Source organism: Salipaludibacillus sp. CUR1 (assembly GCF_021028955.1).
In the GTDB taxonomy this organism is placed as follows: Bacteria; Bacillota; Bacilli; order Bacillales; family Salisediminibacteriaceae; genus Salipaludibacillus.
Window position 1 is genome coordinate 403,701 of the sequence record NZ_JAIWPE010000096.1, and the last position, 55,403, is coordinate 459,103.

At 40.1% G+C, this 55,403-nt stretch carries 64 protein-coding genes and 1 other annotated feature (2 of these 65 cut by a window edge); of the genes, 23 read left to right on the forward strand and 41 right to left on the reverse strand.

The features are described 5' to 3' along the window. Both K8O68_RS20705 and K8O68_RS20710 read right to left on the reverse strand, forming a co-directional pair. On the reverse strand, positions 1-25 hold the 5' end (the start) of the coding sequence (locus K8O68_RS20705; protein ID WP_230898638.1) for a YisL family protein. The gene continues 350 nt to the left of window position 1, outside the view; only the first 25 of its 375 coding nucleotides appear in the window; it begins with the start codon at positions 23-25; its stop codon lies off the left edge, out of view. Between the two features lie 153 nt (positions 26-178). Continuing rightward, positions 179-385, reverse strand: a complete 207-nt coding sequence (locus K8O68_RS20710; RefSeq protein WP_230898639.1) for a hypothetical protein — start codon at positions 383-385, stop codon at positions 179-181. Positions 386-627: 242 nt separating this feature from the next. Here K8O68_RS20710 and rarD point away from each other — a divergent pair, with 242 nt between their 5' ends. The 7 genes from rarD to K8O68_RS20745 all read left to right on the forward strand — a co-directional run bounded on the left by rarD (position 628) and on the right by K8O68_RS20745 (position 6,559). Beyond that, complete coding sequence (rarD, locus tag K8O68_RS20715) at positions 628-1,539, forward strand: EamA family transporter RarD (protein ID WP_230898640.1); 912 nt, start codon at positions 628-630, stop codon at positions 1,537-1,539. A 90-nt stretch (positions 1,540-1,629) separates the two neighbouring features. Next, positions 1,630-1,956 carry a hypothetical protein gene (locus K8O68_RS20720; protein ID WP_230898641.1) on the forward strand — a complete coding sequence of 109 codons (327 nt, stop codon included), beginning with the start codon at positions 1,630-1,632 and terminating at the stop codon, positions 1,954-1,956. Between the two features lie 157 nt (positions 1,957-2,113). Then, positions 2,114-2,923, forward strand: a complete 810-nt coding sequence (locus K8O68_RS20725; protein ID WP_230898642.1) for a nitrilase-related carbon-nitrogen hydrolase — start codon at positions 2,114-2,116, stop codon at positions 2,921-2,923. A gap of 304 nt (positions 2,924-3,227) precedes the next feature. Then, positions 3,228-3,995: a transporter substrate-binding domain-containing protein gene (locus K8O68_RS20730; protein ID WP_230898643.1), complete on the forward strand. Its 768-nt coding sequence runs from the start codon at positions 3,228-3,230 to the stop codon at positions 3,993-3,995. A gap of 84 nt (positions 3,996-4,079) precedes the next feature. Continuing rightward, on the forward strand, positions 4,080-4,751 hold the full coding sequence (locus tag K8O68_RS20735; RefSeq protein ID WP_230898644.1) for an amino acid ABC transporter permease: 672 nt from the start codon (positions 4,080-4,082) through the stop codon (positions 4,749-4,751). Further along, positions 4,751-5,473: an amino acid ABC transporter ATP-binding protein gene (locus K8O68_RS20740; RefSeq protein WP_230898645.1), complete on the forward strand. Its 723-nt coding sequence runs from the start codon at positions 4,751-4,753 to the stop codon at positions 5,471-5,473. The genes K8O68_RS20735 and K8O68_RS20740 overlap by 1 nt, the downstream gene beginning before the upstream one ends. Positions 5,474-5,725: 252 nt before the next feature. Continuing rightward, positions 5,726-6,559 (forward strand): alpha/beta hydrolase, encoded by an 834-nt coding sequence (locus K8O68_RS20745; protein ID WP_230898646.1) that lies wholly within the window; start codon positions 5,726-5,728, stop codon positions 6,557-6,559. Positions 6,560-6,603: 44 nt separating this feature from the next. Here K8O68_RS20745 and K8O68_RS20750 read toward each other — a convergent pair whose 3' ends face one another. The 6 genes from K8O68_RS20750 to K8O68_RS20775 form a co-directional block, all read right to left on the reverse strand. Continuing rightward, positions 6,604-7,209, reverse strand: coding sequence for a YesL family protein (locus K8O68_RS20750; RefSeq protein ID WP_230898768.1), 606 nt, complete (start codon positions 7,207-7,209; stop codon positions 6,604-6,606). A gap of 53 nt (positions 7,210-7,262) precedes the next feature. Next, entirely contained in the window at positions 7,263-8,741 is a 1,479-nt protein-coding gene (locus K8O68_RS20755; RefSeq protein WP_230898647.1) for a glycoside hydrolase family 32 protein, read from the reverse strand. Between the two features lie 38 nt (positions 8,742-8,779). Next, positions 8,780-9,631, reverse strand: coding sequence for a carbohydrate ABC transporter permease (locus K8O68_RS20760; protein WP_230898648.1), 852 nt, complete (start codon positions 9,629-9,631; stop codon positions 8,780-8,782). A gap of 5 nt (positions 9,632-9,636) precedes the next feature. Continuing rightward, positions 9,637-10,539, reverse strand: a complete 903-nt coding sequence (locus tag K8O68_RS20765) for a carbohydrate ABC transporter permease (RefSeq protein WP_230898649.1) — start codon at positions 10,537-10,539, stop codon at positions 9,637-9,639. 78 nt (positions 10,540-10,617) lie between these two features. Next, positions 10,618-11,994 carry an extracellular solute-binding protein gene (locus K8O68_RS20770; protein ID WP_230898650.1) on the reverse strand — a complete coding sequence of 459 codons (1,377 nt, stop codon included), beginning with the start codon at positions 11,992-11,994 and terminating at the stop codon, positions 10,618-10,620. Positions 11,995-12,142: 148 nt separating this feature from the next. Then, positions 12,143-13,147, reverse strand: a complete 1,005-nt coding sequence (locus tag K8O68_RS20775; protein ID WP_230898651.1) for a LacI family DNA-binding transcriptional regulator — start codon at positions 13,145-13,147, stop codon at positions 12,143-12,145. A 286-nt stretch (positions 13,148-13,433) separates the two neighbouring features. Here K8O68_RS20775 and K8O68_RS20785 point away from each other — a divergent pair, with 286 nt between their 5' ends. Further along, the gene (locus tag K8O68_RS20785) at positions 13,434-14,003 is read left to right on the forward strand and encodes a peroxiredoxin (protein WP_255717409.1); all 570 of its coding nucleotides are present in this window, start codon (positions 13,434-13,436) and stop codon (positions 14,001-14,003) included. 55 nt (positions 14,004-14,058) lie between these two features. Here the strand turns inward: K8O68_RS20785 and K8O68_RS20790 are convergent, their stop codons facing one another. The 8 genes from K8O68_RS20790 to K8O68_RS20825 all read right to left on the reverse strand — a co-directional run bounded on the left by K8O68_RS20790 (position 14,059) and on the right by K8O68_RS20825 (position 20,164). Beyond that, complete coding sequence (locus K8O68_RS20790; RefSeq protein ID WP_230898652.1) at positions 14,059-14,730, reverse strand: LrgB family protein; 672 nt, start codon at positions 14,728-14,730, stop codon at positions 14,059-14,061. Beyond that, entirely contained in the window at positions 14,657-15,097 is a 441-nt protein-coding gene (locus K8O68_RS20795) for a CidA/LrgA family protein (protein ID WP_230898653.1), read from the reverse strand. The genes K8O68_RS20790 and K8O68_RS20795 overlap by 74 nt, the downstream gene beginning before the upstream one ends. A gap of 124 nt (positions 15,098-15,221) precedes the next feature. Then, the gene (locus tag K8O68_RS20800) at positions 15,222-15,374 is read right to left on the reverse strand and encodes a BH0509 family protein (protein ID WP_230898654.1); all 153 of its coding nucleotides are present in this window, start codon (positions 15,372-15,374) and stop codon (positions 15,222-15,224) included. Positions 15,375-15,578: 204 nt separating this feature from the next. Continuing rightward, positions 15,579-16,703 carry a TIGR04053 family radical SAM/SPASM domain-containing protein gene (locus K8O68_RS20805; RefSeq protein WP_230898655.1) on the reverse strand — a complete coding sequence of 375 codons (1,125 nt, stop codon included), beginning with the start codon at positions 16,701-16,703 and terminating at the stop codon, positions 15,579-15,581. Between the two features lie 144 nt (positions 16,704-16,847). After that, positions 16,848-17,615, reverse strand: a complete 768-nt coding sequence (locus K8O68_RS20810) for a prolyl oligopeptidase family serine peptidase (protein WP_230898656.1) — start codon at positions 17,613-17,615, stop codon at positions 16,848-16,850. A 268-nt stretch (positions 17,616-17,883) separates the two neighbouring features. Next, positions 17,884-18,081 carry a cold-shock protein gene (locus K8O68_RS20815; protein ID WP_093050234.1) on the reverse strand — a complete coding sequence of 66 codons (198 nt, stop codon included), beginning with the start codon at positions 18,079-18,081 and terminating at the stop codon, positions 17,884-17,886. A gap of 106 nt (positions 18,082-18,187) precedes the next feature. Beyond that, the gene (locus K8O68_RS20820; protein WP_230898657.1) at positions 18,188-19,693 is read right to left on the reverse strand and encodes an amidase; all 1,506 of its coding nucleotides are present in this window, start codon (positions 19,691-19,693) and stop codon (positions 18,188-18,190) included. 159 nt (positions 19,694-19,852) lie between these two features. Further along, positions 19,853-20,164, reverse strand: a complete 312-nt coding sequence (locus K8O68_RS20825; protein WP_230898658.1) for a hypothetical protein — start codon at positions 20,162-20,164, stop codon at positions 19,853-19,855. Positions 20,165-20,485: 321 nt separating this feature from the next. Here K8O68_RS20825 and K8O68_RS20830 point away from each other — a divergent pair, with 321 nt between their 5' ends. Further along, positions 20,486-21,652 (forward strand): TIGR04053 family radical SAM/SPASM domain-containing protein, encoded by a 1,167-nt coding sequence (locus tag K8O68_RS20830; protein ID WP_230898659.1) that lies wholly within the window; start codon positions 20,486-20,488, stop codon positions 21,650-21,652. Positions 21,653-21,831: 179 nt separating this feature from the next. Next, a complete protein-coding gene (locus tag K8O68_RS20835) occupies positions 21,832-22,554 on the forward strand; it encodes a GntR family transcriptional regulator (RefSeq protein WP_230898660.1) in 723 nt (240 codons plus the stop codon). Positions 22,555-22,599: 45 nt separating this feature from the next. On the opposite strand, the gene K8O68_RS20840 is transcribed toward K8O68_RS20835, so the two are convergent. The 3 genes from K8O68_RS20840 to K8O68_RS20850 all read right to left on the reverse strand — a co-directional run bounded on the left by K8O68_RS20840 (position 22,600) and on the right by K8O68_RS20850 (position 24,308). Next, complete coding sequence (locus K8O68_RS20840) at positions 22,600-22,851, reverse strand: hypothetical protein (protein ID WP_230898661.1); 252 nt, start codon at positions 22,849-22,851, stop codon at positions 22,600-22,602. 114 nt (positions 22,852-22,965) lie between these two features. Further along, on the reverse strand, positions 22,966-23,472 hold the full coding sequence (locus tag K8O68_RS20845) for a DoxX family protein (protein ID WP_230898662.1): 507 nt from the start codon (positions 23,470-23,472) through the stop codon (positions 22,966-22,968). Between the two features lie 281 nt (positions 23,473-23,753). Beyond that, positions 23,754-24,308 carry an NADPH-dependent FMN reductase gene (locus K8O68_RS20850; protein ID WP_230898663.1) on the reverse strand — a complete coding sequence of 185 codons (555 nt, stop codon included), beginning with the start codon at positions 24,306-24,308 and terminating at the stop codon, positions 23,754-23,756. Between the two features lie 216 nt (positions 24,309-24,524). On the opposite strand from K8O68_RS20850, the gene K8O68_RS20855 reads away from it, so the two are divergent. Then, complete coding sequence (locus K8O68_RS20855; protein WP_230898664.1) at positions 24,525-25,922, forward strand: MFS transporter; 1,398 nt, start codon at positions 24,525-24,527, stop codon at positions 25,920-25,922. 214 nt (positions 25,923-26,136) lie between these two features. Here K8O68_RS20855 and K8O68_RS20860 read toward each other — a convergent pair whose 3' ends face one another. From K8O68_RS20860 to K8O68_RS20880, 5 genes are all read right to left on the reverse strand, one after another. Next, the gene (locus tag K8O68_RS20860) at positions 26,137-26,385 is read right to left on the reverse strand and encodes a hypothetical protein (protein ID WP_230898665.1); all 249 of its coding nucleotides are present in this window, start codon (positions 26,383-26,385) and stop codon (positions 26,137-26,139) included. Positions 26,386-26,419: 34 nt separating this feature from the next. Continuing rightward, positions 26,420-26,605, reverse strand: coding sequence for a hypothetical protein (locus K8O68_RS20865; RefSeq protein WP_230898666.1), 186 nt, complete (start codon positions 26,603-26,605; stop codon positions 26,420-26,422). A gap of 65 nt (positions 26,606-26,670) precedes the next feature. Next, positions 26,671-27,213: a hypothetical protein gene (locus tag K8O68_RS20870; RefSeq protein WP_230898667.1), complete on the reverse strand. Its 543-nt coding sequence runs from the start codon at positions 27,211-27,213 to the stop codon at positions 26,671-26,673. 107 nt (positions 27,214-27,320) lie between these two features. Beyond that, entirely contained in the window at positions 27,321-27,671 is a 351-nt protein-coding gene (locus K8O68_RS20875; protein WP_230898668.1) for a DUF1360 domain-containing protein, read from the reverse strand. 77 nt (positions 27,672-27,748) lie between these two features. Continuing rightward, entirely contained in the window at positions 27,749-27,853 is a 105-nt protein-coding gene (locus K8O68_RS20880) for a YjcZ family sporulation protein (RefSeq protein WP_230898669.1), read from the reverse strand. Between the two features lie 250 nt (positions 27,854-28,103). On the opposite strand from K8O68_RS20880, the gene K8O68_RS20885 reads away from it, so the two are divergent. Both K8O68_RS20885 and K8O68_RS20890 read left to right on the forward strand, forming a co-directional pair. After that, positions 28,104-28,799 (forward strand): BMQ_0737 family morphogenetic spore coat protein, encoded by a 696-nt coding sequence (locus tag K8O68_RS20885; RefSeq protein WP_230898670.1) that lies wholly within the window; start codon positions 28,104-28,106, stop codon positions 28,797-28,799. Between the two features lie 113 nt (positions 28,800-28,912). Continuing rightward, complete coding sequence (locus K8O68_RS20890; RefSeq protein ID WP_230898671.1) at positions 28,913-29,539, forward strand: hypothetical protein; 627 nt, start codon at positions 28,913-28,915, stop codon at positions 29,537-29,539. Between the two features lie 84 nt (positions 29,540-29,623). On the opposite strand, the gene K8O68_RS20895 is transcribed toward K8O68_RS20890, so the two are convergent. Continuing rightward, a complete protein-coding gene (locus K8O68_RS20895) occupies positions 29,624-30,313 on the reverse strand; it encodes a glycosyltransferase family 2 protein (protein ID WP_230898672.1) in 690 nt (229 codons plus the stop codon). A 224-nt stretch (positions 30,314-30,537) separates the two neighbouring features. Then, positions 30,538-31,317, reverse strand: coding sequence for an enoyl-ACP reductase FabI (fabI, locus tag K8O68_RS20900; protein ID WP_230898673.1), 780 nt, complete (start codon positions 31,315-31,317; stop codon positions 30,538-30,540). Positions 31,318-31,543: 226 nt separating this feature from the next. On the opposite strand from fabI, the gene prpE reads away from it, so the two are divergent. After that, the gene (gene prpE / locus K8O68_RS20905; protein ID WP_230898674.1) at positions 31,544-32,284 is read left to right on the forward strand and encodes a bis(5'-nucleosyl)-tetraphosphatase PrpE; all 741 of its coding nucleotides are present in this window, start codon (positions 31,544-31,546) and stop codon (positions 32,282-32,284) included. Positions 32,285-32,300: 16 nt separating this feature from the next. On the opposite strand, the gene K8O68_RS20910 is transcribed toward prpE, so the two are convergent. From K8O68_RS20910 to K8O68_RS20925, 4 genes are all read right to left on the reverse strand, one after another. Continuing rightward, a complete protein-coding gene (locus tag K8O68_RS20910) occupies positions 32,301-33,194 on the reverse strand; it encodes an RluA family pseudouridine synthase (protein ID WP_230898675.1) in 894 nt (297 codons plus the stop codon). Further along, positions 33,191-33,985, reverse strand: a complete 795-nt coding sequence (locus K8O68_RS20915) for an NAD kinase (protein ID WP_093050168.1) — start codon at positions 33,983-33,985, stop codon at positions 33,191-33,193. Before K8O68_RS20915 ends, K8O68_RS20910 begins: the two co-directional genes overlap by 4 nt. 22 nt (positions 33,986-34,007) lie before the next feature. Next, positions 34,008-34,643: a GTP diphosphokinase gene (gene yjbM / locus K8O68_RS20920; protein ID WP_230898676.1), complete on the reverse strand. Its 636-nt coding sequence runs from the start codon at positions 34,641-34,643 to the stop codon at positions 34,008-34,010. Between the two features lie 65 nt (positions 34,644-34,708). After that, on the reverse strand, positions 34,709-35,101 hold the full coding sequence (locus tag K8O68_RS20925) for a UPF0738 family protein (protein WP_230898677.1): 393 nt from the start codon (positions 35,099-35,101) through the stop codon (positions 34,709-34,711). Positions 35,102-35,305: 204 nt separating this feature from the next. Here K8O68_RS20925 and K8O68_RS20930 point away from each other — a divergent pair, with 204 nt between their 5' ends. The 4 genes from K8O68_RS20930 to K8O68_RS20945 all read left to right on the forward strand — a co-directional run bounded on the left by K8O68_RS20930 (position 35,306) and on the right by K8O68_RS20945 (position 38,174). Continuing rightward, on the forward strand, positions 35,306-35,896 hold the full coding sequence (locus K8O68_RS20930; protein WP_230898678.1) for a CYTH domain-containing protein: 591 nt from the start codon (positions 35,306-35,308) through the stop codon (positions 35,894-35,896). Between the two features lie 36 nt (positions 35,897-35,932). Continuing rightward, positions 35,933-36,565, forward strand: a complete 633-nt coding sequence (locus K8O68_RS20935; RefSeq protein WP_230898679.1) for a lytic transglycosylase domain-containing protein — start codon at positions 35,933-35,935, stop codon at positions 36,563-36,565. 257 nt (positions 36,566-36,822) lie between these two features. Next, the gene (locus K8O68_RS20940) at positions 36,823-37,242 is read left to right on the forward strand and encodes a globin domain-containing protein (RefSeq protein ID WP_230898680.1); all 420 of its coding nucleotides are present in this window, start codon (positions 36,823-36,825) and stop codon (positions 37,240-37,242) included. Next, positions 37,239-38,174 carry a ClpXP adapter SpxH family protein gene (locus K8O68_RS20945; protein ID WP_230898681.1) on the forward strand — a complete coding sequence of 312 codons (936 nt, stop codon included), beginning with the start codon at positions 37,239-37,241 and terminating at the stop codon, positions 38,172-38,174. Before K8O68_RS20940 ends, K8O68_RS20945 begins: the two co-directional genes overlap by 4 nt. 728 nt (positions 38,175-38,902) lie before the next feature. Here the strand turns inward: K8O68_RS20945 and pepF are convergent. From pepF to mecA, 4 genes are all read right to left on the reverse strand, one after another. Further along, complete coding sequence (gene pepF / locus K8O68_RS20950) at positions 38,903-40,711, reverse strand: oligoendopeptidase F (RefSeq protein WP_230898682.1); 1,809 nt, start codon at positions 40,709-40,711, stop codon at positions 38,903-38,905. Positions 40,712-40,804: 93 nt separating this feature from the next. Continuing rightward, positions 40,805-42,043: a competence protein CoiA gene (locus K8O68_RS20955; protein ID WP_230898683.1), complete on the reverse strand. Its 1,239-nt coding sequence runs from the start codon at positions 42,041-42,043 to the stop codon at positions 40,805-40,807. Positions 42,044-42,154: 111 nt separating this feature from the next. Continuing rightward, positions 42,155-43,666, reverse strand: coding sequence for a cardiolipin synthase (cls, locus tag K8O68_RS20960; protein ID WP_230898684.1), 1,512 nt, complete (start codon positions 43,664-43,666; stop codon positions 42,155-42,157). Between the two features lie 100 nt (positions 43,667-43,766). Then, positions 43,767-44,423, reverse strand: coding sequence for an adaptor protein MecA (gene mecA, locus K8O68_RS20965; RefSeq protein WP_230898685.1), 657 nt, complete (start codon positions 44,421-44,423; stop codon positions 43,767-43,769). A 291-nt stretch (positions 44,424-44,714) separates the two neighbouring features. On the opposite strand from mecA, the gene K8O68_RS20970 reads away from it, so the two are divergent. Beyond that, positions 44,715-45,407 (forward strand): TerC family protein, encoded by a 693-nt coding sequence (locus K8O68_RS20970; RefSeq protein ID WP_230898686.1) that lies wholly within the window; start codon positions 44,715-44,717, stop codon positions 45,405-45,407. A gap of 37 nt (positions 45,408-45,444) precedes the next feature. Here the strand turns inward: K8O68_RS20970 and spxA are convergent, their stop codons facing one another. After that, positions 45,445-45,846 carry a transcriptional regulator SpxA gene (gene spxA, locus K8O68_RS20975; RefSeq protein ID WP_230898687.1) on the reverse strand — a complete coding sequence of 134 codons (402 nt, stop codon included), beginning with the start codon at positions 45,844-45,846 and terminating at the stop codon, positions 45,445-45,447. Between the two features lie 292 nt (positions 45,847-46,138). On the opposite strand from spxA, the gene K8O68_RS20980 reads away from it, so the two are divergent. Beyond that, positions 46,139-47,170 (forward strand): YheC/YheD family protein, encoded by a 1,032-nt coding sequence (locus K8O68_RS20980; RefSeq protein WP_230898688.1) that lies wholly within the window; start codon positions 46,139-46,141, stop codon positions 47,168-47,170. Between the two features lie 220 nt (positions 47,171-47,390). On the opposite strand, the gene K8O68_RS21515 is transcribed toward K8O68_RS20980, so the two are convergent. The 4 genes from K8O68_RS21515 to K8O68_RS20995 all read right to left on the reverse strand — a co-directional run bounded on the left by K8O68_RS21515 (position 47,391) and on the right by K8O68_RS20995 (position 50,372). Next, positions 47,391-47,519 carry a hypothetical protein gene (locus tag K8O68_RS21515; RefSeq protein WP_255717402.1) on the reverse strand — a complete coding sequence of 43 codons (129 nt, stop codon included), beginning with the start codon at positions 47,517-47,519 and terminating at the stop codon, positions 47,391-47,393. 88 nt (positions 47,520-47,607) lie between these two features. Continuing rightward, positions 47,608-48,174 (reverse strand): GNAT family N-acetyltransferase, encoded by a 567-nt coding sequence (locus K8O68_RS20985; protein ID WP_230898689.1) that lies wholly within the window; start codon positions 48,172-48,174, stop codon positions 47,608-47,610. 279 nt (positions 48,175-48,453) lie between these two features. After that, positions 48,454-48,633 (reverse strand): hypothetical protein, encoded by a 180-nt coding sequence (locus K8O68_RS20990; protein WP_230898690.1) that lies wholly within the window; start codon positions 48,631-48,633, stop codon positions 48,454-48,456. A 512-nt stretch (positions 48,634-49,145) separates the two neighbouring features. Then, positions 49,146-50,372 carry a putative glycoside hydrolase gene (locus K8O68_RS20995; protein ID WP_370640555.1) on the reverse strand — a complete coding sequence of 409 codons (1,227 nt, stop codon included), beginning with the start codon at positions 50,370-50,372 and terminating at the stop codon, positions 49,146-49,148. A 309-nt stretch (positions 50,373-50,681) separates the two neighbouring features. On the opposite strand from K8O68_RS20995, the gene K8O68_RS21000 reads away from it, so the two are divergent. Both K8O68_RS21000 and K8O68_RS21005 read left to right on the forward strand, forming a co-directional pair. Continuing rightward, the gene (locus tag K8O68_RS21000) at positions 50,682-51,224 is read left to right on the forward strand and encodes an HD domain-containing protein (RefSeq protein ID WP_230898691.1); all 543 of its coding nucleotides are present in this window, start codon (positions 50,682-50,684) and stop codon (positions 51,222-51,224) included. 280 nt (positions 51,225-51,504) lie between these two features. Further along, positions 51,505-52,506 carry a sodium:calcium antiporter gene (locus K8O68_RS21005; protein ID WP_230898692.1) on the forward strand — a complete coding sequence of 334 codons (1,002 nt, stop codon included), beginning with the start codon at positions 51,505-51,507 and terminating at the stop codon, positions 52,504-52,506. A gap of 236 nt (positions 52,507-52,742) precedes the next feature. On the opposite strand, the gene K8O68_RS21010 is transcribed toward K8O68_RS21005, so the two are convergent. Both K8O68_RS21010 and K8O68_RS21015 read right to left on the reverse strand, forming a co-directional pair. Beyond that, a complete protein-coding gene (locus tag K8O68_RS21010) occupies positions 52,743-53,300 on the reverse strand; it encodes a TlpA family protein disulfide reductase (protein WP_230898693.1) in 558 nt (185 codons plus the stop codon). Positions 53,301-53,357: 57 nt separating this feature from the next. Further along, a complete protein-coding gene (locus K8O68_RS21015; RefSeq protein ID WP_230898694.1) occupies positions 53,358-54,509 on the reverse strand; it encodes a dicarboxylate/amino acid:cation symporter in 1,152 nt (383 codons plus the stop codon). A gap of 178 nt (positions 54,510-54,687) precedes the next feature. Further along, positions 54,688-54,931: a binding site (T-box leader), on the forward strand. A gap of 71 nt (positions 54,932-55,002) precedes the next feature. Here K8O68_RS21015 and trpS point away from each other — a divergent pair. Continuing rightward, positions 55,003-55,403, forward strand: partial view of a tryptophan--tRNA ligase gene (gene trpS, locus K8O68_RS21020; protein WP_230898695.1) — the 5' portion only. Its footprint extends 586 nt past the window's final position; the window shows 401 of its 987 coding nt (coding positions 1-401); it begins with the start codon at positions 55,003-55,005; its stop codon lies off the right edge, out of view.

Consider the following 55,403-nt stretch of genomic DNA (forward strand, 5'->3'; position numbering starts at 1 on the left):
TATGGGAGTGAGTCGTATAGAACATAGTTTCTACCTCCTTTTTTCTTTATCATTTTTCCAGTTCAAATTACAGTTTAAACTGAAATCGTGAAATAATAAAGGAAAATGGCGCTGGCTGATACTATAGACTCACAAAGTGTGCTTAAAAAAACCTGAGAAGAAAACAGACTATTGCAATCTAATCCTCTGTTTCATCTCTTCTCCCCTTTAATTCTTCAATAATATAGACCATTTGCATTTTTATATCTGAAGTGTTTTCAAATTCAAAGGCACTTCTGGCGAAATCCAATTCTTTTGACAGTTTTTTGAAACGGCTCTTCAGTTCTTCTGTCGTTTGCTCAGGTAAATTCATCAGACTTTTTAAATTCGGATTAACCTTGTGCATAGGCCTTTATCCTCCCGTTATATATTTAAAAACCACTATAAGTAACTTTTTATCTAAGACTAATATATCAAAAAAATGTTAAATGATAAAACATTTATCATTGCCACTACTTAAATAAACCTAAATAGAGTAGCATAGTCCCAGCCAGTGGGCCTGACAAGAAAAACGTTTATCGTTTACATCAGGCTCGAATAAAGAGTACACTTATTTTTGTTAACGAAGACAGGAAATGAGGAAAATTAATGAACCACGAACAAAGTGAAGTAACTAAGGGCGTGGCAGCTGGAATTTCTGCTTATCTTATCTGGGGTTTTCTCCCTATATACTGGAAACAGACAGAACACATTCCATCTTTTGAGGTGCTCGCCCATCGAATAGTCTGGTCACTTTTATTTATGATTTTAATGTTCTTTACCATAAGAAAAATGAGCCAGCTCATTTACGATATCCGCTATTTAATGACCCACCCTAAAATTATTGCAGGAATCGCCTTGTCAGCTTTCTTTATCAGCGTTAACTGGGTTCTTTTTATCTGGGCAGTTGCAAATGAACACATCGTGCAGGTAAGTCTTGGATATTATATTAATCCTCTGCTGAATGTTTTGCTTGGCGTACTGTTTTTCAAAGAAAAATTGACTTTCTGGCAGAAAATATCAGTATTTTCAGCGCTCACAGGAGTCAGTATTATGACATTTTCATTTGGAGAGGTACCTTATATCGCACTTGTGCTTGCATTTAGCTTTGGAATGTACGGATTAGTAAAAAAACAGACTAAAATTGGGGCGATGACAGGACTTACGATAGAAACATTACTATTAATGCCTGCGGCGTTAGGTTATATTATTTGGATCCACGGCAGCCCGTTTTCGGCCTTTTACATTGAAGAACCTAGCACTGCTCTTCTGCTTGCCGGAACAGGCGCAGTAACTGCTGTCCCTTTACTTTTGTTCGGTATAGGTGCACTTAAAATTCCTCTTTCGTTTATTGGATTTCTTCAGTATATAGCGCCTACTATCATGCTGGTACTGGGAGTGATATTATATGGAGAGTCTTTTACAGCAGTTCATGCGGTCTCTTTTTCATTTATATGGCTCGGACTATTAATTTATTCCTTTTCAAAAACGGCTTTTCTTGCAAACTTTACTCCCAAATAGCCAGTTGTTCAATTACCACACGGACATTTTAGAATACTCCTTTATATTTGTGTCAAAAATACAGGTAAAGATGTAAAGGAGCTTTTATAAATGACTAGAACCACTACTCTTTATTTAGGTATTACAGGCGGCTCATTAGGTATTATTTTTACCTTGTATGCGCTCTATTACGGTACAACAGATGAAGCAGTTTACGGCGAATCGTTTTTAGCCGGGGAAACGTTAGGTGCGATCCTGATCAGTACTGCTGCTATTGTAGGGGCTTCATTAGCCAGAAATAATGCTAAAGCAGGCGGATGGATCATGCTCTTGTCCGGACTCGCCCTGCCAGTTTTAATAGACACGTATGGTTTTATTCCGCTCATGCTTCTTCTTCCGGCAGGAATAAGCAATATAATAAAAAGAAAAACATCATAGTATACTCTATATTGAGTCTGCAGCTCTTACTGTCACTTGGCATGCATATAGGGCTGCTTTTGTTGTTTAATTAACTGAGCTTATCCAGCATCCTTTTTGACAACTTAGATTTGTTCATTTACTGTCTTTCTTATAAAAAACTAACGGGGGATTAAATATGGCAAAAGTAGCGGGCATTCAAATGGTGTCTAAGCCTTCAGGGAAAAGTGAAAACTATTCAAAAGCTGTAAAACTTGTTCAAGAAGCGGCTTCACAGGGAGCTGATATTATTTGTTTACCTGAATTATGGCTGTCAGGATACCATTTTAACCGGGAAGATATCCGGCTTCTGGCCGATACAGCAGAAAGCAGAATGATTAGTTCATTCCAACGGCTGGCTCAGGAAATAAAAACGGTCCTTATTGTTCCTTTCCTTGAAATAAGCAATACTCCAGCTGGATACGGAAGTAATTATTTTATATCCTCTGCCATCATCGACAATGACGGCAAGCTCCTGGGCATATACCGGAAGTCGTTATTATGGGGACAGGAAGAAAAGACATTTACTCCAGGGGAAAAATCATATCCTGTATTTAAGACAGCCGCTGGAACGGTTGGGGTGCTGATTTGTTATGATATAGAATTTCCCGAACCGGCAAGAGAATTAGCTCTGAAAGGGGCTGATATTATTTTTGCCCCATCAGTATGGAGCCTCGAAGCCGAAAACAGATGGGATATCCAGCTTCCTTGCAGAGCTCTGGATAACACGGTTTATATATTTGGGGTTAACGCTGCAGGTAATGGCGCTTGCGGGAAAAGTAAACTAGTATCGCCTGAAGGCACTGTCATGTCAGAAGCTTCTGCAGACAAGGAAAAGATTATTTACGGGGAGATAACCCGCGAAACATTAAAGCACGCCAGAACAAAAATCCCTTACTTGAAAGATTACTCCAATGCTTTTCAACATGAAAAAGGCCATCACTCTTAATTGTCCGGCTGTCTGAAGATGACCCAACAGTCCATTTAATGCACTAATTATAAATTAATAACAAATCTGAATTTTTCTAAATCATTTAATGATACTGTATAAATGCTTTAATATCAGGATTGTTCTTCTACGAAATTTAATTTAGAAAATTAAAAAAACTAGCACACTATGAATAACTATGCTAAAATCATTTTTAACATACAAATTGTTACAGAATACTATTTTGCTAATTTTTTTGTTTTAAATAGTGCTAATATTAGTACTATTTAAATAACACTATTTAAAAATCTAAGGGGGAAAAAATGTGAAGAAACTTGGAGTTATTTTTATGTTAGTGGCACTTGCTGCTTTTGCGGCAGCCTGCGGTGATTCTGCTGCAGATGGAGATATGCCGGAATACACGGTAGCAACAGACTCCAATTATGTTCCGTTTGAATATTTAAATACGGACACTGGAGAGATGGAAGGATTTGATATTGATTTAATTAATGAAATTGCCGACCGTGTAGGTTTTACTATTGATCTCGAAGTGGTCGAATTTGATGGTATTGTTTCCGGGATGGGAACAGGCCGTTATGATATTGGAATAGCAGGTATGACCATTACTGAAGAGCGTGCAGAAAACTTTGATTTCTCTGATCCATATTACGATGCCGGTTTAATTTTAGCGGTGCGGGCGGATGAAGAAGAAATACAGTCTATCGATGATGTGGACGGCAGGCCGGTAGCAACGCGTGCTGCTACAACGAGTGAAACATATTTAGTGGAAAATACCGATGCCGAAGTACGGACTTTCCCAGATATTGTCAATGCTTATCAAGATTTAACAGCAGGGCGTGTGGATGCGGTAATCTACGATATTCCAAACGTTCTATATTATATGGATACAGAAGCAGTTGGTGAAATGAAAACTGTTGGAGAACGGTTAACGGGTGAACAATATGGAATTGCTTTCCCTGAAGGATCTGAACTTACTGAACAAGTTAATGAAGCTCTTGCAGAAATGAAAGAGGATGGGACTTACGCCGACATTTATGAAGAGTGGTTTGGAGAAAGACCTGACGAAGACTAAATTAATTTAACCGTTAAAGCGCCGCGAATGTGGTTTTCGTGGCGCTTTCTATTCTACATACTAAAGAAGGAGGCAGCACATCCAATGATTGAAAACCTGACGGAGATATTTACGAGTCCTCATTACCGCAATACGCTCCCCTTCATCGTCCGGGGACTCCAGTTAACATTGATCGTCACGTTTACAGGAGTATTCTTCGGGTTTATTTTAGGCAGTATTTTTGGACTTGCCCGTTTATCTAAGAGTAAAATAATTTATGGAATTGCAACTGTTTATATTGAATTAGTCCGCGGTACCCCTATTCTTGTCCAGGCATTATTTTTATATTTTGCTGTATCTGATTTTTTTGGAATTAACTTTGACGCTTTAACGGCAGGTATTATTGCTATCGCCATAAATGCCGGAGCTTATATTGCTGAAATCGTTCGCGGAGGTGTGGAATCTATAGATAAAGGGCAAATGGAAGCCGGGCGCTCTATTGGATTAAGTTCCACCCAGACGATGAGGTATATCATATGGCCGCAGGCGTTTAAACGAATGATTCCTCCTCTTGGGAACCAGTTCATTATCAGTTTAAAAGACACGTCAATATTTGCTGTAATATCCTTAGGTGAAGTCACTTATTTAATGAGACAGTATGTAAGTACTTCCGGAGACCCTTTTATCCCTTATATTATGCTGTGTTTTGCTTATCTTATTATTACTGTACCCGCAATGATTATTTTACGCCGTATTGAACGGAGGTTGGATGTTTAATGATTAAAGTTACTGATTTGCATAAGTCCTTTGGGAAGGTGGAAGTCCTTAAGGGAATTGACGCGGAAATTAAGGAAAAAGAGGTGGTCTGTGTGATCGGCCCCTCTGGCTCAGGCAAGAGTACCTTTTTACGCTGTATAAATTTACTTGAAGAAATTACTGCCGGAGATATTGTTATAGACGGAGAAAGTTTAACAGACCCGAAAATCGATATAAATAAACTCCGCTCACAAGTAGGAATGGTGTTTCAGCATTTTAATTTATTTCCTCATATGACCGTGTTAAAAAATGTAACTTTAGGCCCTTTAAAAGTTAAAGATCTTTCAAACGAGGAAGCAGAGAAATTATCTCTCGATTTATTAGGGAAAGTAGGCTTATCTGATAAAGCGCATGTTTATCCAGGCAGTTTGTCCGGCGGGCAAAAACAGAGGGTAGCCATTGCAAGAGCTCTCGCAATGAGCCCTAAGGTCATGCTGTTCGATGAACCTACTTCCGCATTGGACCCTGAACTTGTCGGGGACGTACTGGAAGCAATGAAAGATCTGGCAAAAGAAGGAATGACCATGGTGGTAGTCACCCATGAGATGGGGTTTGCACGTGAAATGGGCGACAGAGTTCTCTTTATGGATGAAGGGGTTGTTATGGAAGAAGGCCCTCCGGAAAATATTTTCGATAATCCCCAGCATCCCCGTACTCAGGAATTTTTAAGCAAAATTTTGTAATTACCATTTTAAAAGGCAGCATTGGCTTGCCCGAAAAAATGAGCTGATGTAGAATTAAGCCGTTCAGATACTGAATGGCTTTTTCTTTTGTATTTTAATTATTTCAGGAGCACCTCATTTCATGTGATAAGAGCACAAAGCCCCGCCTCGCTGGATTTTTATCTGCAGCTGAATCCTGCAAGTTCCTTATGTAATAATATTCACGGGTTAAAATGTATTATTTATGGGTAATTAGGATACAGGTGATTATAAATGACTATTAATCAATTACTCAAATACATAATCTATTTGTTTTTGACAATTTTCATACTCTACGGGTTGTATGTTTTTTTGTTTTACGTTAATCAGGAGAATGACTTATTCCAGGAACCGGATCTATCAAGGGAGAAAGCACAGGAAATCACGGCTGAAAATAAAAAAGCTGAAGAACTCTCCATAGAAACAGAAGGTGGTATCAGCCTGCACGGCTGGCTCTTAAATAATTCGGATCACTCCCCTTCCCCGCTCCTGATCTATTTCGGGGGTAATGCCGAAGAGGTTTCCCGGACCCTTCCGGAATTTGAACAGTTGAATGATTGGTCTGTCCTGCTGGTGAATCATAGAGGATACGGATTAAGCGAGGGGACCCCATCTGAAGCTGCCCTTTTTCATGACGCCAAAGCGATCTATGATTTAATTTCTGAACGGGAAGAGATTGACTCAGATCATATTGCTGTCATGGGCCGAAGTATGGGGACAGCACCAGCCACCCATTTGTCTAAAGAAAGAAACGTTGCGGGAACCGTGCTCGTCTCTCCATACGATTCACGTACACGGGTAATGAAAGACAGGCAACCTCTTATTCCGGTAGAGAGGCTAATTCGTCATCCATTCAAGGTCAGTGATAAAGCTGAAACGATTGAGAGTCCCTTACTCGCTATACTCGCATCAGAAGATGAAATCATTCCTCCTGAACATTCAGCAGCCACCCTGGCAGCCTGGAAAGGAGAAAGCCAAAAAGTTTGGCTGGATGGCTACAATCACAATAACCTTCAATCAAGCCCGGACTATTGGAAGTCCATTCAAGCGTTTTTAGATGAATTATAAAAAATGCGCCCAGGGAAGATCCCCATAGGCGCATTTTCCTTGTATTAAGCTGGAAGTTCAGAACCTTCAGTGAACAAACTGACGCATATAAACCCTATAAGGCTGACACTGTAAACTGGAAGAAGCCCTGGAATCAATCCATTTAAAAAGTATACAGCAAATATACCCACAATAAGTAACAGTGTTTTTCCAGGGGCCAGCACCATCCGTTTAACCGGCTCAATAAAACTTTCCTTCGTAAAACTTACTTTTATCTTCTCAGCCGCTGCCAGCCCAAAAATGATCATCCACACTGCAAACCCTATTAATACAATTACCGTGCTTGTACTGAAAAAGTAAAAAATAAATCCTTCAAAAAAACTGATAATGTTAAGGTTTACTATTAAAATAATTACAAAAACACCACCTAAAAAAGCAACGAGGTTACTTTTTATAAAAATCTGCCGGTAAACAGACCAGAAAGTTTTCACAATGGGGGGTTCTTTCCCATCCTTCCATAAAGATATGAGCCTGCAAACGGCAATCCAAGCCGGATAAAAACCAAACAATAAAAGTCCGGCTACTGTAAAAAAAATCCACAGCAAATTAACTATGGCAAGTTTCATCAACCAATCGGCTATCCGGTAAATGAAACCTGAGGTTCCTGACATTTCCAATAAATTCACCTTCCTAAAAGAAAAAGTAATCATCATATGATGACTACTTATTTCCATATCGAAATAAAACTATGTCCTTTACAGTCTACCTCTAAATCTCCATTATTACTAGCGCCTGATATTGTAAATGATTCCCCTTCAGGGAGTACCAGGTTCGTTAGTGTTTGCTCTCCATCATTAATGAAAACTTCAACTGAGCCTCTGTCAACGATCGCTTCAATCTTCAAATACTCTTTTTCTGTGTCAAAAGGTGCTGATGTTTTTGCAGGAAAATCTTTATGGAAATGACTCATTTTCATTTTTTCCCTGTTAAAAGTAATTTCACCTGCTTCTTTGTCAATAACGAGATCGCAACTGTTAGTTACACCACTGTTATAGAAAGAAAAAGCTACACGGGATAAATCGTCTGTTTTCATATTAAATGTCAGGCTGAAGGGGGCATCCGGCTGAAGGCATATGCTCTTCTCTTCATGCGACAGCTGAACCGTACTGTTAATAAACTCTTTGTTGATGAGCCCATTTATTTCAGAGGCCGGCCGTTGAAGCAATTTAATTTTGCCGTCCTCTCCTTCTGTTAAGGATACCTCTCTTGGCAAAGACATCGCGCTTCGCCATGGATGAGTCGGAACTTCGTTAGCATACTGCCAATTGCTCATCCAGGCTAACCATACCCTTCGGGAGTCCGGCATATCAGAAAACGACTGAGCAGCGTAAAAATCTTTTCCGTAATCCACCCATAAAACGTTTTTCTCGGATGCTTCATTAACAAAACCTTTTCCATCGAACTGGCCGATAAAATACTGGCCGCCGGATCCTCCTGCAGCAGCACCCGCCTGAACATCTATTTCCAGAACCCATTTCGTCTTGTCAGAGTTGGCTACCGGGAGCTGAAACAGATCAGGACATTCCCAAACTCCGCCATGAGCACCTTGATGTTCCCCAAATTTGCTCGTATATTCCCACCTTTTAAGGTCTGATGACCTATAGAACATTACTTCCTGGCCTGCAGCAAGAACCATGATCCATTTCTCTGAAGCTTCATGCCAGAATACTTTAGGATCTCTGAAATCTTTAATCCCCGGGTTAGGGATAACTGGATTTCCTTCATACTTGTGCCATGTGCGCCCTTTATCCTTACTGAATGCGATACTTTGCTGCTGAAAATCTCCGTCTGCACTTGTATACAAAGCTACCAGGCCATGACTCCCATTGAAAAACCCTGTGGTATCGTGCCAGTCAACAACGGCACTTCCTGAAAAGATCATGCCAAGGCTGTCAGGCTCCATAGCTACCGGAAGATGTTTCCACTGATACATGTCAACACTTACAGCATGTCCCCAGTGCATTGGGCCCCACGTTTTTCCATGAGGGTGATACTGATAAAACAGGTGATACTCTCCTTCATAATACACCATTCCATTCGGGTCATTCATCCACTGGCTTTCAGGGGTGAAATGGATGTGCGGGCGATACGGCTCATTATATAACGATTGTGCTGGCGACTCGTGTTTAAGTTGCTTTTCCATATAAAGCACTCCTTCTTCGATCAATAAAATCGGTAGTTTTAATTTTTAGATCCGGTGTGGGCAAGGCCCTGGACATAATAGCGCTGCAGGAAAATAAATATTAACAGCATAGGTACGGTCGCCACTGTAAGTGCTGCCATTACCTGCCCCCATTGAATAGGCGGCTGATTCATAAAGTACTGCAGGCCGATTTGAATCGTTCTCATACTGTCATCATTAGCAACAACAAGCGGCCAGAGAAAATCATTCCAGTGATTGATAAATAAGACTATAGCTACGGTTGCAAAAACCGGCTTTGACAAAGGCACAATAATCCGGAAAAAGATACCAATTTGTGAACAGCCGTCAATTTTAGCCGCTTCTTCCAGCTCTCTTGGGAAGTCCAGGAAAAATTGGCGGAAAAGAAAGATAGCAAAAGCATTTGCAATGAACGGGACGATAAGTCCTGTATACGTATTTACCCACCCAAGATTAAAAACTAAGACGTAAAGCGGCAGGAAAATACTTTCCGGCGGGATAATCAAAGTAGCTATAATTACCGCGAGCCAGAAATTCCTGAGAGGAAACTGGAACCTTGCAAGCGCGTAACCTGCCATTGAATTAACTATAAGGCCGAAGATGATAATACCAATTGTATAAATCAAACTGTTCATAATGTAGCGCAATAAATTTACTCTCTCAAAAGCCATTATGTAGTTTTGAAAATAACCGTCCACTTCATTTGGCATCGGAGGCAGGAAAGCTTTAATGGAAGTCATGTCCCTGAAAATTTGCACGTCTCCTTTAAGAGAGGACATGACCATCCACACGAGAGGAAACAGGAAGATGACAGCCAGAAAGCTCATGGTTACATATAGAATTATTTTTTTCATTAATGCTGGCTTTTTCATAGCCCTCATCCCCTCTCCTCTTTAACTAATATTCGCTGGATAATAGTGATAGTTAATACCATCACCGTGAAGACAACTGCCATAGCTGAAGCGTAGCCTACATCGCGGTAATTAAATCCAACTTCATAAATATGGTAAACCAGGGATTTCGTAGAGCCTAGAGGCCCGCCCTGGGTCATGATCATCGGTTGAACAAGCAGCTTGAACGCAGCAATCGTAATCGTTATAAATATAAATAAGGAAATATTCTTCAAACCAGGCAAAGTAACATGCAAAAATTTATGGAAAGTGTTTGCCCCATCTATGTCTGCAGCTTCATATAAATGGTCAGGAATATTCTGCAGCCCAGCAAGGAAGATCATCATTTGAAAACCTGCTCCCTGCCATACACTCATGACAATGATAGAGTTCATTGCCTGGTCCGGACTTGTTAAAAAAGGCTGAGGAGGAATCCCTAATAACCCGAGCATTTCATTAATTAACCCTTCATTCGGATTATACATAAAGGTCCACAGGATAGACACTACGACAAGAGACATGACAACCGGAGAGAAATAGGCTGTCCGGAAAAACACTTTTAATTTCAGTTTTTTATTCACAAGCAGTGCGAGCCCTAAAGCAACAGCTATTTGTATAGGAACGACAAGGAAAGTAAAATATAATGTATTTCTTAAAGCCTGGCGAAATTCAGCGTCGCCTATAATCATCTGAAAATTTTCAAGTCCAATAAAATTTTTCTCGCCGGGCCTTAAAATATAGAAGTCTGTGAAACTGTAATAAAATGCAGCTCCCATTGGGTAGAGCAAAAACACACCTAAAAGCAGCAGTGCAGGAAGCAGAAAGAAATATCCTGTGAGAGCTTCTTTCCCTTCCCTTGTTTTTAAACTGTATCGTTTACGAGTCACCATAATGGATCACTCCAAGCGGTCTTTGTTTTTATAAATAGAGGAGCCTGAAAGTTTTCACTTCAGGCCCTTTAATACTAATTAATCTTGAAAGCGTCTGAGCTCACGCTCTACACGGTCAACCTGCTGATTCAGAATTTCTTCCACATCTTCCCCTAGTGCAGCGGCATGGAATGCCTGGGCAAAGGCATCTGTCAATACAGGATAAGCTGGCGTTTGCGGTCTTGCGTGTGCCGTTTCAGTAACTTGATCTCTCATTACAGACCAGGGAAGTTCATCATAGTGATCCATTGCTTCAAATGCTGAATGTCTTGCAGGAGGCATGCCCGTTACTTCAGAAAGCCCGATTGTAGACTCTTCATTTGTCATCCAGGCCATTACTTCAAATGCCTCTTCCGGATGCTCGCTCAACGTTGTAATTCCGTATGCCATACTTCCCGAAGGTGATTTAGGAACTTCTTTATAAGGGTAAGGCATCATTCCCCATTCAAAGTCGGCATCTTCTGCAGATACTGCAATCCACGGTCCTCCCAGAGCCATCGCTGCGTTTCCTTCTTCAAACTGCATCTCTCCCGGAGTAAGGCTGACTACTTCTTCTTCAAACAATGTTTTTACAAATTCTAACGACTCAACTGTTTCAGGACTGTTCAAGTAGCCATCTACTGTCGTGCCATCTTCAGATATTAACTCGCCATTATTGGACCAGACAAACGGTGCTCCCATAAAGGTCAGCCACTCACCTACTCCATAGTTCATGAAAAGATTAAGACCGTAGCGATCTTCAGTTGTTAACTGCTGGGCAACTTCCAGAAACTCATCCCATGTCCAGGCTTCTTCAATGCTTGCTGGAGCTGCAATTCCTTCTTCTTCAAAAATATCTTTATTATAATAGAGAGGGACAGATGCTTCCATGGCACCTAAAGAAAATAGCTCTCCATTATAAGTTCCCTGCTGAATAATTGAATCTACAAAATCCTCTCTGTCTTCATCGGTTATATACTCATCTACAGACGTGATAATATCCGCTTCAGCAAAACTTGCTACATATGGGCCATCCAGGGCCAGAATGTCCGGCAGATTGCCGGCTACCAGGGCAGCATTAACACTGTCGCTGTAAGAACTGGCTCCATCATCTATAATGATTTCGGCATTAACATAAATGTCATCGTTAACTTCGTTAAACTCATCAATACGTTTAATATAAAAATCAGTTTCGTCCTCCCCAGTCTGGTGAATCCACATATCTAATGTGACAGATTCATCACCGGTGGCTTCCACTCCCTGTTCAGCTTCACCTGTTTCAACCACGTCTCCCTGTTCGCCGCTGTCAGCATTGTTGTTCGAATTTCCAGACGCATCACTACCCGATGTCTCGCCGCCTGATTCTTCTCCTCCGCATGCAGCCATGATCGCCACAGACAAAGTTAAAGGAGCTAATGTTTTGAACATTCTTTTCATAGTTAATTCCCCCTGATCTAATAGTTTAATAGACTCGTTACTGCAAGGACGACTTGTTCACCTCCATAATAAGTAAAATATAATCGTTTGCGTAATCGATTACGCGAACGGTTTAAAAGTAAGTCATGCTAATCATTGTTTCAAATGCTTAACATGACCCTCTAACAACAAGTTCTGACGGAAGTCTGTGAACGTCATAAGGATCCTTTGAACCGTTGATCCTTTTTATGAGAAGTTCTACTGCTTTTTTACCCATTTCGTAAGATGGCTGCTTTACTACAGATAATGGCGGCGAAGTAATACGGAGCCAGTCATAATCGTCAAATCCAATAATGGCCACTTTATCAGGAATAGGTATACCTTTTTCCTGAAGATAATTCACGGCCCCCATAGTCATAATATTATTGGCAGCAAAAATAGCTGTTGCTCCAGTTTCCTCAACCAGTTCTTTTGTAAAAGAATGGCCTTTATCGAACGTTGCGCTGCCTATTTTAACCAGTGATTCGTCATAAGACAGGTTGTTATTTTTCAGAGCATTTTTATAAGCCTGGAGCCTCTCGTCACTTGTTGTAATACCCAGAGGACCGGTAATAAACCCTATTTTCCTGTGTCCTTTGCTAATTAGAAGCTCAATAGCCTTATACGTCCCGGCCCCGCTGTCAATTAACACAGTATCGCTCGTAAGTTCCTTAGGCTGTCTGTCAATAAAGACAACCGGATAGTTGCCTCGGAGATTTTCTTTATAATCGTGTTTCTGAGAATCAACCGGGGCGATGATTAACCCGTCTATCAGCTGGGAGTTAAAGACTTTAATCTGGTCCTGTTCAATGCTGAGATCTTCACTGCTGTTACTGAGAATTAAATTGTAACCGTTTTCTTTTAAAACCTGTTCAATTCCGTTTGCAATTGACATAAAGAAAAAATTAGATGTGTCAGAAGCAACGAGGGGGACGAGCAGACCTATAATATTCGACTTACGGCTTCTTAGGCTTCTCGCCACGGAATTCGGCTGGTAATCAAGTTCTTTCATTGCTTTATAAACTTTTTTCTTCGTTTCCTCTGCCACATACCTGGTCTCATTGATGACGTGAGAAACCGTGGCAGTGGAGACGTTGGCTTTTTGAGCCACATCCTTCATACTTATGTTTTCCATAGGCCAGGACCTCATTTGTAATATTTAATTTATCTGCGTAATCGATTACGTAACCGATTACATTTATCATACACCTCTTATATTTGAAGTGTCAAGAAAAGTTTTAATTTATTTTCCGGGTGTTGAGTTTTTGGAAAACTAAGTGGTTAATAATGAAATTTTTTGGACTAACAGCGTTACTATGATCATTGCATATAATGGGTAGAAATACAAATTGATTTGGGGTGGGTTCATGGATAATAATAAACACGAAGAGCTGTCAGTTGAGTCGTTGGATACATGCCAAATGCCTTTTACGGCCACACGTGATGACTTTGCTCCTCTTTTTTCTGCTCCGGCTCTGATTAACAATGAAATGAGTAGTGTTAATTTAAGGAACGCGCAGGGAAAGTGGGTCATTTTATTTTTTTATGCGAGCGACTTTACTTTCGTCTGACCGACCGAATTGGCAGCAGTTGCTGCTATTTATGAGCATTTTCAAAAACTGAATGCAGTCGTCTGGGGAATCAGTACAGACAGTATTTATTCACACAAAGTATTTAAAGAGACGTCCCCCTCTGCCTCACGCGTGCAGTTTCCTCTGGTGAGTGACAGAAACCAGAGAATAAGCCGCGCTTACAGGGTGCTGGATCCGGAAGCAGGTGCAGCCTTCCGTGCCACGGTCATCGTCGATCCTGAAGGAATAATCAGATCAAAAATGGTTTATCCTCGTGAAGTGGGCCGGTATGTATATGAAATTTTGAGAATTCTTGAAGGAATCCTTTACTTTGATACGACAGGGTTAGGCGTACCTGCTAACTGGGTTCCCGGCATGCCCGGCATAGAAAGAGATCCGGACATGATCGGAAAAATATAATTTCCATATTGTGGGGGGGCTGACCCCCTGCTATATAACACCGGGGATTGGCTTTTTACACAAGCCAAAATAAAAATGATAAGTAAACCCCTGCCACTGCCATTGCGCTGCCTGCAACCGCTCCTTGAATTTCTCCTTCGCTGGTAATATGGGCTGTGCCTATTCCATGAGCAATTGTACCAATAGCCAAACCTCTTGAAACCGGGTCGGAAACTTTTGTGAGGGTTAGAAGGCGAGGTCCGAACATCGCTCCAATCAGTCCGGTCACCATCACAAAAATGGCTGTTAAAGTCATATCCCCTTGCTTCAGGGCAGCTATTTCCATAGCAATTGGCACAGTAGCTGACTTGACGGAAAGGGCGGTTGAGGTTTGCTGTGTAATATTAAAAAGCTGAGCAAGTGCCAGACTTATTAATACAGCTGCAGTTGAGCCCGCAACAAGACTGAAAGCGAGGTTTTTCCCTTGTTTCATTATTATTTTTCTATTTTTATAAACGGGGACAGCCAAGGCGACAGTCGCTGGCCCTAAAGCGTAGGAAATCACGTCTTTAGAAGGTTCATAAGCACTGTAAGGTACGCCTGTTATAACCAGAACCATAATAATTATAATGGTGCTTAAAAAGACTGGCGTAGTAAATGGTGAAGGCAGTAATTTATACATTCTTCTTGTAGCGAAGTAAACTACCGCGGTTAACAGGATATAACCTCCTATTATTAACAGAGCCATTTTCTCCCCTCCTTTTTTCCCCAATTACTTGAGACACCTTGCCTGTGGCCACTAAGCCGGCCAGTGTGCTGCATGTAATAATAACTAACAAATAAATCATGTGTGTCATTGCCATATGACCAATTGCCATAATGCCTACACATATCGGTATAAAGAAAAAGCCTAAATGTTTTACAAAGAGCGCAGCTCCTTTTTCCACCCATGAAAGAGGCAGGAGACCTGTACCCAGAAGAAAAAAAAGAATTAGCATGCCAGCCACATTTCCTGGAATAGCCAGGCCTGTATAACCGACCAGATAATTTCCGATCTGATTAATAAACCATAATATCCCAATCTGTATTAGCATAATGCCGTATTCCTTCCACATGTCCAAACCTCCCGACCTTTAACTGATTCAATCTGTACTAATGAAAACCGTCCTCTTCATGAGGACGGTTTATAAAGTCTTCTGTTAACTAATTAAGCAAATGAACGAAGAGAGGACTTTTTTGTTACATCACTTCTTCATATGCTTCGTGTGTGGTATACGTCCGGGAATATAGATGCTCCAAGTCTTCATCAGTCAGCACCATTAGTTTGTCATTGGACATTTCCTTCACCCTTGATAGAAATTTGATCATGTTTTCGCGTTCTTGACGTAGCATATAAATCCTCTCCTTTTTCATGTGTTTTAATACAGTTTGTATCGGTTAATATGTATTATATAACAGTGGTTTCAAAATGGTCAATGCTTTTTTTGAATTTTTTTAAAATTTTTTCAGAATTTTTTTGTAAATAGCTGGGGGGTCAGTCCCCCCAGCTATTTACAAAAAATCCGTGCCGGAATTTTCCGGCACGGTTCAGTTTAATTATTGGGCTTTTTTCTTTCTTAATTCTTTGGGTACATAAACACAATAGGGTTCACTTTCTAAATAATCGCCTGTCATGGCGTATGCCCTGGATCTGGAACCACCGCAGACATGTTTAAATTCGCATACTCCGCACTTGCCTTTATACATATCCGGGTTTCTCAAAGATTTAAAGATATCAGATTCTCTGTATATTTCTGACAGTGGTGTCTCTCTTACGTTTCCCGCTTTAACAGGTAAAAGCCCGCTTGGGAACACATCGCCTGTATGGGAAATGAAGACAAATCCATTTCCGTCATTGACTCCCTTTGGAGCTCTCCCTAGCCCGTCAATCTGGCCAGTAGCTCCCTGCTTTAAAGCATCCCCGTAATGGATATCCGTACCTTTACTTGCACTGATTTTCTCGCGCATTTTATTTTGGATGACTACTCTCCGGTAATGTTGAGCTGCCGTAGTCTTTATATCAAATGATACCTTTTTTGATAAGTCATACAGCCATTGAAACACCTTTTCATGTTCAACCGGTGAAATCATATCTTTTTCCTGTCCCCGTCCTGTTGGAACAAGAAAAAAAACGCTCCATAACACGCAATCCAGCTCTTGAATAAGCTCAGCCATTTCTTCCAGATGGTCCACATTGTATTTTGAAATAACTGTATTAATCTGTACAGGCATCTGCAGTTCGTGAAGATAATTAATTGCATTCATTGTTAAATCAAAAGACCCGCTTGTTCCTCTAAAATGGTCATGAATTTCAGCACTATGCCCGTCTAAACTGAATGCCCAACGCGATAAACCGACTTCTTTAGCTTTTTCCATCGCTTTTTTTGTTACGTTAGGTGTCGCTGAAGGAGTCATAGAGACCCGAACTCCTTTCTCGATGGCATACTTAGCTATATCAAAGACATCTTCGCGCATTAAAGGATCTCCGCCTGTAAAAACAAGCATTGGATTATTCATTGAGTATATTTCATCAATCAGCTTTTTCCCTTCTTCAAAAGATAATTCCATAGGGTGGCGCCGGTACTGCGCCTCCGCTCTGCAATGAAGACATTTTAATTCACAAGCCCTAGTTAATTCCCATATAACTATAAACGGATTCTCATTATAATCTCCAGGAAACATAATAACCCCTCCCAGTTAAGTTTAATTCTTACTTAAAGCTTAACTGGATAGGGGTATAACAGATGTGATGGAAATCACTTTTTCACGCAGGAATCTAAAATGTTCACATATTTATTAAATGTAAATAATTGGGGGGTCTGACCCCTAAATCATTTTTAATGGCTGCCGGTTCTTCAGCCATGAAATGAAAGATAATATTCCTTCACGGTTCACATGGTGGCCTGCCTGTCCATCCACAACAAAAGTAAGGTTATCAGCATTTTTATGGCTTGCAGCAAAAGATTTCGCTCCGTCTATTGGAACTACAGTATCCTGCGCTCCGTGCCAGAAAAATAAGTCCCGGTTCTGCGCAGCTTCCGGCTGTTTCGACAAATCATAGCTGTTTAATAGTGCTTTTTTTCTGTCTAACTCTTCCTTGCTGAATGGAAAAACATCTGATTCTTTTTTGATCCGCTCGATTTGTTCGTGCACAAAATCTTCATAAGCAGGTGTTCCCATAAAAGAAGCTGCAGTTTTCACCCAGTTATATTGAGTAAGCGCCCCCAACGTAATAATGGCTCCCATTGAAACTCCAGCCATTGCAATATCAGAGCTTTCAACTAGTGACCTTTTTTTTAATGCAGAAACAATCTCTTCTGTTTCATGAATGCTTTTTATAACAATCTCCCAGAAAGACAAACTTCTCTGGTCGTCAGGTATACCCTTATGGCGCTCACCATGGTGTTCAGCTTCAGGCATAATAACCCTGTAACCCTCTCCAGCTAATAAATAGGCATAGTGGAGGTTATGCTCTTTCGCACTTGTAAACCCATGCCAGAAAATAAATAAAGGAAGCGGTTTTTCCATATTATCATTAGTAACCACGTGCAAAGCCGGGATCCCCGCCAGCTCTTCTTTTACAACTGTTATCATTGTTATATCCCTCTTCATAAAAAGTTTGTTACCATTTTAACATTCATTAGTTGTAACATAAAATAATTAGCCATTTATGCGAGTTCCAGGCCTTTTTAAGTTTGGTCAAGAAAAAGATTACCGCAGCATTTAGAAAGTAAACTGTAATTTTTCAAAGCGTTTTTCTGTTCACCACAAGACTACTTTTTAAGCAATGTCGGATCGCGTCTTTAAGTATAGGCTCTACCCGCAAGAAAAAAAGCCCCTGAAAAGGAGCTTTTATGTACAATTATTTTTGTACGTTTGTTGCTTGTGGTCCACGCTGGCCTTGTTCGATGTCAAAAGTAACGGATTGTCCTTCTTCAAGGGATTTAAATCCGTCCCCTTCAATTGCAGAGTAATGTACAAACACATCATCCTGCCCTTCTACTTCAATAAATCCAAAGCCTTTTTCTGCGTTAAACCATTTTACTGTACCTTGGGTCATGTTATGTTCCTCCTGTTTAATTGTTTCCCCATTTAGTATGACAAAAATTCACAGTCTTATACTCATATTATTGAAATTTTTTTCCGGCTTTGCCGCTAATTATTCTTCAAAGGCTGTAAAACGGGTTTTCATCTGGCTTTATCCATAAGTCCGTTCTTTCAAGTAAATAAGCCATCTGAAATAATTTGTGTTCATTTCCTTTGGCTGCGATAAACTGAACTCCTACAGGAAGACCCTCCCCAGTTTTATGAACCGGTACACTCATAGCAGGCTGCCCAGTTAAATTAGCCTGCTGGGTAAAAGGTGTCCTCATTAAACTTTCTTCCGCTAATTGTTCCGCGGCCCCTGACTTTTTCAACAGTTTACCTGCTTTCAGATTTGAAACCAGTTTAATCAGCAGCTTTTCTGTTGGTTTGACTTGTAACTCGCCAATTTTTGCAGGAGGCATGGCTGTAGCAGGGGTGACGTAAAAATCATAGGTTTCATGAAATTCTTCCATGGCCAAGGCAGCGGTATCCCACTCTTTCAGATTTAATACAAATTCCTGAGCTGAGGTCGCTTTTCCTAACATGCCAAGAAGCCAAGTCGTCGGCTCCACATCTTTCATGGTGATTTTCCTGGCCAAAGACTGTTCAAGCTGACTAAGAGTGGCTGCTACTTCACCAAAATACATCGTTAAATAACTTTGGGCAATTTTCTTACCGTCCACAGGGGCGTCTTTTTCTTCTACCTCAAACCCTGATTTTTCAAGAAAACGAACCGTTTTTAAGACCGCCTCTTTACATTCGTGATCTACCGCTGTACCAATAGGCGATTTGACAGAAAACGCGATTTTGGAAGGTTTACAAAGGGGGCCTGCCATCTCTTTCACATAACTCCCTTCATATCCTGGGGCAAGGAAGGCTGCTCCCTTTTCATCTCCGTGAATCAAGTCAAGAATAAGGGCGCTGTCTCTAACCGACCGGGTTAACACATGTTCAGAAGAGGCTCCCTGCCATAATCTTCCTTGTGACGGACCTACAGGGGTTCTTCCCCGGGTTGGCTTCAGCCCGAATAACCCGCAATAAGCTGCCGGGATTCTTATCGATCCTCCCCCATCATTAGCGCCTGCTACCGGGACCATTCCTGAGGCCACTGCCGCACTCGAACCGCCGCTGGAGCCGCCGGGCGTATATTTTATGTTCCAGGGGTTCCTTGCTGGTCCGTAAAATTCAGGTTCAGTCACTCCCATAAGTGCAAATTCAGGAACGTTTGTATGCCCCATAGGGACCAATCCGGCCTCTTTTAACCTTGACACAAAATTAGAATCAGTTTCTGCTCGGAAATGCTGGTTTACACGTGAGCCAGAGGTTATTCTTTCCCCTTTCACATCCTGGGTAATGTCTTTAAGTAACATCGGAACACCGGATAAAGGTGTATTTGTCATCTCCGGATTATTTATTTGCTTTAGAGCTTTACTGTAAAATTTATGAACGACAGCATTCAGATAAGGGTTCAAAGCTTCAATTCTAATAAGCGCTTCTTTAAACACTTCTTCTCCCGTTACTTCCCTCTTTTTAATAAGTTCTGCAAGCCCGGTTGCATCATACTTATGATAATAAAACCCATCCATCTTTACACCCCGCTTTAAAAAGACTGTTATTTATGGTTTATTTCGTGCCAAATTACCTTTTATCCTTCTTTTAACAGGAAATAACTGGGGGGTCAGACCCCCCAGTTGTTTCCAAATAAAAACTCTTCGCTCAGGCGAAGAGTCTGGAACTTTCCAACATTAGTTTTCGGGTTTTAATTTCTCCATTTCTTCAGTCACAACAAAAGCAAGATCATCGTTGCCAAATAAGGATAATACGCCTAGAAGAGTATCATGCGGGATGTCACCCGCTTCTTCTTTAGGCACAGTCAAATCAATTGCCTGTTTTAAAGCCTGGTTCTCGCTTTGTCCAGGGTATGCACGCAAATAAATTTCCTCAGGGTCAAGGTTATGATTCACACACCACTGGGCAAACACCAGCACCATCATCTGTTCATCTTTTTGATAATTTTTTATTATCTGTTCTTCCAGTTCTTTCTTCGTACTACTCATAGTCTCAACACCTCTCAATTCTGGCTCGGTTCTTATTATAACGGATGCCTGCTTTCACTCCCAGAAAAAAGTTAATAAAATTTATTCAGTTTCCTGTCTCCCGTTCCAGGCTTATATAATAATTGCCTTACCTTTTGAACTTTTCCTGCTTATCAACTTACAGGTCCTAAACTCCCCATTCAGTTATCTGTCTCTTTCAATTGCCTATAAAGTGTTGCCACATTGTAACATTTCCTGCCGCCGCTGGATTACTGAACATATACAATGAAAATATATCAAATGCTTTGTTCACAAAAATTCAAATAAAGTTTGGTGATACGTATGTATGGAAAAAAACATCCTGCGGGTCATGGCCATCCCCACGCTAGTAAAATGGCTGAAATGGATTATAATGAAAATCCCTTTATTGTTATCTGGGAAGTGACACGTGCCTGCGAACTTCGCTGTGTGCATTGCCGCGCCGATGCACAGGTTGAGCCTCATCCTCATGAACTGTCCCGTTCAGAAGGAATTAAGCTAATAGATGATATTTATGATATGAATAATCCTATGCTTGTTTTTACAGGCGGCGATTGTATGATGAGAGAAGACTTGTTTGAGCTCGCTGATTACGCCGTAAAAAAAGGTATGCGTGTATCAATGACTCCGAGTGCTACAGATAATGTGACTAAGGAACGAATGAAAAAAGCGAAAGAAGTCGGTTTATCCAGGTGGGGGTTCAGCTTAGACGGTCCTAATCCAGCTATCCATGACCAGTTTAGAGGCACATCCGGATCCTTTGATTTAACCCTTGAGAAAATACGTTACCTGAAAGAGCTCGACATGCCGCTTCAAATTAACACCGTCATCTCCCGATATAATTATGATTCTTTAGAAGAAATGGCTCAATTAGTCGAAGAACTTGATGTGGTCATGTGGTACATCTTCCTTCTGGTGCCAACAGGCAGAGGACAAATAGATGATTGCCTCACCCCAGCCGAGCATGAAAAAGTCTTTCGTTGGCTTTATGAGTTAAACAAAACATCAAATTTTGATATTAAAACTACAGCTGCCCAACACCACCGCCGAGTCGTTATTCAGCAGAAAACTAAAGACAAAATGATTGAAAAAGGTGAAATAAACTATTCGGACTCCATTTCAGATACTGCTTCTGAAATCGACGGTTTAAAACGCGCCCCAAAAGGAGTTAATGACGGAAACGGATTTATCTTTGTGTCTCATACAGGTGACGTCATGCCAAGCGGCCTTCTTCCGATAAAAGTTGGCAACGTAAGAGAAAAGCCGCTAAAGGAAATATACCGGGAAGCGCCTGTTTTAAAAGAATTAAGAAATCCGGATCTTTATAAAGGAAAATGCGGAGTCTGTGAATTCCGGTATGTGTGCGGCGGCTCACGTTCAAGATCTTACTCAGTAACCGGCGATTATCTTGAAAGTGAACCATTCTGTGTCTACATTCCTGAAGCTTATAGAAAAACCCAAAATGTGTAACACTTATAAAACGCCCGATACTACGTGTATTAAGGCGTTTTTTTGTAAGGATAAACTATTCCTTACAATTTATAGGAGATTATACCAATACCGCGTCACTGGTTTAGCAATTAACAGGTGTGATAAAATAAAGTGGAATAGTGGTCTATGTAACTTTACGTGTTAGGATGATGCGGAAAATGATAAATAAAAACTCACCAATCCCAATTTACTACCAGCTTGAAGAAAAAATTAAAAATCAAATTGACCAGGGCGACTTAAAACCAGGAGACATGCTTCCTTCTGAAAGAGAGTATGCCACCACATATGGAATAAGCCGTATGACAGTAAGACAGGCAATTACAAAGTTGGTTAACGACGGCTATGTCTACCGGAAAAAAGGGACAGGAACCTTCGTATCCGAGAAAAAAATCGAACAGCCGCTCCAGGGGTTAACCAGTTTTACGGAAGATATGAAAGCGAGAGGAATGACACCGGGCAACCGGCTCGTGCATTTTAAAGTAGTGCCTGCGACTTCGTCTGTCGCCAACTATTTAAAAATTCATGAGAATGATCCAGTGTATGAGATTCAACGGGTTCGCCTTGCTGACAATGTACCAATGGCCCTTGAAACAAGCTACCTGCCTGAAAAACTGGTTCCAGGTGTCACAAAAGAAATTATGCAATCCTCACTTTATGAATATATTGAAGCTGCTCTGGGCAAAAAAATCAAAGAAGCGACACAGATTATTGAATCTTCTACAGCTAATCAGAATGAAGTTGAGCTTCTTCAAGTAAGGAAATCTTCCCCCATCTTATTAATTGAACGGCATACGTACCTTGAAGACGGAACTCCCATTGAATTTGTAAAGTCAGCCTACAGGGCGGACCGTTACCGTTTTATGATTAATATGAAAAGATAGAATAAAAAAAGAGCCATCGGGTTTTACCGCCCGGTGGCCAGTTATTTATAATCCAGCCCTGCCGCATATCGATCTGCGGGTTTCGTAGGCTTTTAAACATCCCAGTTCTTCATTAAGCAGTTTCTCCATCTCTGCTAATTCGTCTCTGCTTACAGGACTGTCTCTGTCTGACCATTTCACTGTATATATAAAATAATAATCAGGAAAAGATCTGAAGATAACCGGAGAATTAGGATGAGAAGAAAAAACAGCTTTTATTTGATATCTCCGGCCATAACTCCAGTCAATCAGCTCCATAATTCATCCTCCTTGCAAACATACATTCCCTTCCAATTTTAACCTCCCATTTGTCCTTCGGCAAGTAAAAAGCACTCTTCCGTCAGAAAGAGTGCAAGAGTTCTTTAATCCCTTCTATGCTGCCGCTTTATCAGGCTCTGTTAACTTCTTTTTAAAAATTACGGTACGAATATAAGGAATGACCCAGCGGTCGCCGCCGAATTTACCGGCATTGTAGCCTGCAGCAAGGATAAAGATGGTAAGAAGCACTAACCACGGGTTTGAAGAGATGGTGCCTGCGAACATAAACGCGAAGTTCATGACGATTCCGAAGAATGCTGCTGCCGTGGTCAAAACACCTAAAATTAAGCCAAGCCCTACGAGCACTTCACCCCAGGCGACCATGAAACTGAAAACTCCTGCATTAGGCAATGCAAAACTTTCAATAAATGCGTGATACGTCGGGTACTGTTCAATGACGGCTTCATTGTTAACCACACCTGTTAAATATCCGCTTGCATCAAACGGCTCTCCTGTCACTTTCCCCCAGCCTGCTGTCAGCCACTGCCAGCCAATATAAACACGTAATACTGTTAACACACCCGCTGCAATTTTGTTGTTTCTCAAGAAATCCATAAACATGATTCATTCCTCCTCAGGAAATGTTTTATTAAAGAGGTCAAGTCAACGATCACTTTAAAAAAATAATCAAGGCCTGCTGTTAAGTGAGTGGTAAAAATCAAAACATTACCCGCTCTTTCGGTTCGTTAAGTTAGTGACCACTAACTCTCTTTCTTTAATTTGATTATATTATATATTAAGGCCCTGCAACTGCCGTATTTGTGACGGAATGTTTGCTATACAATGGCGAAATTGTGACCAGCGGCACAAAAAAACTATCCCTAAATTTAGGGATAGCTTTTTTACGATTTCATAATTTCAATCCATTTTAAAAATTCTTCGAGACTTTCATTCAATCGTTTCTTTATCACCTCATCCTGAAGCTGGCCGTTTTCATCCACTTTATTATGAACTGAACCAATATACACCTGGGGTTGAGGCATTACATAGGCATGGCACGCTGATAATGTCTGTCTAACCTGCTGCTGTGAAAACCCGGTTCCCATTGCACTGGGGGAAGCTCCGACAATCATGCTTGGCTTTTTATAAAGCACATTTTCATTGGTCATACTTCCAGCCCAGTCCAGTACATTTTTCAGCACGCCGGGTGTGCCATGAGAATATTCAGGTGTGACTATTAACAGTCCATCGGCTTCTTTTACTGATTGTTTAAATGAAGCCACTTCTGCCGGGTCTCCGTTTTCTTCCAAGTCACCATTAAATAACGGGATTTCATTAATTGAATGTGGAGTGATTTTTGCGTTTGGATGTTCCACCTCGGTTAAATAATTTAGAATCATCCGGTTGTAAGAACTTTTTCTTAAACTGCCTGCAATTCCAATAATATGTTTTTTCATATAATCGCCCTCCTGCTTTAATTATCACATATTAAGACATAAAATGCTTAAAAGCTAATCATCGCAAAGTGATTCGTTGACATCAACATCCCCACACGCTAACATAATAAGTGATATTTCTATACTCGAAATAAATTCCGACGGCTATCTTTTCTGCTCGTCGTTTATTTTTTCAACCCGGCACACTTCCCGAAGAAACTAAAACAGGAGGGCATCATGAGCCATTCGCCATCTTCTCGCCTATTAAATCAAAAGGATAAACAGAGACTTACTTTGCTTTTATGTATTATTCTCACTTTCACCGTCATGAACGGTACAATGTTCAATGTAGCTATTCCGGATATTGCAGAGGAATTTAGTCTTCTTCCTTCTCAAGTAAGCTGGGTGATGACCGGATACATTCTGGTTTTTGCAATCGGCTCTTTAATGTATGGAAAACTGGCTGATTTTTATCCAATTAAGACTTTGCTTACTATAGGAATCATTTTATTTGCTTCCGGAGCAGCAATCGGACTTTTTTCTCCTAACTACGGAGTTTTATTATCTGCAAGGATTCTTCAAGCGATGGGCGGAGCAACAATCCCGGCACTGGCCTTTATTATTCCTGCCCGGTTTATGCCGGATGAAAGAGGAAAAGTCTTCGGAATTGTATCTTCCACTGTCGCTTTTGCCTCAGGACTCGGACCGATTACAGGGGGCTTGGTAGGAGGCGCTTTTGACTGGAGGTACTTATTTATTCTGTCAGTCCTTTCACTGATTGCTATTCCGTTTTTAAGAAAATGGCTGCCCGACGAACCTCACAGAAAAGGAACAGTTGATATACTTGGGGCTCTGTTTATCGCTGTTTCTGTAGCCGGTCTGCTTTTATTTATTACCTCTTTCAGCCTTTTAGGGTTATTCGCAGGTATATCAGCATTCAGCCTTTTTATTTGGCGGATGAAAACATTTCATGCTCCTTTTATAGACCCGACGATGCTTAAGAATAAATATTACACGACAACTATCATTACAAGTTTTTTTGGAACAAGTGCCATGTTCGGAATGATTTTTATAGTTCCGATAATGGCAAGGTCCGTATATGATCTGAATACTGTACAGATTGGTCTTCTTTTATTCCCCGGCGCAATGGCAGCGGGGCTGATTGGTCAGTACGGAGGTAAACTCGTGGATCGTCACGGAAGTTATCCCATCCTGAAGGCAGCTTTTATTATGGTTATGGCAGGGAGCACTCTGATCTCCACTTTTGTCGGAATTCCTCCTGTGTTTATGGCTGCCTGTATTCTGGTTCAGTATATGGCCTTCCCGCTTATCCAGAGTTCAACGGCTAATCTTTTAACTTCTCTTGTGCCAGCTAATCAGACAGGAGTGGGAATAGGATTGTTTAATTTAGTCAACTTCCTGTCGGGAGCCATTTCCAGTGCTATATTCGGTGCTTTACTTGATTTTTCCCACATACGGTTTCTGATTAACCCGTTCGGGATCACTAATGACTATGCTATTTATTCGAACCTGTTTGCCGGTCTTGTCCTTCTCGCGTTAATCGCTGTCAGTCTTTTCACCTTTGTTTTCAGAAATAAAGTTAAACACCTTGAACTGCAATCACAAAATCTATAAATTAACTAATCCTGCAAAGCCCCCTGGGCAAGCGTCCGCCCGGCGGTCTGAAATCACTCCTTTTCTCACAAAAAACAGCCGAACAAAATTTTCAAATTTTGTTCGGCTTTCTTTATAATTACTCTTCTTTTTTCCCAAGCCTCTTCTCGCCAATCTGAAGTTAAAAACAGGAACCTTTTGGCTTTTTAATAGGATTTCGTTGTCCCAGCTGCTTTTAAATAGTCTGGTCAAAATACTCACCTTTGCCGGTTAATTCTTTTTCATGCGCTCTCGCAATAGTTAACAGCTTTTTCTTAGCTTTATTTCTTTCAAAATAATTCCCTGACGCCGCACGGTCTTTCAGAGCATCAAAAAACGCCACTCTTTCAGCCGGAGACGGCCCTGTGATCATAGGTTTAGACCCCGTTTGACGGTTCGCATAGATTGTTACTTGTTCATCTTTCACTGGTGGAAGGTAACCCATACAATCACCTCTCTTTAATATCGGTATACCCCTATTAATGAGAGGCGAACCCTGTTTTATAGGCTTTGGTCCGGGATTTTGCTTTACCGCAGGCACACCCGCCTTTTTTCGGTTTTGTATGGCTTACTTTATATTTGTTCTTCTCCCCAGTCATATTATTAGAAGGTTTATTAACATGGCTTCGGCTTCTCCACGTTTTTCTCTCACTGTATTTTCCCAAAACCTCTCGCTCCTTTTTGCTTGATCACTACAGGTTATGAGATTCTAATAATAAAGTGAGGGCATTTAATCTTCGTCATCATTAGAATAATTGTTTCCAGCCTGGAAAGCCTGAAAAAACTGCTCGTAGTTTTGTTTATTTTTTTCCTGTTGATCCGGCTCACTGCCCCCTTCCACCTTTTGAGTGTCTGCTTGTTCACTTACAGCTTTAGAAAAAAAGTTTTCAGGTGTTTTTTTGGTGGAAGTGTCGTATGCGTGTTGTAATTTCTGAAGAAGCTCTTCTTTCTCTTTTTTCCATTCAAGTTCTTTAGCAGTTAAATCTTCTTTTATTTTTTCAATTTCCAGAAGTGTATTTTTCATCTGGCTTTTTTCTTCTTCATTCTTTACCAATTGAGTTTGAAGCTTTTTCTTTTCCATGACAGCTTCTCTGTAACTTTTTTCAATTAGTCTGTTTCTTTCGGCTAATTCCTCCACCTCGCTGATTATTTCGTTCATTTTTTTAACATCATACTGCTGTTCAAGTTTATCCTTTTCCCTCTTAAGCCTTTGTGCTTCAGATTTATAATGAATAACTTCCTGTTGCAGCTGTACTTCCGGCCAACTCTTCATTTTATTGGATACCCCCACATTATCCCTCCTGTTTCATCCTTTTCACTTCTTATTTATATGTAAAAAGAAATGAAACTTGCCAGTTGTATTATATAGGAGCAGCTTACTTAAAAATATTTGATAACAGCTTCTTCTAACAATACCGAGGCGGCAGATAAAGCAAAAACCCAAATAATAACCGAAAAAATAATAGGAAAAATCATCTGGCCGGCAAAAATAAAGCCGCCCATCCAAACAGACAAACACCAATGGCAGCTTAACAACGAGCCTCCGAATTTTATTATTCCTTTGCCTTTAGGTTCGTAATGCCAGATCACTTCACCGTTTTCATCACTTTCTTTGATTTCTTTTAAAAAAAGCTGTCTAAGCGGTTCTGTAATCGTGTCATAAATAAACAGATGGGTTAACCTGAAAACCGCTAACCCCATTAGAATAAAATTCAACCAGGATTCTTCCATACAGACCCCTCCCTAGCATTCTATCTATATATATATGTAAAAAGAAGTAAAGGGTTTCCCTTTACTTCTTCTCCGTATTAGCATACATAGGCTGCACCTACAATAACTAACAAAATAAACAACACTACGATGAGAGTAAAACTGTTGTAATAACTCAAGAGTTTCACCTCCTCATATACCAATTAGAAAGAGGTTATTCTCCTTCTCTCCTTATATATATGAAGAAATCCGGCAAGAGGCATGGATAAATGACTAAAAAAGATTATTTTTTTGAAAGCCTCCTGTAACAGCAGACGTTTACAGAGTATTTGAAAAAAATTAGTTATATGCTGATTAGGCAATAATTCCATGAGTAACAGACACATTTATTCTTATCAAACATACTATGAAGCAGTAAGGATATTATTTAATCTGAATGGAAGGATGAATTATATGGGTAAATTAGAAAGACTTTGTATAAAAGTACCTAAAGTTTATGACTGGATTACTCATCAGGCAGAAAAGGAAGAAAAGTTTGAGACAGGCGACATTGACTTTTTTACAGAACAAGACCCTGATATGCAAACGACTGACGTATTAGTACCCGATGTTTGCGGCTACTTTCTTCCTGAAACTGTCGAAGTAAGCTGTATATTAATTGAACCGGAATTTCCGGAACAGCTATGCGAAGAAGTGGGAACGAGGAAAGACTTTTATGTAGAGGAATTTGATACCACTTTACAGGTGGTTAAAATTCAGAAACAAGGTGAATACCAAATTGTATTGGAATCAGAGCACAAGCATAAGCCACCTTTGTTCTCTGAGCCAATCAGTTTCTTTAAAATTGAGAAATTTTTATTATGTGCACCTGAAGGTACTGATGTAGTATGTCATGTATATGACTTTGATTGCGAAGGATCGTTCTTATGCAACGGTAAAGACGGGACAGAATGGACACTCGATCTTACCTTGTTAATCTGCCAGTCCATTCAGGCAGAAGCAGAAGTTAAAATTGATATAGAAGGTAAAATTTGTAAGCCTCGCCCTGAAATTGTTCTTCCGACACCGGCCAAAAAGTGTCCAGAATTTAAATTTCCGGAGCAGTGCCCTGAAGTATTCCCCGTCCCTCCCAAAAAGCATAAAGATTAATATTATTTTGGGTTTACAGAAAGAGAGCTTTGCCTCTCTTTTTTTTTAGTTTTATTTTTTGATTTTGTACATACGTTTTTAAAAACCGCGCCTAATAGAAAGGGTGTTACTTTATGAGTAATTCAAATACAGATATACAGTTAAAACAGAAACTCCTTCATTACCAGTCGGAATTAAGTAAATATAAGAGACTTAATTCCAATTTACAGAAGGACATTAACAGGTATAAAAAAGAATTTCTGGCTGGAGCTCCCGTAATAAACGAAACACTCTCACGAACGCCGTCCTTTTCTGTCCTTTCATTCTTTAATTACACGGTATTTTTATCTGAACCGGAAGATGAAGAACTATTGGTGAATGGTAATTTCCATATGAAAAATACGGGAACCTCCACTTTACATGAACCTTTTATTGTTTTCCGTATCACTCCTCCGGCAGGTGCAGGATTAAACGGAAAAATTACTCTTTCAAACCACAAGGACAGTGTCTTGTACAAAGATGATGAAGAATGGACATACATGGATTCCGGCTGGAAAGACACTATTAGGAATAAAGGTGAATATTGGCTAAAGCCTTCTCATTGTGCAGAACTAAAACCTGAAGAAACGCTGACTTTTTCGAGTTTTGACTTAAGGATTAAGCGAGAAAATGTAATTGACAGATTAACACTGCAGGGGTTTTGCTTCGCATCAGAATTAAAAGAAGGAATCCCTTCAAAAAATACTGTCTCTTTTTATTAATTTCTCTTCTATTGTATTAGCCGGCCTGGCGTTGCTCAGCCTTTATTCCGCACTGCTGGATATTTTCAGAAAATCAAGCAACAGTTACACTATATATTTATCAATTTTCCCGGGGAAATTATACCCGCTTTCAAGGTCTGTGCATCCATTAAGAAGGGATCTGTTTTTCTCAGTATGTTCCATGGGTGATTCCTGGCGAATACACGTATAGTTATACTTGCTTGTTGAATATATGCGGAAGCCCTGTCTCGCAGACCGCCATAAAAAATCTCCATCTTCTCCTCTGTTTGTGTGATAAAAAGGGATTTTGTCGTGTACTTTCTTTTTAAAAGTTAATGTAGCTCCGCGAACAGACTTTACAAATTGATTTTCATAATAAGGCCTGTGAATACCTAACAGGTCATTTTCACAAAAATAAGTGTAAACAGATCTTTTTCCAGCAATATCTGCTCCTGTTCTATTAATTGCTCTTATCATCTCAGTTAAATAGAAAGGAGAATAATAATCATCATCATCCATCTTAGAGATGATACTTTGTCTAGCCAGTTCAACTCCTTTATTCAAACAGGAACCGAGAGTTTCATCTTCCGGCACTTGACATACACGGATATCAGGATAATCTTTAGTCTTCTCTCTCCAGTCGTTAAGATCTATTCTGTCACTATTAATAATAATAATCAGCTCTTTACCTTTCCATTTCTGCCGTAAAAAATTACTCAGGATATTATTTAATTTATTCTCTCTCATCGTGCAGGTAATTGCAGTAACTTCCATACCGGCCGGTTCCTTTCTTAATAACGACATGTAATACAGTCTATGTATTCCCTTACACTCTGGAAGTGTATTTGACCAGATTAATTAGCATATATGCATTCTATAAAATTAAATTAACAGACAAGTCACGGTAAAGGCGAGGGTTGGTTTTTTCTAGAGCAAAAGCATAAAAAAAGCGCAGCGTTGGCTAGTTGCCAATACTGCGCTTTTGTAATTTTTATTATTTACATCAGTCCTGTCACATGATAGCCGCCATCAACGTGAAGCAGCTCGCCAGTAATGCCTCTTGATAAATCACTCATCAAAAACAGAGCTGTATCCCCAACCTCTTTCTGGGTTACCGTCCGCTTGAGAGGAGCATGGTCTTCCATTTCCTTCAGTACATCATTAAAACCGCCTACCCCTTTTGCTGACAGTGTACGGATAGGGCCGGCAGAGATAGCATTAACCCGGATTTGCTCTTTTCCTAAATCGTTCGCTAAGTATTTCACACTTGCATCCAGGCTTGCTTTCGCCACTCCCATGACATTATAATTTTTCACCACGCGCTCACCGCCAAGATAGGTAAGTGTCACGATGCTCCCGCCTTCTGTCATAAGGGGGCGGGCTGCTTTTGTAACAGCAGTTAAAGAATATGCACTGATATTTTGAGCTAAAAGGAAGCCCTCCCGGGTCGTGTTTAAATATTCGCCTTCAAGCTCCTCACGGTTTGCAAATGCTACACAGTGGGCAATTCCATGAATTACATCAGTTTTTTCTTTAATTTGCCTGAAAGTCTCTTCAATTTCTTCGTCTTTGGTTACATCGCACGGTAAAACCGCATGATCCCCTGATTCCAAAGTATCAACCAATTTTCTAACGTTTTTTTCCAAACGTTCTCCTGCATATGTAAAAATCAAATTAGCGCCAGCATTTGCTAATGACTCAGCGATTCCCCATGCAATACTTCTTTTATTAGCTACGCCCATAATCACATAGGTTTTTTTGCTTAAATCAATCTCCATTGATTGTTCCTCCTTAACATACACTTGATATTAACACTTGGTCATAATTTTACCCCAGGTGCCCTGTTACGTCAAACAGACCAGTATAGAGATGATGACTTCACTGGCTATTTGTGGCACAATACAAATACATTTCTTTACAGTCTTAATAAACCGGAATATCCGGGCAGTGCACTCTCTTACAAAATTACATGTTTGCTACAAATAATTAATGGAGGAATCCGCAATGAAAAAATTCGACATTATTGGTGATATACATGGGTGTCATGAAGAAATGACAGATCTGTTAAAGGAGTTAGGCTATTCACACCAGAGCGGGAAACTTTACCATTCAGACAACCGGGTGCCTGTCTTCCTTGGAGATCTCACTGACCGGGGTCCCGCCTCAGTAAAAGTAATGGAAGACGTTGCAGATTGGGTCTTACAAAAAGAGGCTCTCTACTGCCCTGGAAACCATTGCAACAAACTATACCGTTATCTTAGCGGCAGGAACGTCATGATCAATAATGGTCTTGAAACGACAGTTGAGGAATTAAAGAGTCTGCCTAAAGATGAGGCAGAACGTATAGCAAATAAATTCAAAACCTTATACGAACAATCTCCTTTGTACCTTCAACTGGATGCGAACCATTTAATAGTCGCCCATGCAGGAATCCGCCCCGATTTAATAGGAAAAAAAGGAAAAGTAGTAAGGACTTTTGTGTTGTACGGCGATATAACTGGAGAAAAGCATGCTGATGGCAGACCTGTACGGAGGGATTGGGCTGCTAAATATAACTTTGACAGCTTTGTTGTGTATGGGCATACACCCGTGCCGAAGCCAAGATGGAAAGGCGATACTGTTAATATTGATACTGGCTGTATTTTTGGCGGTGAACTTTCAGCGCTTCGGTGGCCGGAAAAAACTGTCTGTTCTGTCCCGTCAAACCAGCCTTACCATAAAGAAAAGTTCCAATCGTTCGATTGATTGGAACTCCATTTCTTTAGTCATTTAATTTAAAGTCCTTAGGCAGCGGGGCCTCATAATACTGCAGTTCGCCTGTTAGCGGATGATTTAACATAACCCGGTGAGAATGCAGGGCAGTTCGTGTTAAAAGCCGCTTATTTCCTCCGTAAAGAGTATCGCCTAATAATGGATATCCCAGCCAGGCCATATGGACCCTGATTTGATGAGTCCTTCCCGTTTCAAGCCTTAATAACATCGTTGAATAACCTTGTTTCACCTTTATCCGTTCGAAATGTGTCACAGCGTGCTGTCCTTCTAAAGATATTTCTCTTTCGATAATACTCGAAGGTTTTCTGGCAATTGGGGCATAAATCGAACCGAATCGCCAGGACACCTCTCCTGAAACAAGCGCTGTATAGGCCCGTTCCAATTTTCCCGCTCGCTGCTGCTTCACAAGCAAGTCATGAGCATAGCGGTGTTTTCCTGCGACCAAAAGGCCTGAGGTATCACGATCTAAGCGATTAACTGCGTGAAAAGTGGCCGGCCATCCAGTTATTCTATAATGATTAACTACTGCTCCAGCGATGGAAGGCTCATAAGGATCTTCAGTGGGAATCGTTACAATTCCGGCAGGCTTATTAATTATTAAGAGATGGTCGTCTTCATAAATGACCTCCAAAGGCAAAGAGGTTATTTTAATGTTTTTACTCACTTCTTCATCAGGCAAATGAACGTCCACTTTGTCCCCTGATTTGATATATTGCCGTACGTTCTGCTCTTTTCCGTTTACTGCTAATTTCCCGCCTTTAAACTTAATTTCAGCAAGTGTTTTACGGGAAATCCCCTTTACTTTTCTCAAATAATCTCTTAACAACAGGCTTGAATACCGGTTATCAACTTCCCATGTAAGTATCATTTTTTTATTTGTCATTCAGCAATAAACGACTCCTTCACCCGTTTCCAGAAAGGAAAAGGCCTGAACCTCGCAAATCTCACTTTTTCTTCAGCTACCCTGCATTGAATAGCTTTTACTTTTTTTTGAACTAAGCTGTAATGGTCCACTGACACTTGAAAATCTACATCATTTTTAGGTTTTAAAATACATGTGTGGTGCTGGGGCAGTACAAGAGGCGACCCGACTGTCCGATAGACACGGTTATTAATAGATGCCATTTCGGCTAGCTGTATAGATGCCAGAGAGGGATGCAAAATAGCCCCTCCCAAAGCTTTATTGTATGCGGTACTTCCTGATGGGGTGGATAAGCAAAGCCCGTCTCCTCTGAATGTCTCAAACAAGTCCCCTTTAATTTCAATATCCATAACAAGAGAGCCTTCCATACTTTTAACTGTGCATTCGTTTAAAGCAAGGAAACGCTCTGATTTCTGGTCGCCATGGTGGCGGATAATCACTTCCAAAACGGGATATTCCACTATTTTGTAAGGGGTTTTGGCAATATGGATGACTAATTTTTCGACTTCATCAGGCTGCCAGTCTGCGTAAAATCCCAGATGGCCCGTATGAACACCGACAAAAGATGTTTCTTCAAGACGATGAGTGTATTGATGGAATGCTTCCAAAAGGGTGCCGTCCCCTCCCACGGAAATAACGATATCAGGCTCTTCCTCATTAAACTCGAGTTCGAATTCCTTAAGATAATTTTTTATTTTTTGGGTTAAAATATTTGAATCGTGGTCCCCACGCGACTTTACATTAAACTTCATAATTGGCAGTCGTCCTTTCAAGTTAATTCCGTTTTCGAATTGACTCCCTCTGTTTAGTGATAATCTGCTGGGCCTCCTGTACCTCTCCGCGTATCTTTGACATTTCTTCATCCAATTTAAATGCTGCTTCAGCTGCCGTTTGCAGTCTTTCTTCAATTTCGGCCGGTATTTTACCGGAATACTTATATTGGAGAGAATGTTCAATCGTTGCCCAGAAATTCATCGCTAAAGTACGGATCTGAAGTTCAACCAGAATAGGTTTTTCCCCGTCTATAGTTTGGACAGGATAACGGAGAATCATATGATAAGACCTGTACCCGCTTCTTTTTTTATGTTTTATATAGTCTCTCTCTTCTTCTATATCAAAATCCGTCCGGGCATGAATAAGCTCAACGACCGTATCGATATCTCCTACAAACTGGCACATTATACGGACACCAGCTAAATCCTGCATTTCTTCTTCCAGTTCATTGAGAGGGATATTTTTTCTTTTAGCTTTTTCAAGAATACTGGACACAGGTTTCACTCTTCCGGTGACAAATTCAATAGGAGTATGTTTGGAGGTCAGCTGATACTGATCCCGGATACCTTTTAATTTAATTTTCAACTCTTCAACAGCCTGCTTATAAGGGGTAAGCATCACATCCCAATCCAGCATCTACGTCACCACCATTATTTTCTTGTTTTATGTCCTTTGCTGTTTTTCTGATTGGCTGGGTATGTTCAGTTTTTTAAACCAAACGTCTGCTCTACCTTATTTACAAACTCTTTTCCGTAATTGTTGTTTCCTTTAATATTTTCCAGAAGCAGCTTGATTTCTTCCCAGAAGTGGGTCAGTTCAAGTTTTCCGGCTGTTTCTCCATCTAGAGCAAGAAATACTTTTTTCTCTGACTTCAAAGAGCCGTGAAGAGCCTGCCAGTGCTCACTTGTAATTCTGACATGGTGGAAGCCTTCATCGTTTTCCAGTAAATAGACAAAAGCTTCTCCATCCGAATCTGCTAAAATTCTTTCAGCTGGAGTAAGGGATTGCCAGTCACTTTCTTTAATTTGTTTATTTAATGCTACCTCTACGCTATTGTCTCTTTCTATTATTTCTTCAGCTTGAAAGATAATCATTTGCGAACCTCCTCTGTAAACATCCACTATCATTTTATCATAATCGTATATTTTAACGCAGTAAAACATACCAGATCTCTGCTTATAAAGCAGAATCGATTCATTGCCATCCTTTGTTACATGTGGAATAATTTCAGATGTAGCCTGGTGTACACCGGGATATACAAATATCAATAAAACTAACATTGAGTGCAGGTGATCAGCATGAATCAGGAAATTGAAATAGAATTTAAGAATCTAATTGACAGAAAGAAATATGAAGAGCTTCTTAGCTGCTATCAGTCTTCACGTACCCCTGTTTACACACAGGTGAACCACTATTTTGACACGGATAAATTATCTTTAAAAGATAAAAAATCCGCCTTAAGAGTCCGATATAAGAAAGGAGCTTATATTTTAACCTTAAAACAGCCTTACGAGACAGGTCTCCTGGAAACACATCAACAGCTAAGTGAAGAGGAGTTTTCTTCTTTGAAGGAGCATGGCAGTCTTTCAGAAGGCGATGTATTTAACCAGCTGTCACAACTGCTGGAAGAAAACGTCCCGAAATTGGACTACCTTGGACAGCTGACGACTGAACGGACGGAAATCAGCCTTAAAGAAGGGCTGCTTGTCCTGGACAAAAGTTATTATTTTGACCACGTAGATTACGAGATAGAATTTGAATGCGAAGAATTTGCTTCAGGAAAGCAAGCTTTTAAACAGTTATTAAATGAGTGGGACCTTTCGTGGAACGAGCCAGCTAATAAGATTGAAAGGTTTTACAGCGTAAAAATTCAACGGGAACAGGATTAACTTTAGATTCGGTTCTTATTGCAGGAGAGGGTAAAAATGAAAGTTAATATGTTTAATGATTTGTATCAATGGCAGGTGTTAAAAGCATGGGGAGATAAGCAGCTGAACCGGATCGGCCAGGCCTCTCCACCTGTGAAAAATACATTCACCCAGGCGTTAAACGGCCACCTGCACTCCGGAAGCCTTCCGGAAACCGCAGCGAATAAAAGCGGATCACTTATCGACTCCTATATCCAAAAAAAAGAAAGAGCAGGAAATCTAATCAGCCAGTCTTCCAATGACAAGGCATTTCTCCCTCTTATTAAAGAGTCTGCAAGGAAATATGGAGTCGATGAGAAATTAATCTATTCGATTATTAAACACGAATCCGGTTTCAGGACTGACGCAAAGAGTCATGCCGGAGCACAGGGGCTTATGCAGCTTATGCCAGCTACAGCAAGAGGCCTTGGTGTCAAAAACAGTTACGATCCCTCTCAGAACATCGATGGAGGAACCCGTTATATTAAAGCGATGCTCGATAAATATAATGGAAATACAGCCTTGGCTCTTGCCGCTTACAATGCCGGACCGGGAAATGTGGACAAGTATGCCGGGATTCCTCCTTTTAAGGAAACTCAAGCCTATGTTCCCCGCGTTTTAAACACTTACGAAAAGCTCAGCTCAGTCTAAAACTGAGAGCCAGAAAGGGTTCGTCTTGGACGGAGCCTTTTTTTATATTTAAGTCCTTTTTAAGTGATCTGCTTGAAATTATCCTAAAACCGGGCGGAATAACGGCCTGTCCCCATACAGTCTTACAGAAGCAAAACACATTTGTTGCGACCTAAGCTTCCCCTTGCTACAATAACGATAGAAAAGCTCCGGGTATAGTGTACCCGTGAAAAAGCGCTAATGTATGACTATTTCAACATCTTTAAAAGGAGACCCCGATGACTCAGCCCAACAACACGGTATATTCACTTATCGGAGAAGATAAATTAGACATACTCGTCGATCATTTTTACGAGTTAGTATCTGAGCACCCGGATTTAATCGAGGTGTTCCCCGATGATTTAACAGAAACAGCGCGAAAACAAAAACAATTTCTTACCCAATTCTTCGGAGGCCCGGCTTTATATACAGAAGAACACGGTCACCCGATGCTACGTGCACGCCATATGCCTTTCAAAATTACACCGGAGAGAGCTGAAGCCTGGCTGTCTTGTATGGCTCAGGCGCTCGTAGAGGTAAATATAGAGGAACCTTTAAGAACAGCTGTGTTTGAACGCTTATCTTATACAGCTCGCCATATGATCAATTCCGAAACGACACATTCCTCTGAAGGAAGCCGAAAGGGGTATGACTCATGACAGCCAAGGAAGGAAATTTTGTTTGTTATGACAATCTGGGTATCTGCTGCCCTGTTGAACCCGCCTCTTTCTATATAATGGAGCGGGAAAAAAAACCTGTAGAAATATATGTGTTTATAGACCCTTTATGCCCTGAATGCTGGTCTCTTGAACCTGTTATAAAAAAACTGCAAATGGAATACTCAAATTATTTTAAGATTACTACTTTTCTCGGCAATGAAATGAGATCCTTAAATTCACCATGCGGGAAACAGTATAAATCCATCGTTGAAGAAATGGCTAAATCGTACAACGAAACTGCCTGCCGTACAGGTATGCCCTGTGACGGAGATGTGTGGTATGAAAATGCAATGACTACCCCTTACTCTGCTATATTGGCCATTAAAGCTTCTGAACTCCAAGGTAAAGCAATAGGGTCAAAATATTTGCGCCGTGTACGTGAGGCTTTATTCCTTCACAAAAAAAATATTGCCAGTGAAGACGTATTAATTTCCTGTGCTGAAAAAGTAGAAGGAATGGATGTCGGGGAGTTTGCTAAGGATCTGCACTCAGAAGTGGCTAAAAAAGCTTTGCACGGCGACTCCAAAACGACAAAAGAGATGGATGTCGACGCTTTGCCGACAATGATTTTCTTCGGCGAGGATGTGGATGAACCGGGTCTTAAAGTTCAAGGGTTGTATGACTATAACGTCTATGTGAGTATTATCTCTGACATTCTTGGAAAAGAACTGCAGAAGTGTCCTCCGGTTTCATTAGAACACTTTGTATCATTTTATTCTCTGGTGGCAGAAAAAGAAATTTCTGTCGTGTTTGATATGGATGCCGAACAGGTAAAAAAAGAAATGAAAAAAATGCAGCTAAAGCAGCAAGTAAAAGAAATCCGTACAAAGCACGGCTCATTTTGGCGGTATACAGGAGAATTAAACGAGTAATTCCATACATTCAGTTCACCCGTACGGAGCAATGCTTCCGTGCGGCTTTTTAATTTCCGGAAAGTTTTGTCCTGTTAACTCATAGACTAGACAAAAGAGCACTCTGCTTTTATGGACGCTTATTTTTCTTTCCTCTGTTATCCATTGTTGCTTCCCTCCTGAGGAACCCGCTTTTTCTTCAGAAGCACGAAAAAAATCAGGCGGGGTAACCTGATTTTTTTCGATCGGAACATTGTCAATAGTTTGAAAGGCTTCTCCGTCAAGGGGTTTGTGACGTCCACATAAGCTAAGGGGGAGTTATGTGATCCCTTTCACAATTCTAATTTAACAAATTCTGATCTGACTTACAATACGTACGTGAATGTTTTCACAAATTAGTCAAAGATTACTTATTTTCATAAAGAGGTGACAGCTGTGAAACTAATTTTTGGCTTGCTTGGCATATTAATCAGCTATACTTTAACCCTAATGAGTTTAATGAATCTATTTCCGTTCTGGCTGTCTTTCCCTATACTTTTTCTGACTATATTATATACACTCCATACGTTTACTAACCGGCACAGATTTAAAGGATTTTAAGTAATGGGAGGTGGCCTTGAAGTGTTCCCAGGCCAATCCCCTGAGTGAAACCAAAATACGAAAGCACAATAGCATTCTTTATAGCTACAATTATTTTATCCAGCTTTAAGTAAAGATCTGCCGGAGAAACTCCCGGCAGCTTCTCCGTATTAATCAAACAGCAAATTTTCCAGCTCATCCAGCGTTTGTTCAAATACTTTAAGAGCCTGTTTTACCGGTTCAGGAGAGGTCATATCTACTCCTGCTTTTTTTAGAACTTCAATCGGATAATCTGAACTTCCTGCTTTCAGGAAGTCTATAAACCGTTCAACCGCCGGTTCCTGTTCTTCAAGAATCTGTTTTCCTAAAGCTGTGGCAGCACTATACCCGGTAGCATACTGGTAGACATAAAAGTTCATATAGAAATGAGGGATTCTTGCCCACTCAAGAGCGATCTCTTCATCAATAACTATGTTATCGCCGAAATACTTCTTATTAAGGTTATAATACGTCTCGTTTAACGTGTCCGGAGTGAGAGGTTCACCGTTCTCAGCCTTATCATGAATCATTTTTTCAAATTCCGCAAACATAGTCTGCCTGAAGACGGTGCCCCTGAACCCTTCAAGAAACTGATTAAGTAAGTACAGCCGGCGCTGTTTATCAGTCTCTTTTTTAAGCATATAATCATTTAAAAGTGCTTCATTGGTTGTCGAAGCAACCTCTGCTACAAAAATAGAATAGTTGGCATAAGGATAAGGCTGTTCCTGTCTTGTGTAATAGCTGTGCACGGAATGACCGAACTCATGCGCCAATGTAAACAGGTTATTCACATTATCCTGCCAGTTCATTAAGATATAAGGCTTGGTTCCGTAAGCTCCTGAGGAATAAGCCCCGCTTCTTTTCCCGGCATTTTCTTCTACATCAACCCAGCGCTCTTCAAGTCCTTCATTTACAATAGAGGTATATTCACTGCCGAGAGCAGATAAGCCATTAAGCATCAGGTCCTTCGCTTCTTTATAAGGAATTTCCATCTCCACATCTTTGACAATTGGAGTGTATAAATCATACATGTGAAGCTCATCCAAATCCAGTGCCCGTTTTCTTATATCTACATAGCGGTGAAGCAAATAAAGGTGATCATTTACTGTTGAAACCAGCTGATCGTAGACAACTTCAGGAATATGGTTTTTACTTAGTGCAGCCTGGCGTGCAGAATCATAATTGCGGACATTTGCATTAAAAATGTTCTTTTTTACATTCCCACTTAACGTACTGGCAAATGTGTTTTTATATTTGCCATAAGTCTCATACACAGCTTTAAAAGCGTCTTCTCTTACTCTTCTGTCATTGCTTTGGAGAAAACGGATGATTCGCCCGTGAGTTACTTCTACTTCATTTCCATCCTCATCTTTAATTACCGGAAATGCCAAATCGGCATTATTTAACATACCGAATGTAGTTGAAGGGGCGTCTGTTACTTCCCCTGCCTGGGCAAGAATAGATTCTTCTTTCTCACTGAGTACGTGGGGACGCTGATGGTTTATTTTTTCAAATGCATGTTCATACAACTGCAATTCGGGTTCATCTTTTATAAACTGTTTAAGAGTTTCTTCAGGAATAGATAAAAGTTCAGGTGTCATAAATGAAGCAGACTGACTGACCTGAGTCAGCAGCTGGCTTGCTCTGTCGTTCAACCCCTGGTAAAAAGAATTCGTCGTATCCTGATCATAGCGCATATGGGCATATGTATAAAGTTTACCCAGTTTTTTTGACACTTCGTCCTGGTAATGGAGTGCTTTGTACAATTGTGCTCCTGATTCCCCTAATGTTCCTTGAAAATTTTTTAGTTCAGGAAGCATCTCTTTCACTTCCTGGAACTCTTTTTCCCACTCATTATTATTTTCATAAATATCCTCCAGATCCCACGTTTTCTCTACAGGAATCTCTTCTCTTTTAGGTAACGATTTTTGTGCGGCCAATACAGGCACCTCCAATAATTAAGTCATTCTACCCTCTTAGCTTACTATTAATTGGGCCTTTCATACAATTCTAGATAAATACTCAAATTCCTGTTAAGTTTTAAATATATTTTTGTTCCCGAAATAAACAGCAAGTTGATTACATACGAAGGTATCATCTGTCAAAAGATTGTTAAATGTTTTTTTTACAGTTATATGGCGGACAACTTTGTACACTCCTGGATATAACTTAATCAATGCTCCAAATAAACAAAGAAGTTCAAAATATTCCGCTAATAAACATCTGATTATTTCTTTATGGTGTATAGAGGCTGGGCGAAAAGTAAACCTGTACTGATGTGCAGCGTTAATCATTTCCATAGTAAGAGCTGATAAATGAATAGTTTTATTGACTTCAGTCCTATTAATTAATTTAATCACAAGCCAGGACTGCCATAAGTGAGGAGGCGTCATAAGCATATATTGGGAAGGTAAAGGAAGGTTGCAGACTGCAGGGAAATAATTGAGGTTTAACTGGCAGCTTTGAAAAAGTGGAAGCATTCTTTTTTCTGATGGCGTCATTGTCACGTACATTTTTGTCCGTAAGCTCAACGTACGTTTTTTCCATTGCTTCAGAATGTCTGCCATGCACGTTTTTGTATTTGTGTCCGGGAAGAATAAATTTATCGGGCTGCAAAACATATCATAAGGCGAGATAGAAGAAGAATAATTTTTAGCTTGAAGGAATATTTTTCGAGGCTGAATATAGAAAAAACGGGAGTAGATAAGCCATTTTTCTTTGTAAGGGTCATAATATATTGAGTGGGGCACAGGCTCCCGCCTGATCAAAAAGGAGTCCAGAAGAGTTAAAGTCTTCAACGTATAGTTTTCATTTGTTTCAGAATTGTGAAGTCCTATCCAAACCGGCTCATACCCAGCCTCTATATAAGAAAAATGCCTTTGCATAAATTGCTCGGTGTCTATACTGGATCTCTGAATTTCCAGCACATAACAGCGGCCGTTTATTTTCATACATAAGTCTGGTCTTCTTCTTAATTCAGGTAAATATAATTCGAGGTAGGTTTCAATATGGTGGGAAGTTAGCCACTGATAGAGTTTCATTTTAGCAGTTGCATGAGCAGCTGTTTCGTTCGTTCTGCGGAAGTCACAGCGGGATAGAGGAAGGTGGGCAAAGTGCCAGGATTGGCAGTTACCCAGTTTTAAGATAACTTGTTCAGTACAGTGAGGGCAAAAAAATTGGTAGGATAATTTCATTTTCATCAGCTCTTCACGTTTCCATTTGCGGCTTAGCAAAGAGATCGTCTGACCATCTGAACGGCCGGCATGATACATATCACATCACCTTCTTTTCAGGCAGCTTAATAACCCACAGTTAAAACTAAGCTGCCCGATATAGTCCAGTTAATTATAATAAATGGGGAACGTACGTTCAACAGGAATTTATTATAAAAGCGGGGAAAATAACCTGGACGTTGATTCAATAACCTTTTGAACTAAAGGGCGTTTTTGGAATAATTCATGCCGGATAATTGTAGAATGTTCCATATCATAAATAAAATCACTTACTAACGACTCTACACTTCGTGTTTTGTATAAAAAAGCGTTCGCTTCAAAGTTTAAATGGAAGCTCCTCATATCCATGTTAGCCGTGCCGATAGAAGCTATTTCATGGTCAACAATTATCACTTTACTATGCATGAACCCCTGATTGTATTCATAAATTTTCATACCCGCCTCAAGCAGTTCAGGAAAATAGGACCTGGAAGCATAAAATACAATCCGTTTATCTGGTCTGCTCGGAACCAGCAATCTTACATCCACTCCGCTTAAAGAAGCTATTCTGAGAGCACTCAAAATGTCTTCGTCAGGTATAAAGTAAGGGGAAGCAATCCAGATTGATTTTTTGGCTGATGTAATCATCGCAAAAAATAATTTTTTCAGGATTTCCCATCTTGTATCAGGTCCGCTTGCAATCATCTGAACCCCTCCCTCCAAATCCCTTGCAGGATGTGACGGCGATAAATAATGCTGTTTAAGAACGGATTTCCCTGTAGCATAATACCAGTCCCTTAAGAAAATCAATTGCAAACTTCTAATCGCTTCGCCTTTAATAAGCAGATGCGTATCACGCCAATGACCAAAATACCGGTTTTTACCTAAATATTCATCTCCAATATTAAGTCCCCCGATAAACGCGTAGCGGGTATCCACCACAATGATTTTCCGATGATTCCGGTAATTCATTTTATGGGTTAAAACAGGAAAACGGACCGGGGAGAAGGGGACTGCCTCCACCCCGGCTTCATTCAACTCTTTCATATAATTTTTATTTAAGTTCCAGCAGCCTACCGCATCATAAAGAAATCTCACTTTTACTCCGTTTACAGCCTTTTCGATTAGTATCTCTTTAATTTCGCGGCCGATCTCGTCGTCTCTCACTATGTAATATTCCATATGGATATGATCTTCTGCCTGTTTGAGAGCTTGTTTAATATGGGCATATGTTTCTTTTCCGTCTGTCAGTACTTTCGTATCTGTCTGGAAAGATATAGGATTATTAGCCAGTTTATGGGCAAGTTTAAAAAGGTTTCTCTGATGATGGCCCATTTCATTCAATTTGGATTCATCTACTGGTTTAGTGCCTTCGATTTGATATAACGCCTGCTCATCCATAATGGCTTTTTCTTTAAAAGACTTACTTTTTCTCTGATTTTGACCGAATAATAAATAAAAGAAAAAACCCACTACAGGGAGGGTTCCCAGCACAACCAGCCATGTTAACGTTTTGGAAGGGTTACGATTTTCGAGAAATATAACGATAGCTATAAAAAACGCCGATATAGATACGAATAAACTGAAGCCTCCGACTACCCAGCTTTCCCAATATTCTCTGGTAATAAATAAAATAATGCCAATAACTAAAGCAAATAAAATAACCTGAAGACGCTTTAACATACTTAAGACCCCTGTTCTGTATGATCGTGGAACGCTTCCCTATAATTATCATAATGAATTCCGGGAAAAAATAAAAGAAAAAACCGGTCGATTGACCGGTTTATACATCGAATTGTTCGCTTAAAACCTTTAAGGCATTTTGTTTTATAATTGTTTTACCATATTCCCGTATGCGGTGAATTGTAATATCAGACTCGTATCCAAACTCAAGCATTCTGCTTAACATGTTATCTTGTTCTTCATCAGTAAAGGACTCATCAAGTGTTACAAAAATGTAGTACTTGTTTTCGAAATGATGCAGACTCGTATTGATGTCTTCTTTAAAAGAATGGCTTAATGAGATTAACTCTTCAAAGTCGTTAAATCCTATAACCACACTTAGTGAATTATCTTTTCCGATATCACTTTCGTTGCTGTGAACGAACTGCTGATCCAGCATATTAACAATATTGTTATCCACTGGAGCCTCATCTTTCTCGTCTCCAACCGGAATTTCAAGTTTTACATTACCGTCATTCATCTGTCCGCGCGTTACAATAACTTCAAGCCCTTTCTCCAGAGCATGTACCTGAACCCATAACGGGCCGTTCATTTCGAAAGTCTCGTCTTCATTAACCTCATTCATCATTTCAAAAAACAATTCTTCTCCGCGTTCTCTGTTATACCAGATTTCCTCTTTATCAAAACCGCGCCGCTCAATATCGTAATATGTGATATAAAATTTAATTGTTGTTTCATTTATTCTTTCGATTTCCATGTGCTCTCACCCTTTCGAGAGATAAAATCAATTTCACTTGAGAATAATTATTATATATAATCTATTCCCTAATACATCACTCATCAATCATTTCATCTTACCCTTATTTTAAGTGATTACAAGTCGAAATGAAATAAATATGCTTGAATTTTTTTTGGAAATTATCATTTCGTAATTTCTTACTATTTCGTTCTTATTTAAAGATGGGTTGTATATATTGTAAAAGACTCTTTGTCCAAAATCCAGTGAAAAATGTTTTTCATTTTTTTCTGTTCCAAGGGGGAGTATTCTTTGAGTTCAGAAATGATATGGACCCTTCTGACTATTATAGGTATTGATATTGTACTGGGTGGTGATAATGCAATTGTTGTGGCTCTCGCTTGCCGCCATTTGCCTGAAAATATGAGAAATAAAGCCATCATATTAGGCATTATGTTTGCAGTACTGTCCAGAGGATTGCTTACTGTGATAGCCGTTCAATTACTGGCAATTCCCTATCTGATGGGAATAGGCGGCTTCTTCCTCATCTGGATCGCTTTCAGGCTGGTAAAAACGGAAAACAGCCACAATGATGCACAAGAAAATTACTCAGTGAGCGATGCAATTAAAACAATTGTCATTGCGGACGTAGTTATGGGATTTGACAATGTGATCGCTGTAGCCGGTGCTGCAGATGGCAACCCCTCTCTCGTAATTGCCGGATTAATTATTTCAGTTCCTATTATCATTTGGGGAAGCAAGCTGATTCTGTACTTAATGGAAAAATTTCCGGTAATAATTTATTTAGGTGCCGCTATCCTGCTTTACACCGCGGGTAAAATGATTGTCCATGAGGATATTGTGGTATCACTTCTGCAACTAAGCGCCTTCCCGGCAGATTTCTTTGTTCCCGGGCTGGTTATCATCGGACTCTTAATCGCGTGGATTACCCAGCGGATCCAAGGAATAAAAATTATGTTTTATTCACCTGCCCGAAAAAAATAAAGAACCTTCCGTTCAGTTAAGTACGGAAGGTTTATTTTTATTCATTAACAAGTCTTTTAGTGGCTTCCTGAAGTTGGAAAGTACGGACTTTTCTAGGAAGAAAACGGCGGATTTCTGCTTCATTATAACCGACCTGTATTCTTTTCTCGTCCAGGATAATAGGGCGTCTCAGTAAGCCAGGGTGGTCACTGATAAGTTGAAACAGCTGTTGAAGCGGCATGGAATCAAGCTCAACGTCTAATTCCTGAAAGACTTTGGAGCGGGTAGAAATAATTTCATCGGTACCATCTTCTGTCATGCGGATCACTTGTTTAACTTCTTCCACAGATAGAGGGTCTGAAAACAGGTTTCTTTCCTCAAATTCTATGCCGTGTTCTTCTAACCATGCCTTTGCCTTCCTGCACGACGTGCAACTTGGCGATGTAAACAATGTTACCATTAGGACAGCTCTCCCTTCAAAAGTTAATCTGCGTCCATATATGTCAACTGCTTTTATAAACAATATCTTTTACAATTATTATTATACTATACTTGTTTTAATTTGGCTAGACTCTATTTTTAAAAAGTTATACAACACTTATACTCGTTGTACATGTTAGATACCCACATTTGTCTAGTTTCCCTTCTTTCATTTATTTAAACGTTTTAATTGAGAATAATTGAAGTTTTTTTCAACAATTTCTTCTGAACCAACTTGCCTTAATCAACATATCCTGTATCAGGTGATTAAAATGGACAATAAAATCTTAATCGGTATTATGACAAACAAAAAGCCCAGGGAAAAACAACTTAAAAGGTTTATAAGTTTTAATAAAAACCCTAATGTTAAATTGTTTGCATTTACACCGTCCGGTATAAATTGGCAAGAGGAAAACATCAGCGGGCTGACGGTCTCAAAAGGAGAAACCATTACTAAGGAATTTCCGTTCCCTAGCAGTGTGATTAATTTAATTTATACAAAACAACAGAAGACAGTGGCTAAGCTTGAAGAAAGACTGGGAGGTAAAAAAGTTTTTAATACAGTCAACCGGTTAGATAAATGGCAGACATATGAAACATTGAGTGAATCCCCTGTTGCATACTTTCTCCCAGATACATTTATGTTTGAAGAAAAAGAGTTTCTGCCTCTTTTAAAGAGATATAAAGTACTCTATTTAAAGCCGCGCCACGGGCTTAAAGGATCCCTCATTTACAGAATTGAATGGAAAGAAGAAGCCGGGCAGTATAATATTTATGATCATTCCTCTACCCCTGTTTTTGTGTTTAACGACGAAAAGCTGTGCCTCACTAAAATAAAAAAGATAGCAGGAAAGAAAAAATATATAGTACAGCAGGAAATTAAAAGTGCTGCAGTAAACGAAAGCATCTTTGATATAAGAGTCATTATTCATAAAAACAGGCTTGGCAAATGGGAGATTTCAGGTGGATTGGCCCGAATCGCCGTCCCCCGTGTTTACATTACAAATGCCGCTTTAAAAGTGCTCCCTTTGGAGGATCTCCTCAAAAGACTTAATATGGGATTTCTCCAGAGAGCAGTTTTTAAGAAGAAGTTAGAACTGATCAGTATCGCCTCTGCCAAAGCTTTAGAAGAGCAAGCTGGGCAGTTTGGTGAACTAAGTGCTGATTTTATGATTGACGAAAGAAATCAGATGTTTATGCTGGAGATAAACGGTCAGCCTACTAAAAAAGTCAGCGACCCGGGTTTGTTGGAAAAAATGTATACTAAACCTCTTGATTACGCCAGTTATTTAGCTGAAAATTAACTGCCCTCTTCCCCTTTATTAAGGTCATTCCATTGGCAGAAAGGCTCCCTGTTTTCAATTAGATTGAGAAATTATCAATTAGCATTAAATTACAATAATGAAAGCAGGAGAAACTTTGCAAGCCTGCTCCGTATTTTTACGTTTTTGATAAAAAACTCATTTGACTCCGGATTCCAAAAGAAGCCAGCTCTTTATGAAAAAGAGCTGGCTCTTTGTTCCGTCAGGCAATCCATTTAAATTGTGAAACAGGCTGTTTCTTAGGGATTTTATTAACTTCATCCCACTTTCGTTTAAGCAGATCTTTCCACAGTACCTTTTTCTTTAACTTTCTTCTAGCTCTGCTACCCATTGCAAAACACTCTCCTTTCTAATGTGTTTTGACAAGACAACAGATGTCTATATTACAGTCCGGCGAATTGCCAGACGGAAACATAACTTTAACGGGCGGGTTCTTCCTTTGTCTTTTCCTCAAAACTTAAAACTTCATTAACATCTTCGTATGATTTTCCATAAATTTCTTTATCTTTATACGTATGAATTGTTTCATACGTATGACACATTTTCTGGTAAATACTTTCTTCAGGTTCATCTGTAGGAGACCAGTATAATATCTCAAGTTCGTTAACTTCCCCAGTATCAAGAGAACGTCTCCGGTAACCGATCGATTCAGCGTGCTTGAAGCCTTCTCTGTCATAGAATCGTCTTCTTTTTTCTGTATCTGTATCTTCATAATCAATTGGTTCTACTTCTAATATAATCGGCTTTCCTTTACCTTTCATTTTATTTAATAATTTCTTTCCTAAGCCCTGCCCTCTGGCCTCTTTGGAAACAAACAGGTAATCAATAAAAATAAAGTCATCCGTTTCCGCATACATGAGAACATGAAGCGGACTGTCATCTTTTTTATAAATATTTTTCTTTTCCTGCAGCAGCAGTTCCATATGCTCTTTTGATTTCATTTCTTCTATAGGAAAGTACTGGTTAAGCTTTTTATACCAATTCATGTGTGACCTCCATCAATCTATAATGGTTTTCAACCATTTCTATACCCGGTTTGTACTTAACTAAAACAGCAGATGATCTCTTTATTTATCTCTATACTGTTATTATATGCGTTTTTAATAAAATCATAAAGAGGGATTTGCCTGAGTAATTGAAGTTCTGTCTGACTTTAAACTTCTCAGTTACTGTCTGCAGAGCCATTATTAGAATTACTCTCCAATGCGCCAAATATATAACCCGCCAGACATTAAAAAAATCATTTATATAAGGCTGGGACAAAACTAAATTAAATTAAATCCAGGATAACCGAAGAATGAATTCACAATAGACCATAAGGTGAGATGAGGTTCATAAACGCACTCGCTTGCCGCAGGCATCTCTTCAACTCCTCGGCAAAGATCGCCTGCGGGATCTTCAGAAGATGCTTTTCCTGCATGCGTCTCGTGATTTTTGAACCTCATCAATTTTTAGCTTTTTTTGATTAAAGGACAGAAGGTAGCGACGCCACAGGGGTTAAGCGCAGTCTGAAGATCCAATTCAACGAAGCTCCAGGCTGAGTTGAATTTTAGCCAATCATGCAGAAATAACTCACCCCTTAAATATATTAGTAATCCGATAAACGAAGGCGAGAACACCCAGAGGATGAGCGAAGTCTGAAAATCCACTTTCCCGAAGGAGTCCTTCGGGAAAGTTAGTTGAAGACAAGCCCTCGGGTAAAGAAAACACAGCGAGGCTCTGGCGAGCTGATGTTGCACTTATGCCTGTGGTATAAGCCTTCGCCAAGAGTGAATCGGCAAATTAAAAGGACAAGCCCCTGGGCAAGCGTCCGCCTGGCGGACTGAACTCACTGACATTACTATTTATTAAAGTTAATTTTTTATTAAGTACAAAAGCGAAAAACCGAACAAAAATCATAATATTTGTTCGGCTTTCTTTATAATTACTATTCTTTTGTCCCAGCCCCGACTTCCATTTAATTATCTTCCAAATCAAGGTCAAGCATATAGTCAACGCCTTGTGAGTACCTGTTTCCAGCGTTCCACAACAGGAATTCATGAATACCGTTATCATATAACGCTTGAATTTGTGCCTCTACCTCATCTTTGCCATAATCCATGTAATTCCCCGATCCAAGGTAAGCAGCTGTAAAATCCTGAATCCACGGCCGCGACACAGGCGGTTCATCCAGAGCAGCAAGAACATCATTTTCAAGCTGTGCATAAGCATCAACGAGCTCGTAAGGATATAGATCAGGCTTGTCCAGGCCGAAATGCGGTGTCCAGTGACTTGGGTAAATCATAGAAGAAATAACATCAACATTGTCTGAAATCTTAGAAAAGTTCTGTCCAATTCCCGGAGCTTCAGAGATCGTTGCAGCATAGCCGAATATGTCAACTGAAACGTCTACATCATACGGTTCCAGCTTTTCTCTCGCATACGCTACAAAATCCGTGACTGCAGTCACCCTTCTTTGAACGTTTTCCTCCGGGTCATCGGTGAAGTCTCCACCGTCATAATCCAGTACATCATCCCGATTTTCGAAACCTTCAGGGAACCGGACATAGTCAAACTGAATATCCTGGAAACCCATTTCTGCAGCTTTTATGGCAATATCTATATTATAATCCCACACTTCTTCCATAAAAGGGTTAACGAATGCTTCTCCCCGGTTGTTTTTCCATACTTCCCCATTTTGGGTAAACGACAAATCAGGCCTTTCTTCGGCTAATAATGTATCCTTAAATACAACTATTCGTGCAATAGGGTAAATTTCATTCTCTTCCAATGTCTCCATCATTTCTTCAGGGTTCCCTATCATGTTTTGGGATATATCATAATAAGGATCATCTTCATCAGGCCTGTAAGTTAAGTAGCCATCATCGTCTTTTATATCTATAACCATTGAATTTAAAGCTGTCGAATCCACTAACTCAAGTAACTCATTAAATCTTGCTCCTCCTGCTGAGTGCCCGGTCACAAAAATCCCTCTGACCGCGTCAGGGTATTCAAATGTATACCCTGAATCAAAAGTAAACCGAGCGACCCGGTCAGGCCATTCCCTTGCTTCAAGAACTGTTTGCTTTTCACTGTGGTAAGAAACCGTCACCGTCTCTTCTTCTCCGTGTGCTGCAGAAGGCAAAATCATACCGCCTATTGCGGCAGCACCTAACACCGACACTAACTTTTTATTATTCAACATACCTTCTCCCTGCCTTTTCAAATAGATGTGCTATATTATTGTTTGGTAACTGCAGGTGTTTCACTCGTTATTATGTAACCAGTTAAAATAATTGAACTGCCTGCTTTAAAAATGAACAATATGTCTCTACTTGGTAAATTATACATTGAAATGATTCACTAACCAATGGATATTTTTAAATTAACTGCGTCTTCGGGAAAAAAGTGTCAATTTTAGTCTGGTGTCCAGTTTTCTTTTTGACAAACCGGGTATGTACAGATATAATATTGAACAATATACATTTTTACAGGAAAAGGAGGAGATGACAGTATGAAGCGTGTGACACTTACAGAAATTTACAAACACCCTATTGCTCAGAAATACGTCAAGCGTGCAGGTATGGCTCACGCCATCTCCGTTGCATATCATGCTTTTAACTTTGCAGCAGAGCGCGGGGTAAACCCTGATTTAGCTGTTAAAGCTGGTTTTTTACATGACATTGGACATTATACATGGTACAGGAATGGCCAATGGGACTACAATCTGTATAAAGAGAATGATATACATGCAATAAAAGGGGCTGAACGGGCACATAAGTTACTAATCCGTCTGGATGAGAACCCAGTGTCTGCGAAAGAAATTGCTTTGGCCATACTGCTCCATACTGATTCATATCTTCCGGAACGCGGCATCCAACGCGAACCGCTTCAGGAAGTAGTGGCATTAGCGGATGAAGCGGATGAAGAACCGGGCGGGACTCACCACTACCGGTTTATTTCTGAAGAAAAAGCCCTTCATATGATAAAAAAATTAGATGAAAAAATAGAAGCACACACCCTGTCCCGGGATAATGAAAACCAGCCAGCCTCTTAAAAAAACAGGCTGGCACTTTTTTATTGCTAATTACCATTAGTCGTGCTACATTAAGAGTAACAAAAAAATGCGCTTATATAAAAAGGGGAGTAGCAACCATACTGGTTTATGAATCGTCATGACGACGCCTGGCGTCCGGTTCATAAAGCTTTGGGAGTCCCGGAGTATGCAAGACCTTTTTATGAAACGTTTCCAAGTTAATATGGAAATGTTTCATAAAGAGGTCTGTTTTTGTGTTGGACAGACTGAATTTGCAGGGCGCTATAAGGAGAAGATAATAATGATGTATGTGGTTTTTATTTTGGCTGCACTAATTACCATTTATTCTGCTGTAAAGCTATCTTCCTTTGCTGACGTCATTGGAGAAAGAACGAAATTAGGAGGGATGATGGCAGGTACAATCTTATTAGCCGGGGCCACGTCTCTTCCTGAAGTAACGACGAGTCTGACTGCTATATCTCTAAATAATCCTGATATAGCAGTGAGTAATGTACTTGGAAGTAATCTCTTTAACCTTCTTATATTAGCTGTTGCAGATGTCTATTTCAGAAGAAAACAAATGTTCAGTAACATCGGGCTCGATCACCTTATGACTGGTTTTGTCAATTTCGGCCTTATGGCGTTTGTATTTATTGCTGTATTATTTCCAACAGGCTATCACTTTTTCAACATCGGAGTAGAGATGTATCTGCTAGTATTATTTTATACCGTAGGGATGAAAATGATCTCTTCTTCTTCCCAGGCCAATAAAATAGAAGCTGAAGCTGCGGCTGCTGCCGAATCATCTTATCATACAGGGGCAATATCTTTAAAAAAAGCTAAATTCGGTTTTGCTTTATCTGCCCTTATTATTTTTATAGCAGGTAGTGCTTTAACTGTTTCAGGGGATGCGATTGCTGCAGCTACGGGACTTAGTTCAAGTTTTATAGGAACCTTTCTGATTGCAGGAGCGACTTCCCTCCCGGAAGTGGTTACAGTAATTGTAGCTGTACAATTGGCTAATTACCATATGGCTGTTGGAAACATCCTGGGAAGTAATATGTTTAATCTGCTGATTCTGGTTCTGAGTGACTTCTTTTACAGAAGCGGCCCTGTTTTATCTTTTGTAGCCCCCGTCGTACTCATTACAGCTGCAGCCGTCATAATATTAAACCTGGTGATCCTTGCAGGAATGATTTTTGCCCAATCAAAAATGTCAAATACTTACAATTACTTTCTTCCTTCTGTGATAGTCATTGTATTTTATTTTATAAGCAGTTACTTTTTATGGACTTTAAGTTAAACTTATTTCGCTTATTTAGTGTCCGGCAGCTGGCTAGGATAGACTTTATAAGTGTTGTATAAGGCACCTATAAAGCCTTTTGATAAAAAATAAATCCTGGAAAAGCAAGTTAAAAAGAATGGTCTCACTAATCGGTGAGAGCCATTCTTTTTTAAGGTTTTATAATGGGGGTGGTTCCAAATTGAAAATGCTTGCCTGATTCCAAAATCAACATTTACCTTTTAAAGAGCATACTTTTAAGATGACTCTTTAGTCCATGCCTCTATTTTTTCATTTATTTTTTGAGCGGACATAAGCCCGTCCGTCCGTTCACTGACCTGGCCTTTTTCATTAATCATAAAGCTGGTCGGGATCCCCATCACTTTAAATTCTTTTTGAGCTTTTCCTTCTGTATCGAGCAAAACCTCGATTTCACCAGGTTCAGTCTGTTTCACGTAATTCTCAATTTCTGATTTATTTCTGTCTTCTTTTGTTAAATTAACCGCGATTATCTTTATTTTATCGGCTGAAGAGCCGCCTTGAACCTCTTTTACTTCCTTCCACTGCTCCTGACAAACGTGGCACCACGTCGTAAAGAAAAATACGAATAACCTTTCTCCCTGAAAGTCCCCTAAAGTCACTCGGTTTCCGTCCATGGTTTCCAACGGCAGGCTATAAAGAGATTCATCTTCCTGAGCAGCTGTTTCCGACATTGCTTTTTCTACCATTACCCATTCATTTGAAGAAAAGAGGTAAAAAACGCCCCCAGCACACAGTAAAAAAAACATTAAAGCCCATTTAGCACGTTCCAGCATATCCTGTCCCCCTCTCATTCAATCCTTATGTGAAAAAGAAGGGACAAATGACAGTAACTATGAATTTTTCGCATTAGCTGTAAACTTATCAACAACTAAAGCGATTGCTCCGTCTCCTGTTACATTCGCTGCTGTTCCAAAGCTGTCCTGAGCCATATACAAGGCAATCATTAACCCGACAGCCGCTTCATTAAAACCTAACATAGAAGTTAAGATACCAATGGCTGCCATAATAGCGCCCCCCGGAACTCCCGGAGCAGCAATCATGATGACACCTAACATGGCTATCACGGGAAGCATTGTAAAGAAATCCGGAACAGCATAGCCATCTAAAACAGACATAACAGCTATGGTACAACTAACAATCGTAATTACACTTCCTGATAAATGGATTGTGGCACCAAGGGGAATGCTGAAGTCCGCAACATCTTCCCTCACTTTGTTTGCTTTAGCCTGCCTCAATGTCACGGGGATTGTAGCGGCACTGCTCATGGTCCCTAATGCCGTAAAATATGCCGGCAGCATGTTTTTCAACAAAGATAAAGGATTGCGCCCGGCAAAACTTCCTGCTACAACATACTGAATAAAAATCCAGACCCAGTGAGTTAAAACAGCTATAACCAGTACAAGTCCAAAAACTTGTAACGTGTCAAACACTGTTCCTTCTGCAGCTAATTCTGCAAAAATACCCGCTATATAAAATGGCAGCAAAGGAATAATTATACTTTTAATGACTAATTCAATAATTGTTTTTCCTTCATCAAAAAAGCGGATCAACACATTATTCTTTATTTTAGCCATTCCTATTCCAAATAAAAAGGCTGTAATAAGCGCAGTAATTACACCCATTAACGGATCAATTTCAAAAGAGAAAAAACCTTCCAGCCCCGCCCCTTCTTCCGGCACTGCTCCTTCTGAAGCAATGAGCGGCATAACGATGGTGGCAATAAAAAAAGCTGCAATACCTGCTGCTAACGTAGATAAATAAGCAGTCCCTACACTCATTCCAACCAGTTTACCTGAATGTGCCCCTAGTTTTGAAACTCCTGAAGCAATAAAAAACAGAATGATCAGAGGAATCATAAATCCAATAAATTCTCCAAAAATGTCTCTGAAAGTAAGCAGGGTTCTGGTAAGCCAGTCTATTCCAATTAGTCCTGTAACGATACCTGCTGCGATGCCTGCAATTAGTTTTAAAATTAATTTCATTTCCTTTTCTTCCCTTCATGAACTGTCCTCACTTAAAAGACATTTGTATTTACTTAGCACTACTTATATTGCCTTCCGTAAAGTGATTAATCAACAGGTTATAAAAAAGTCTTAATTTTAAGTTAATTGGGTGTTTGCATTTAATTTTTAAACGTCGTATAATGTGATAAGTTTAAGATGAACAGCGATGAGAAAGAGAAGTACTTTTCCGGTAGCATGATCAGAGAGTCTGCGGATGGTGGGAGCAGAACATGCGGCGAAAAGGAATGGCCTTTCGAGCTGGCCGGCTGAAATAACAGTAGGCGGGTCCGTCTTCTCAAACGTTACCTTGAGACTCCTTACCAGTCAGTGGTGAGGTCATGAAGCGATTTCCGTGTAAATGGAAATAAACAGGGTGGCACCGCGGTCCATTCGTCCCTAGTATCTATTAGGAGACGAATGGGCTTTTTTGTATGGAACTTAACCCAGAACACATTTTGAAAGGATGAAATTAATGAAAACAATATTTTCCGGTATTCAGCCAAGCGGCACTTTAACTTTAGGGAATTATTTAGGAGCTATGAAAAACTTTGTAGATCTACAGGATGATCACGATTGTTTCTTTTGTATTGTAGACCAGCATGCGATTACCGTGCCCCAGGACCGGCTGGAACTCCGCAAAAATATTAAAAGCCTTGCAGCTTTGTACTTAGCCGCAGGGATCGATCCTGAAAAATCGACCTTATTTATTCAATCAGAGGTCCCGGCTCATGCCCAGCTCGGCTGGATTATGCAATGTGTAAGCTATATAGGAGAATTGGAGCGAATGACACAGTTTAAAGATAAATCTGAAGGAAAGGAAGCTGTTTCTTCTGCTTTGTTAACCTACCCTCCACTCATGGCAGCTGATATTCT

What these genes read in the sequence shown, in the direction of transcription:
- K8O68_RS20710 (WP_230898639.1), bottom strand. Translation starts at nt 385, where the DNA reads ATGCACAAGGTTAATCCGAATTTAAAAAGTCTGATGAATTTACCTGAG.
- rarD (WP_230898640.1), top strand. Translation starts at nt 628, where the DNA reads ATGAACCACGAACAAAGTGAAGTAACTAAGGGCGTGGCAGCTGGAATT.
- K8O68_RS20720 (WP_230898641.1), top strand. Translation starts at nt 1,630, where the DNA reads ATGACTAGAACCACTACTCTTTATTTAGGTATTACAGGCGGCTCATTA.
- K8O68_RS20725 (WP_230898642.1), top strand. Translation starts at nt 2,114, where the DNA reads ATGGCAAAAGTAGCGGGCATTCAAATGGTGTCTAAGCCTTCAGGGAAA.
- K8O68_RS20735 (WP_230898644.1), top strand. Translation starts at nt 4,080, where the DNA reads ATGATTGAAAACCTGACGGAGATATTTACGAGTCCTCATTACCGCAAT.
- K8O68_RS20740 (WP_230898645.1), top strand. Translation starts at nt 4,751, where the DNA reads ATGATTAAAGTTACTGATTTGCATAAGTCCTTTGGGAAGGTGGAAGTC.
- K8O68_RS20745 (WP_230898646.1), top strand. Translation starts at nt 5,726, where the DNA reads ATGACTATTAATCAATTACTCAAATACATAATCTATTTGTTTTTGACA.
- K8O68_RS20750 (WP_230898768.1), bottom strand. Translation starts at nt 7,209, where the DNA reads ATGTCAGGAACCTCAGGTTTCATTTACCGGATAGCCGATTGGTTGATG.
- K8O68_RS20755 (WP_230898647.1), bottom strand. Translation starts at nt 8,741, where the DNA reads ATGGAAAAGCAACTTAAACACGAGTCGCCAGCACAATCGTTATATAAT.
- K8O68_RS20760 (WP_230898648.1), bottom strand. Translation starts at nt 9,631, where the DNA reads ATGAAAAAGCCAGCATTAATGAAAAAAATAATTCTATATGTAACCATG.
- K8O68_RS20765 (WP_230898649.1), bottom strand. Translation starts at nt 10,539, where the DNA reads ATGGTGACTCGTAAACGATACAGTTTAAAAACAAGGGAAGGGAAAGAA.
- K8O68_RS20770 (WP_230898650.1), bottom strand. Translation starts at nt 11,994, where the DNA reads ATGAAAAGAATGTTCAAAACATTAGCTCCTTTAACTTTGTCTGTGGCG.
- K8O68_RS20775 (WP_230898651.1), bottom strand. Translation starts at nt 13,147, where the DNA reads ATGGAAAACATAAGTATGAAGGATGTGGCTCAAAAAGCCAACGTCTCC.
- K8O68_RS20790 (WP_230898652.1), bottom strand. Translation starts at nt 14,730, where the DNA reads ATGGCTCTGTTAATAATAGGAGGTTATATCCTGTTAACCGCGGTAGTT.
- K8O68_RS20795 (WP_230898653.1), bottom strand. Translation starts at nt 15,097, where the DNA reads ATGTGGAAGGAATACGGCATTATGCTAATACAGATTGGGATATTATGG.
- K8O68_RS20800 (WP_230898654.1), bottom strand. Translation starts at nt 15,374, where the DNA reads ATGCTACGTCAAGAACGCGAAAACATGATCAAATTTCTATCAAGGGTG.
- K8O68_RS20805 (WP_230898655.1), bottom strand. Translation starts at nt 16,703, where the DNA reads ATGTTTCCTGGAGATTATAATGAGAATCCGTTTATAGTTATATGGGAA.
- K8O68_RS20810 (WP_230898656.1), bottom strand. Translation starts at nt 17,615, where the DNA reads ATGATAACAGTTGTAAAAGAAGAGCTGGCGGGGATCCCGGCTTTGCAC.
- K8O68_RS20815 (WP_093050234.1), bottom strand. Translation starts at nt 18,081, where the DNA reads ATGACCCAAGGTACAGTAAAATGGTTTAACGCAGAAAAAGGCTTTGGA.
- K8O68_RS20820 (WP_230898657.1), bottom strand. Translation starts at nt 19,693, where the DNA reads ATGGATGGGTTTTATTATCATAAGTATGATGCAACCGGGCTTGCAGAA.
- K8O68_RS20825 (WP_230898658.1), bottom strand. Translation starts at nt 20,164, where the DNA reads ATGAGTAGTACGAAGAAAGAACTGGAAGAACAGATAATAAAAAATTAT.
- K8O68_RS20830 (WP_230898659.1), top strand. Translation starts at nt 20,486, where the DNA reads ATGTATGGAAAAAAACATCCTGCGGGTCATGGCCATCCCCACGCTAGT.
- K8O68_RS20835 (WP_230898660.1), top strand. Translation starts at nt 21,832, where the DNA reads ATGATAAATAAAAACTCACCAATCCCAATTTACTACCAGCTTGAAGAA.
- K8O68_RS20840 (WP_230898661.1), bottom strand. Translation starts at nt 22,851, where the DNA reads ATGGAGCTGATTGACTGGAGTTATGGCCGGAGATATCAAATAAAAGCT.
- K8O68_RS20845 (WP_230898662.1), bottom strand. Translation starts at nt 23,472, where the DNA reads ATGTTTATGGATTTCTTGAGAAACAACAAAATTGCAGCGGGTGTGTTA.
- K8O68_RS20850 (WP_230898663.1), bottom strand. Translation starts at nt 24,308, where the DNA reads ATGAAAAAACATATTATTGGAATTGCAGGCAGTTTAAGAAAAAGTTCT.
- K8O68_RS20855 (WP_230898664.1), top strand. Translation starts at nt 24,525, where the DNA reads ATGAGCCATTCGCCATCTTCTCGCCTATTAAATCAAAAGGATAAACAG.
- K8O68_RS20860 (WP_230898665.1), bottom strand. Translation starts at nt 26,385, where the DNA reads ATGGGTTACCTTCCACCAGTGAAAGATGAACAAGTAACAATCTATGCG.
- K8O68_RS20870 (WP_230898667.1), bottom strand. Translation starts at nt 27,213, where the DNA reads ATGAAGAGTTGGCCGGAAGTACAGCTGCAACAGGAAGTTATTCATTAT.
- K8O68_RS20875 (WP_230898668.1), bottom strand. Translation starts at nt 27,671, where the DNA reads ATGGAAGAATCCTGGTTGAATTTTATTCTAATGGGGTTAGCGGTTTTC.
- K8O68_RS20885 (WP_230898670.1), top strand. Translation starts at nt 28,104, where the DNA reads ATGGGTAAATTAGAAAGACTTTGTATAAAAGTACCTAAAGTTTATGAC.
- K8O68_RS20890 (WP_230898671.1), top strand. Translation starts at nt 28,913, where the DNA reads ATGAGTAATTCAAATACAGATATACAGTTAAAACAGAAACTCCTTCAT.
- K8O68_RS20895 (WP_230898672.1), bottom strand. Translation starts at nt 30,313, where the DNA reads ATGGAAGTTACTGCAATTACCTGCACGATGAGAGAGAATAAATTAAAT.
- fabI (WP_230898673.1), bottom strand. Translation starts at nt 31,317, where the DNA reads ATGGAGATTGATTTAAGCAAAAAAACCTATGTGATTATGGGCGTAGCT.
- prpE (WP_230898674.1), top strand. Translation starts at nt 31,544, where the DNA reads ATGAAAAAATTCGACATTATTGGTGATATACATGGGTGTCATGAAGAA.
- K8O68_RS20910 (WP_230898675.1), bottom strand. Translation starts at nt 33,194, where the DNA reads ATGACAAATAAAAAAATGATACTTACATGGGAAGTTGATAACCGGTAT.
- K8O68_RS20915 (WP_093050168.1), bottom strand. Translation starts at nt 33,985, where the DNA reads ATGAAGTTTAATGTAAAGTCGCGTGGGGACCACGATTCAAATATTTTA.
- yjbM (WP_230898676.1), bottom strand. Translation starts at nt 34,643, where the DNA reads ATGCTGGATTGGGATGTGATGCTTACCCCTTATAAGCAGGCTGTTGAA.
- K8O68_RS20925 (WP_230898677.1), bottom strand. Translation starts at nt 35,101, where the DNA reads ATGATTATCTTTCAAGCTGAAGAAATAATAGAAAGAGACAATAGCGTA.
- K8O68_RS20930 (WP_230898678.1), top strand. Translation starts at nt 35,306, where the DNA reads ATGAATCAGGAAATTGAAATAGAATTTAAGAATCTAATTGACAGAAAG.
- K8O68_RS20935 (WP_230898679.1), top strand. Translation starts at nt 35,933, where the DNA reads ATGAAAGTTAATATGTTTAATGATTTGTATCAATGGCAGGTGTTAAAA.
- K8O68_RS20940 (WP_230898680.1), top strand. Translation starts at nt 36,823, where the DNA reads ATGACTCAGCCCAACAACACGGTATATTCACTTATCGGAGAAGATAAA.
- K8O68_RS20945 (WP_230898681.1), top strand. Translation starts at nt 37,239, where the DNA reads ATGACAGCCAAGGAAGGAAATTTTGTTTGTTATGACAATCTGGGTATC.
- K8O68_RS20955 (WP_230898683.1), bottom strand. Translation starts at nt 42,043, where the DNA reads ATGTATCATGCCGGCCGTTCAGATGGTCAGACGATCTCTTTGCTAAGC.
- cls (WP_230898684.1), bottom strand. Translation starts at nt 43,666, where the DNA reads ATGTTAAAGCGTCTTCAGGTTATTTTATTTGCTTTAGTTATTGGCATT.
- mecA (WP_230898685.1), bottom strand. Translation starts at nt 44,423, where the DNA reads ATGGAAATCGAAAGAATAAATGAAACAACAATTAAATTTTATATCACA.
- spxA (WP_230898687.1), bottom strand. Translation starts at nt 45,846, where the DNA reads ATGGTAACATTGTTTACATCGCCAAGTTGCACGTCGTGCAGGAAGGCA.
- K8O68_RS20980 (WP_230898688.1), top strand. Translation starts at nt 46,139, where the DNA reads ATGGACAATAAAATCTTAATCGGTATTATGACAAACAAAAAGCCCAGG.
- K8O68_RS21515 (WP_255717402.1), bottom strand. Translation starts at nt 47,519, where the DNA reads ATGGGTAGCAGAGCTAGAAGAAAGTTAAAGAAAAAGGTACTGTGGAAA.
- K8O68_RS20985 (WP_230898689.1), bottom strand. Translation starts at nt 48,174, where the DNA reads ATGAATTGGTATAAAAAGCTTAACCAGTACTTTCCTATAGAAGAAATG.
- K8O68_RS20990 (WP_230898690.1), bottom strand. Translation starts at nt 48,633, where the DNA reads ATGAGGTTCAAAAATCACGAGACGCATGCAGGAAAAGCATCTTCTGAA.
- K8O68_RS20995 (WP_370640555.1), bottom strand. Translation starts at nt 50,372, where the DNA reads ATGTTGAATAATAAAAAGTTAGTGTCGGTGTTAGGTGCTGCCGCAATA.
- K8O68_RS21000 (WP_230898691.1), top strand. Translation starts at nt 50,682, where the DNA reads ATGAAGCGTGTGACACTTACAGAAATTTACAAACACCCTATTGCTCAG.
- K8O68_RS21005 (WP_230898692.1), top strand. Translation starts at nt 51,505, where the DNA reads ATGATGTATGTGGTTTTTATTTTGGCTGCACTAATTACCATTTATTCT.
- K8O68_RS21010 (WP_230898693.1), bottom strand. Translation starts at nt 53,300, where the DNA reads ATGCTGGAACGTGCTAAATGGGCTTTAATGTTTTTTTTACTGTGTGCT.
- K8O68_RS21015 (WP_230898694.1), bottom strand. Translation starts at nt 54,509, where the DNA reads ATGAAATTAATTTTAAAACTAATTGCAGGCATCGCAGCAGGTATCGTT.